General features: G+C 71.4%; 62 protein-coding genes and 1 tRNA gene (2 of these 63 running past the window's edge). 18 read left to right on the top strand and 45 right to left on the bottom strand.

Features of this window, described 5'->3' with window-relative positions:
- Together HMPREF0063_RS01785 and HMPREF0063_RS01780 are read right to left on the bottom strand one after the other, a co-directional pair.
- On the bottom strand, positions 1–954 hold the 5' portion of the coding sequence (locus HMPREF0063_RS01785) for an acyl-CoA dehydrogenase family protein (protein ID WP_007076929.1). Its footprint begins 237 nt before the window's first position; 954 of the gene's 1,191 nt are visible here — the first part of the coding sequence; its start codon is at positions 952–954; the stop codon falls past the left edge of the window.
- Positions 955–1,055: 101 nt separating this feature from the next.
- On the bottom strand, positions 1,056–1,928 hold the full coding sequence (locus HMPREF0063_RS01780; protein ID WP_007076928.1) for a DMT family transporter: 873 nt from the start codon (positions 1,926–1,928) through the stop codon (positions 1,056–1,058).
- A 41-nt stretch (positions 1,929–1,969) separates the two neighbouring features.
- Between HMPREF0063_RS01780 and HMPREF0063_RS01775 the strand changes: the two genes are divergently transcribed.
- Positions 1,970–2,161: a hypothetical protein gene (locus HMPREF0063_RS01775; RefSeq protein WP_007076927.1), complete on the top strand. Its 192-nt coding sequence runs from the start codon at positions 1,970–1,972 to the stop codon at positions 2,159–2,161.
- On the opposite strand, the gene HMPREF0063_RS01770 is transcribed toward HMPREF0063_RS01775, so the two are convergent.
- Positions 2,162–3,529 carry a WS/DGAT/MGAT family O-acyltransferase gene (locus HMPREF0063_RS01770; RefSeq protein ID WP_007076926.1) on the bottom strand — a complete coding sequence of 456 codons (1,368 nt, stop codon included), beginning with the start codon at positions 3,527–3,529 and terminating at the stop codon, positions 2,162–2,164.
- 123 nt (positions 3,530–3,652) lie between these two features.
- Between HMPREF0063_RS01770 and HMPREF0063_RS01765 the strand changes: the two genes are divergently transcribed.
- Genes HMPREF0063_RS01765 through HMPREF0063_RS01745 form a run of 5 tightly spaced genes read left to right on the top strand, consistent with a single transcriptional unit; the run spans position 3,653 to position 8,013 of the window.
- On the top strand, positions 3,653–4,705 hold the full coding sequence (locus tag HMPREF0063_RS01765) for an alpha/beta hydrolase (protein WP_007076925.1): 1,053 nt from the start codon (positions 3,653–3,655) through the stop codon (positions 4,703–4,705).
- A 39-nt stretch (positions 4,706–4,744) separates the two neighbouring features.
- Positions 4,745–6,007, top strand: coding sequence for a magnesium transporter MgtE N-terminal domain-containing protein (locus tag HMPREF0063_RS01760; RefSeq protein ID WP_040320026.1), 1,263 nt, complete (start codon positions 4,745–4,747; stop codon positions 6,005–6,007).
- The gene (locus HMPREF0063_RS01755) at positions 6,000–6,509 is read left to right on the top strand and encodes a DUF1003 domain-containing protein (RefSeq protein WP_007076923.1); all 510 of its coding nucleotides are present in this window, start codon (positions 6,000–6,002) and stop codon (positions 6,507–6,509) included. The genes HMPREF0063_RS01760 and HMPREF0063_RS01755 overlap by 8 nt, the downstream gene beginning before the upstream one ends.
- A gap of 49 nt (positions 6,510–6,558) precedes the next feature.
- Complete coding sequence (locus HMPREF0063_RS01750) at positions 6,559–7,698, top strand: Mrp/NBP35 family ATP-binding protein (protein WP_007076922.1); 1,140 nt, start codon at positions 6,559–6,561, stop codon at positions 7,696–7,698.
- Positions 7,699–7,704: 6 nt separating this feature from the next.
- Complete coding sequence (locus HMPREF0063_RS01745) at positions 7,705–8,013, top strand: sec-independent translocase (protein WP_007076921.1); 309 nt, start codon at positions 7,705–7,707, stop codon at positions 8,011–8,013.
- 74 nt (positions 8,014–8,087) lie between these two features.
- On the opposite strand, the gene HMPREF0063_RS01740 is transcribed toward HMPREF0063_RS01745, so the two are convergent.
- From HMPREF0063_RS01740 to sigE, 3 genes are all read right to left on the bottom strand, one after another.
- On the bottom strand, positions 8,088–11,876 hold the full coding sequence (locus HMPREF0063_RS01740) for an Ig-like domain-containing protein (protein WP_040320025.1): 3,789 nt from the start codon (positions 11,874–11,876) through the stop codon (positions 8,088–8,090).
- Positions 11,877–12,037: 161 nt separating this feature from the next.
- Positions 12,038–12,904: an anti-sigma factor family protein gene (locus HMPREF0063_RS15535; protein ID WP_050760880.1), complete on the bottom strand. Its 867-nt coding sequence runs from the start codon at positions 12,902–12,904 to the stop codon at positions 12,038–12,040.
- The gene (gene sigE / locus HMPREF0063_RS01730) at positions 12,904–13,500 is read right to left on the bottom strand and encodes an RNA polymerase sigma factor SigE (RefSeq protein ID WP_007076919.1); all 597 of its coding nucleotides are present in this window, start codon (positions 13,498–13,500) and stop codon (positions 12,904–12,906) included. The genes HMPREF0063_RS15535 and sigE overlap by 1 nt, the downstream gene beginning before the upstream one ends.
- A 153-nt stretch (positions 13,501–13,653) precedes the next feature.
- On the opposite strand from sigE, the gene HMPREF0063_RS01725 reads away from it, so the two are divergent.
- Positions 13,654–14,283: an O-methyltransferase gene (locus tag HMPREF0063_RS01725; RefSeq protein WP_007076918.1), complete on the top strand. Its 630-nt coding sequence runs from the start codon at positions 13,654–13,656 to the stop codon at positions 14,281–14,283.
- A gap of 4 nt (positions 14,284–14,287) precedes the next feature.
- On the opposite strand, the gene HMPREF0063_RS01720 is transcribed toward HMPREF0063_RS01725, so the two are convergent.
- The 8 genes from HMPREF0063_RS01720 to HMPREF0063_RS01690 all read right to left on the bottom strand — a co-directional run bounded on the left by HMPREF0063_RS01720 (position 14,288) and on the right by HMPREF0063_RS01690 (position 20,062).
- On the bottom strand, positions 14,288–14,632 hold the full coding sequence (locus HMPREF0063_RS01720; protein WP_007076917.1) for a hypothetical protein: 345 nt from the start codon (positions 14,630–14,632) through the stop codon (positions 14,288–14,290).
- A 16-nt stretch (positions 14,633–14,648) separates the two neighbouring features.
- Positions 14,649–14,810, bottom strand: a complete 162-nt coding sequence (locus HMPREF0063_RS16115; protein WP_007076916.1) for a DUF3117 domain-containing protein — start codon at positions 14,808–14,810, stop codon at positions 14,649–14,651.
- A gap of 116 nt (positions 14,811–14,926) precedes the next feature.
- A complete protein-coding gene (locus HMPREF0063_RS01715) occupies positions 14,927–15,802 on the bottom strand; it encodes an SAM-dependent methyltransferase (protein WP_007076915.1) in 876 nt (291 codons plus the stop codon).
- A 33-nt stretch (positions 15,803–15,835) separates the two neighbouring features.
- A complete protein-coding gene (locus HMPREF0063_RS01710; RefSeq protein ID WP_007076914.1) occupies positions 15,836–16,402 on the bottom strand; it encodes a DNA-3-methyladenine glycosylase I in 567 nt (188 codons plus the stop codon).
- A gap of 4 nt (positions 16,403–16,406) precedes the next feature.
- A complete protein-coding gene (locus HMPREF0063_RS01705; RefSeq protein WP_007076913.1) occupies positions 16,407–17,138 on the bottom strand; it encodes an LOG family protein in 732 nt (243 codons plus the stop codon).
- Entirely contained in the window at positions 17,123–18,184 is a 1,062-nt protein-coding gene (gene dapE, locus HMPREF0063_RS01700) for a succinyl-diaminopimelate desuccinylase (RefSeq protein WP_007076912.1), read from the bottom strand. Before dapE ends, HMPREF0063_RS01705 begins: the two co-directional genes overlap by 16 nt.
- A 4-nt stretch (positions 18,185–18,188) precedes the next feature.
- Positions 18,189–18,884 carry a VOC family protein gene (locus tag HMPREF0063_RS01695; RefSeq protein ID WP_007076911.1) on the bottom strand — a complete coding sequence of 232 codons (696 nt, stop codon included), beginning with the start codon at positions 18,882–18,884 and terminating at the stop codon, positions 18,189–18,191.
- 14 nt (positions 18,885–18,898) lie between these two features.
- On the bottom strand, positions 18,899–20,062 hold the full coding sequence (locus tag HMPREF0063_RS01690; RefSeq protein WP_007076910.1) for an acyl-CoA dehydrogenase family protein: 1,164 nt from the start codon (positions 20,060–20,062) through the stop codon (positions 18,899–18,901).
- A gap of 113 nt (positions 20,063–20,175) precedes the next feature.
- Between HMPREF0063_RS01690 and HMPREF0063_RS01685 the strand changes: the two genes are divergently transcribed.
- The 3 genes from HMPREF0063_RS01685 to mqo all read left to right on the top strand — a co-directional run bounded on the left by HMPREF0063_RS01685 (position 20,176) and on the right by mqo (position 23,081).
- The gene (locus HMPREF0063_RS01685; protein ID WP_007076909.1) at positions 20,176–20,766 is read left to right on the top strand and encodes a hypothetical protein; all 591 of its coding nucleotides are present in this window, start codon (positions 20,176–20,178) and stop codon (positions 20,764–20,766) included.
- A gap of 29 nt (positions 20,767–20,795) precedes the next feature.
- On the top strand, positions 20,796–21,413 hold the full coding sequence (locus tag HMPREF0063_RS01680) for a pyridoxamine 5'-phosphate oxidase family protein (RefSeq protein WP_007076908.1): 618 nt from the start codon (positions 20,796–20,798) through the stop codon (positions 21,411–21,413).
- 153 nt (positions 21,414–21,566) lie between these two features.
- Positions 21,567–23,081 (top strand): malate dehydrogenase (quinone), encoded by a 1,515-nt coding sequence (gene mqo / locus HMPREF0063_RS01675; protein ID WP_245527726.1) that lies wholly within the window; start codon positions 21,567–21,569, stop codon positions 23,079–23,081.
- 3 nt (positions 23,082–23,084) lie between these two features.
- Here the strand turns inward: mqo and purE are convergent, their stop codons facing one another.
- The 4 genes from purE to HMPREF0063_RS15530 form a co-directional block, all read right to left on the bottom strand.
- On the bottom strand, positions 23,085–23,579 hold the full coding sequence (purE, locus tag HMPREF0063_RS01670) for a 5-(carboxyamino)imidazole ribonucleotide mutase (RefSeq protein WP_007076906.1): 495 nt from the start codon (positions 23,577–23,579) through the stop codon (positions 23,085–23,087).
- Between the two features lie 141 nt (positions 23,580–23,720).
- Positions 23,721–24,851 (bottom strand): 5-(carboxyamino)imidazole ribonucleotide synthase, encoded by a 1,131-nt coding sequence (locus HMPREF0063_RS01665; RefSeq protein WP_007076905.1) that lies wholly within the window; start codon positions 24,849–24,851, stop codon positions 23,721–23,723.
- A 44-nt stretch (positions 24,852–24,895) separates the two neighbouring features.
- Positions 24,896–25,723, bottom strand: coding sequence for a 16S rRNA (cytidine(1402)-2'-O)-methyltransferase (gene rsmI / locus HMPREF0063_RS01660; RefSeq protein WP_007076904.1), 828 nt, complete (start codon positions 25,721–25,723; stop codon positions 24,896–24,898).
- Positions 25,724–25,805: 82 nt separating this feature from the next.
- Positions 25,806–26,753: a hypothetical protein gene (locus HMPREF0063_RS15530; RefSeq protein WP_007076903.1), complete on the bottom strand. Its 948-nt coding sequence runs from the start codon at positions 26,751–26,753 to the stop codon at positions 25,806–25,808.
- 201 nt (positions 26,754–26,954) lie between these two features.
- Here HMPREF0063_RS15530 and HMPREF0063_RS01650 point away from each other — a divergent pair, with 201 nt between their 5' ends.
- Complete coding sequence (locus tag HMPREF0063_RS01650; RefSeq protein ID WP_007076902.1) at positions 26,955–28,436, top strand: dolichyl-phosphate-mannose--protein mannosyltransferase; 1,482 nt, start codon at positions 26,955–26,957, stop codon at positions 28,434–28,436.
- A gap of 2 nt (positions 28,437–28,438) precedes the next feature.
- Here the strand turns inward: HMPREF0063_RS01650 and HMPREF0063_RS01645 are convergent, their stop codons facing one another.
- The 15 genes from HMPREF0063_RS01645 to HMPREF0063_RS01575 all read right to left on the bottom strand — a co-directional run bounded on the left by HMPREF0063_RS01645 (position 28,439) and on the right by HMPREF0063_RS01575 (position 41,814).
- Positions 28,439–30,280, bottom strand: a complete 1,842-nt coding sequence (locus HMPREF0063_RS01645) for a right-handed parallel beta-helix repeat-containing protein (protein WP_156794008.1) — start codon at positions 30,278–30,280, stop codon at positions 28,439–28,441.
- A gap of 63 nt (positions 30,281–30,343) precedes the next feature.
- A complete protein-coding gene (locus HMPREF0063_RS01640) occupies positions 30,344–30,952 on the bottom strand; it encodes a TetR/AcrR family transcriptional regulator (RefSeq protein WP_007076900.1) in 609 nt (202 codons plus the stop codon).
- Positions 30,949–32,166, bottom strand: coding sequence for an NAD(P)/FAD-dependent oxidoreductase (locus HMPREF0063_RS01635; protein ID WP_007076899.1), 1,218 nt, complete (start codon positions 32,164–32,166; stop codon positions 30,949–30,951). The genes HMPREF0063_RS01640 and HMPREF0063_RS01635 overlap by 4 nt, the downstream gene beginning before the upstream one ends.
- 4 nt (positions 32,167–32,170) lie before the next feature.
- Positions 32,171–32,338, bottom strand: a complete 168-nt coding sequence (locus HMPREF0063_RS01630; RefSeq protein WP_007076898.1) for a rubredoxin — start codon at positions 32,336–32,338, stop codon at positions 32,171–32,173.
- Positions 32,335–32,631 (bottom strand): rubredoxin, encoded by a 297-nt coding sequence (locus HMPREF0063_RS01625; protein WP_007076897.1) that lies wholly within the window; start codon positions 32,629–32,631, stop codon positions 32,335–32,337. Before HMPREF0063_RS01625 ends, HMPREF0063_RS01630 begins: the two co-directional genes overlap by 4 nt.
- Positions 32,632–32,710: 79 nt before the next feature.
- On the bottom strand, positions 32,711–33,952 hold the full coding sequence (locus tag HMPREF0063_RS01620; RefSeq protein WP_156794007.1) for an alkane 1-monooxygenase: 1,242 nt from the start codon (positions 33,950–33,952) through the stop codon (positions 32,711–32,713).
- A gap of 249 nt (positions 33,953–34,201) precedes the next feature.
- On the bottom strand, positions 34,202–35,098 hold the full coding sequence (locus HMPREF0063_RS01615; RefSeq protein ID WP_007076895.1) for a type II secretion system F family protein: 897 nt from the start codon (positions 35,096–35,098) through the stop codon (positions 34,202–34,204).
- A gap of 10 nt (positions 35,099–35,108) precedes the next feature.
- A complete protein-coding gene (locus HMPREF0063_RS01610; RefSeq protein ID WP_007076894.1) occupies positions 35,109–36,053 on the bottom strand; it encodes a type II secretion system F family protein in 945 nt (314 codons plus the stop codon).
- Positions 36,050–37,453: a TadA family conjugal transfer-associated ATPase gene (locus HMPREF0063_RS01605; protein WP_007076893.1), complete on the bottom strand. Its 1,404-nt coding sequence runs from the start codon at positions 37,451–37,453 to the stop codon at positions 36,050–36,052. The genes HMPREF0063_RS01610 and HMPREF0063_RS01605 overlap by 4 nt, the downstream gene beginning before the upstream one ends.
- The gene (locus HMPREF0063_RS01600) at positions 37,450–38,655 is read right to left on the bottom strand and encodes a CpaE/TadZ family protein (protein ID WP_007076892.1); all 1,206 of its coding nucleotides are present in this window, start codon (positions 38,653–38,655) and stop codon (positions 37,450–37,452) included. Before HMPREF0063_RS01600 ends, HMPREF0063_RS01605 begins: the two co-directional genes overlap by 4 nt.
- Positions 38,652–39,338: a Flp pilus assembly protein CpaB gene (cpaB, locus tag HMPREF0063_RS01595; RefSeq protein WP_040320023.1), complete on the bottom strand. Its 687-nt coding sequence runs from the start codon at positions 39,336–39,338 to the stop codon at positions 38,652–38,654. Before cpaB ends, HMPREF0063_RS01600 begins: the two co-directional genes overlap by 4 nt.
- Positions 39,339–39,370: 32 nt before the next feature.
- Positions 39,371–40,702: a pilus assembly protein TadG-related protein gene (locus tag HMPREF0063_RS01590; RefSeq protein ID WP_040320022.1), complete on the bottom strand. Its 1,332-nt coding sequence runs from the start codon at positions 40,700–40,702 to the stop codon at positions 39,371–39,373.
- Entirely contained in the window at positions 40,699–41,109 is a 411-nt protein-coding gene (locus tag HMPREF0063_RS01585) for a TadE/TadG family type IV pilus assembly protein (RefSeq protein ID WP_007076890.1), read from the bottom strand. Before HMPREF0063_RS01585 ends, HMPREF0063_RS01590 begins: the two co-directional genes overlap by 4 nt.
- A gap of 184 nt (positions 41,110–41,293) precedes the next feature.
- Positions 41,294–41,491 carry a Flp family type IVb pilin gene (locus HMPREF0063_RS01580; protein ID WP_040320021.1) on the bottom strand — a complete coding sequence of 66 codons (198 nt, stop codon included), beginning with the start codon at positions 41,489–41,491 and terminating at the stop codon, positions 41,294–41,296.
- A gap of 161 nt (positions 41,492–41,652) precedes the next feature.
- Entirely contained in the window at positions 41,653–41,814 is a 162-nt protein-coding gene (locus tag HMPREF0063_RS01575; protein ID WP_156794006.1) for a Flp family type IVb pilin, read from the bottom strand.
- 160 nt (positions 41,815–41,974) lie between these two features.
- On the opposite strand from HMPREF0063_RS01575, the gene HMPREF0063_RS01570 reads away from it, so the two are divergent.
- Together HMPREF0063_RS01570 and HMPREF0063_RS15525 are read left to right on the top strand one after the other, a co-directional pair.
- On the top strand, positions 41,975–42,544 hold the full coding sequence (locus HMPREF0063_RS01570; protein WP_007076887.1) for an RNA polymerase sigma factor: 570 nt from the start codon (positions 41,975–41,977) through the stop codon (positions 42,542–42,544).
- Complete coding sequence (locus HMPREF0063_RS15525; RefSeq protein WP_050760878.1) at positions 42,541–43,518, top strand: DUF4349 domain-containing protein; 978 nt, start codon at positions 42,541–42,543, stop codon at positions 43,516–43,518. Before HMPREF0063_RS01570 ends, HMPREF0063_RS15525 begins: the two co-directional genes overlap by 4 nt.
- Positions 43,519–43,606: 88 nt before the next feature.
- Here the strand turns inward: HMPREF0063_RS15525 and rpsN are convergent, their stop codons facing one another.
- The 3 genes from rpsN to rpmB are packed head-to-tail and all read right to left on the bottom strand — an operon-like array spanning position 43,607 to position 44,318.
- The gene (rpsN, locus tag HMPREF0063_RS01560; RefSeq protein ID WP_007076886.1) at positions 43,607–43,912 is read right to left on the bottom strand and encodes a 30S ribosomal protein S14; all 306 of its coding nucleotides are present in this window, start codon (positions 43,910–43,912) and stop codon (positions 43,607–43,609) included.
- The gene (gene rpmG / locus HMPREF0063_RS01555) at positions 43,912–44,082 is read right to left on the bottom strand and encodes a 50S ribosomal protein L33 (RefSeq protein ID WP_007076885.1); all 171 of its coding nucleotides are present in this window, start codon (positions 44,080–44,082) and stop codon (positions 43,912–43,914) included. The genes rpsN and rpmG overlap by 1 nt, the downstream gene beginning before the upstream one ends.
- Positions 44,082–44,318, bottom strand: coding sequence for a 50S ribosomal protein L28 (gene rpmB, locus HMPREF0063_RS01550; protein ID WP_040320020.1), 237 nt, complete (start codon positions 44,316–44,318; stop codon positions 44,082–44,084). Before rpmB ends, rpmG begins: the two co-directional genes overlap by 1 nt.
- A 56-nt stretch (positions 44,319–44,374) precedes the next feature.
- On the opposite strand from rpmB, the gene HMPREF0063_RS01545 reads away from it, so the two are divergent.
- From HMPREF0063_RS01545 to HMPREF0063_RS01525, 5 genes are all read left to right on the top strand, one after another.
- The gene (locus tag HMPREF0063_RS01545) at positions 44,375–44,620 is read left to right on the top strand and encodes a type B 50S ribosomal protein L31 (protein WP_007076883.1); all 246 of its coding nucleotides are present in this window, start codon (positions 44,375–44,377) and stop codon (positions 44,618–44,620) included.
- Positions 44,617–45,711: a GTP-binding protein gene (locus tag HMPREF0063_RS01540; RefSeq protein ID WP_007076882.1), complete on the top strand. Its 1,095-nt coding sequence runs from the start codon at positions 44,617–44,619 to the stop codon at positions 45,709–45,711. The genes HMPREF0063_RS01545 and HMPREF0063_RS01540 overlap by 4 nt, the downstream gene beginning before the upstream one ends.
- Positions 45,712–45,750: 39 nt before the next feature.
- A complete protein-coding gene (gene rpmF / locus HMPREF0063_RS01535) occupies positions 45,751–45,924 on the top strand; it encodes a 50S ribosomal protein L32 (protein ID WP_007076881.1) in 174 nt (57 codons plus the stop codon).
- Between the two features lie 23 nt (positions 45,925–45,947).
- Positions 45,948–46,070: a type B 50S ribosomal protein L36 gene (ykgO, locus tag HMPREF0063_RS01530; protein ID WP_007076880.1), complete on the top strand. Its 123-nt coding sequence runs from the start codon at positions 45,948–45,950 to the stop codon at positions 46,068–46,070.
- A gap of 145 nt (positions 46,071–46,215) precedes the next feature.
- The gene (locus HMPREF0063_RS01525) at positions 46,216–47,145 is read left to right on the top strand and encodes an alpha/beta hydrolase (protein WP_156794005.1); all 930 of its coding nucleotides are present in this window, start codon (positions 46,216–46,218) and stop codon (positions 47,143–47,145) included.
- 4 nt (positions 47,146–47,149) lie between these two features.
- Here HMPREF0063_RS01525 and HMPREF0063_RS01520 read toward each other — a convergent pair whose 3' ends face one another.
- The 9 genes from HMPREF0063_RS01520 to HMPREF0063_RS01480 form a co-directional block, all read right to left on the bottom strand.
- A complete protein-coding gene (locus HMPREF0063_RS01520) occupies positions 47,150–47,530 on the bottom strand; it encodes an SRPBCC family protein (RefSeq protein ID WP_007076878.1) in 381 nt (126 codons plus the stop codon).
- A 10-nt stretch (positions 47,531–47,540) separates the two neighbouring features.
- The gene (locus HMPREF0063_RS01515; RefSeq protein ID WP_007076877.1) at positions 47,541–48,866 is read right to left on the bottom strand and encodes a flavin monoamine oxidase family protein; all 1,326 of its coding nucleotides are present in this window, start codon (positions 48,864–48,866) and stop codon (positions 47,541–47,543) included.
- A 72-nt stretch (positions 48,867–48,938) separates the two neighbouring features.
- A tRNA-Ala gene (locus HMPREF0063_RS01510) sits at positions 48,939–49,011 on the bottom strand.
- Positions 49,012–49,052: 41 nt separating this feature from the next.
- Positions 49,053–49,871, bottom strand: a complete 819-nt coding sequence (sepX, locus tag HMPREF0063_RS01505) for a divisome protein SepX/GlpR (protein ID WP_007076876.1) — start codon at positions 49,869–49,871, stop codon at positions 49,053–49,055.
- A 92-nt stretch (positions 49,872–49,963) separates the two neighbouring features.
- Positions 49,964–50,551, bottom strand: a complete 588-nt coding sequence (locus HMPREF0063_RS01500; protein WP_007076875.1) for a GNAT family N-acetyltransferase — start codon at positions 50,549–50,551, stop codon at positions 49,964–49,966.
- On the bottom strand, positions 50,548–51,042 hold the full coding sequence (locus tag HMPREF0063_RS01495; RefSeq protein ID WP_007076874.1) for a MogA/MoaB family molybdenum cofactor biosynthesis protein: 495 nt from the start codon (positions 51,040–51,042) through the stop codon (positions 50,548–50,550). The genes HMPREF0063_RS01500 and HMPREF0063_RS01495 overlap by 4 nt, the downstream gene beginning before the upstream one ends.
- A complete protein-coding gene (gene moaC / locus HMPREF0063_RS01490) occupies positions 51,039–51,527 on the bottom strand; it encodes a cyclic pyranopterin monophosphate synthase MoaC (RefSeq protein ID WP_007076873.1) in 489 nt (162 codons plus the stop codon). Before moaC ends, HMPREF0063_RS01495 begins: the two co-directional genes overlap by 4 nt.
- Position 51,528: 1 nt before the next feature.
- Positions 51,529–52,851, bottom strand: coding sequence for a molybdotransferase-like divisome protein Glp (gene glp / locus HMPREF0063_RS01485; RefSeq protein ID WP_007076872.1), 1,323 nt, complete (start codon positions 52,849–52,851; stop codon positions 51,529–51,531).
- Between the two features lie 5 nt (positions 52,852–52,856).
- A protein-coding gene (locus HMPREF0063_RS01480) for a UTP--glucose-1-phosphate uridylyltransferase (protein ID WP_007076871.1) crosses the window boundary here: on the bottom strand, positions 52,857–53,977 show its 3' portion. The gene runs 259 nt beyond the window's last position; the window shows 1,121 of its 1,380 coding nt (coding positions 260–1,380); the start codon falls outside the window, past its right edge; its stop codon occupies positions 52,857–52,859.

Genomic DNA, 53,977 nt, shown 5'->3' with positions numbered 1-53,977 from the left:
GAGCCGCGCGGCCTTGACGACCATGGCGTGGGCGGTCTCGACCTTCGTGGCCATCTCGGCCAGACGGAACAGGATCGCCTGGTGCTGCGCGATCGGCTTGCCGAAGGTCTCGCGCTGCTGGGCGTAGGCGATGCCCAGCTCGAAGGCGCGGTTGGCGATGCCGACGGCGCGGGCGCCGACGTTGACGCGGCCCACCTCGACGCCGTCCATCATCTGGTAGAAGCCCTGGCCGGGCTTGCCGCCGAGGATCTGGTCGGCCGAGATCTGGTGCTTCTCGAAGATCATCTCGGTGGTGTCGATGCCCTTGTAGCCCATCTTGTCGATCTTGCCGGGCACCGTGACGCCCTGCGCCGTCTCGCCGAAGCCGGGGTCCTTCTCGACCAGGAAGGTGGTCATGTTGCGGTAGACGCTGTCGTCGCCCTCGTCGGTCTTGACCAGCACCGCGACCAGGGTGGAGCTGCCGCCGTTGGTCAGCCACATCTTCTGGCCGGTGATCTCGTAGCCGTCGTCGTTCTTGACCGCCTTGGTGCTGATGGCGGCGACGTCGGACCCCAGCGACGGCTCGCTCATGCTGAACGCGCCCCGGACCTCACCGGTGGCCATCTTCGGCAGGTACTTCTGCTTCTGCTCGTCGGTGCCGTGGTGCATCAGCAGGTACGCGACGATGAAGTGGGTGTTGATGACGCCCGAGACGCTCATCCAGCCGCGGGCGATCTCCTCGACGACCAGCGCGTACGTCAGCAGCGACTCACCGAGTCCCCCGAACTCCTCGGGGATCATCAGACCGAAGATCCCGAGCTCCTTGAGGCCCTCGATGATGTCGGTCGGGTACTCGTCGGCGTGCTCCAGCTCCGTCGCGACCGGGATGATCTCCTTCTCGACGAACTGACGGACGACCTTGAGGATCTCGGTCTGCTCCTCGGTCAGTCCTTCGGTGCTGACGAGACGGCCCATGGTGACTCCTGACGTGTGCGCCGCGAGGCGCAGGTGGGGGCGGGTGGACGACGGCTCGACTTTACCCGCAGGCCCGGCGGGCTGCGCGTCGTGCCCGACCGTCAGTCGACCAGCGGTGGCTCCGGCACCGGGCGCCTGGTGGTGACGACCGCCAGACCCGCGAGGATCAGCCCGAGGCCCAGGTACACCCCCCACGGAGGCGACTGGGAGAGGAACACGGCGGCCAGCAGGGCCGCCAACGGCACCTCGAACAGCAGCAGCAACGAGATGACCATGGGGGTCATCACGGCCAGCAGGTGGTTGAGCAGCGAATGGCCGAGGAACTGGGCGCTGATCGTCACGGCCACGATGAGCAGCCAGTCGCGGGTGTCGAAACCGGCGAGCTCCACCCCCGACACCAGGGCTGCCGCCGCGAGCACCGCCGAGCAGACCGTGTAGCAGGCCGCGGTGTAGGCGGTGGTCGAGAGCTCGCGACGCACCTCGTTGCCGGCGACCAGGTACAGCGCGGCGAACAGACCCCCGGCCACGGCCATCGCGTCGCCCAGCAGGGCTCGCCCCGACACCTGGAAGTCGAACCCCGACACCACGAGGACCCCGGCCACCGCGAGGGCCGAACCCACCAGGGCAGCCGTCGGCACCGCCAGCCCACGGATCCGGTCGATCGCGATGACCCACACCAGCTGGGTCGTCACGAGCGCCGTCGCCGCAGCCACCGAGGTGAGCTTGAGCGACCCGACCCAGAACGCGAAGTGCAGGGCCAGCATCGTCCCGGCCACGACCACGAGCCGCCGGCCGCGCGGGGACAGCGCCCGCAGCTCGTCCCTGCGCCGCACCGCGGCCACCGGCACCAGCACCACGCTGGCCGCGGCGTTGCGCCAGAAGGCGATCGCCAGGGCCGGCGCCTGGGTGGCGGCCATCAGCGGGCCGGACGCCGAGACCCCGAGCACCGCGACGAGGGCCAGCAGCGCATTCACCCCGACAGTGTGCCCTGAGCCGGTTCTGTGAGGATGCAGCCATGGAATGGCTGCCCGTCGTGGCGATCCTCGTGCCGACCGGCGGGCTGGCCGCCGCCTTCGCCCTCACCGCGCGTCGCCGCGAGGGCATCGACCGACGCAAGAACGTCGTCGGCGCGGTCCTGCTGCTGGTGTTCGGCGGTCTGGCGGCCCTGGTGGCAGGGCTCGCCTCGACCGTCACCCCTCCCGGCTGATCAGCCCCAGGACTGCTCGAGCTCGGCGAGCGCCGTCTCCAGGTGGAGGAGCAGCCGCTGGAGGCTGGGCACGCTGCGCCGGCACCCGATGATGCCGAAGTCGAGGAAGCCCTTGCGGCTGGTCAGCGTGATGTTGATGGCCTGGCCGTCCAGCGCGATCGACACCGGGTACATGCCGTCGAGCCGGGCCCCGTTGAAGTACATCTCCTCCTTCGGACCCGGCACGTTGGACACGATCACGTTGAACGGCGGGTGCGCGTACTTGACGTAGCCCGGCACCGGACCGAACGCCAACGGCAGCACCTGCGCGGCCGACAGGGCCAGGATCTGGGTCGGCGACAGGTCCCCGAGGATCCGCTTGGCCTGCTTGGACGAGTAGGCGATCTCCTCCAGGCGGGTCGAGCCGTTCTCGCGGTCGGTGGCCAGGTTGACGATGATCGCGCCGACCGAGTTGCCCCCCGAGTCGCTGTCGCCGGCCCGCAGCGCCAGCGAGACCGGCACCATCGCCGTCATCGGGTCGTCGGGCAGCGCGTTCTGCTCCAGCAGGTAGTCGCGCAGCGCCCCCGACACCATCGCCAGGACCACGTCGTTGAGCGTCGTGGCCGACGACTTGGCGACCCGCTGGATCCGGTCGATCTCCCACGACTGGGCGGCGAACCGCCGCGCCCCGCCGACCGGCACGTTGAGCATCGTCCGCGGTGCCCGCGGCAGGGTGATGTCGCCGTCGCGGATCACCTCGTTGGCGATCTTCAGGCTCGTCGGGACCAGCCCGGCCACGTCGCCCGCCACCCCGGCCGCGCCGCGCACGAGTCCGAACGGGTCCAGCCGGCGACCGCCGCCCCCGCTCCGCGACGACTTCAGCAGCCACGGCGGGACGCAGTCCGTGGCGTCCGGATCGAAGCTCAAGGACTTCTGCATCAGCCGGATCGCCGACACGCCGTCGACCATGGAGTGGTGGACCTTGCTGTACACCGCGATCCGGCCGTCGGCCAGGCCCTCGACGACGTGCGCCTCCCACAACGGGCGGTGCCGGTCCAGCAGGCTGCTGTGCCACCGGGAGGTCAGCTGCAGCAACTCACGGATCCGGCCCGGCTGCGGCACCGCCGAGTGCCGCACGTGGTAGTCGAAGTCGATGACGTCGTCCTGGGTCCACCACGTGGTGCCCAGCAGCCCGACCGGGTCGGCCGGCCGCTTGCGGAACAGCGGACTCACCTCGTCGTTGTGGCGGAACCCCTCGACCAGCTCGCGGGCGAACTCCGGGCCCGCGCCGTCCGGCGGGACGAAGAGCTGGAGCCCGCCGACGTGCATGGGGTGTTCCCGCGTCTCCGCGAGCAGGAACATCGAATCGGTGGGCGGCATGAACGGCATGGGGGATCCTGACGCAGGGTGGACCGGTCTCGCGTACGCTAACGAACGAGTGTGAAGCACGTCACTGCAGATGCCGGACCAACCAGTCTCCCGTCACCGGGACCTAGTGCACGGGAGAAGCCGATGGCCCACCTGTCCGTCGCGGCCGAGGCCGAGTTCGTCCCCGGTGTCAGTCTCCAGGCCCGCGCCCTGGGCATCGGCCTGCGGCACACGGTCCGCCCGGTGCTCGACCTGTGGTCCCGTCTGCCGTTCGACTACTTCCCCCCGAACCTGGTCGAGCACGCCGCGCGCGTGCTGCCGGTGCACGAGGGGACCTCCTGGCGGTCGGTCGACCTGCCCCAGTGCCGCAGCGAGTGGCTGCGCGCCAAGGGGGTCGGCGACCTGCACCACGGCAACACCGGCGCGATCCTCTACCTGCACGGCGGCGCGTTCCTGACCTGCGGCCTCAACACCCACCGCCGCCTGGTCTCGCGCATCTCGTTCGCGGCCGACCAGCCGGTCCTGAACGTCGGCTACCGGCAGATGCCGCACGAGCCGATCGCAGAGTCGGCGGCCGACGGCCTCGACGGCTTCCGCTGGCTGCTCGGTCAGGGCTACCGGGCCGAGGACATCACGATCGCGGGCGACTCCGCGGGTGGCTACCTGGCCTTCGCCGTCGCTCGCGCCGCGATGGACGCCGGCCTCGGCCGTCCTGCCGGCATCGTGGCCATCTCACCGCTGCTGGACTTCGATCCCGCCGGCAAGACCGCCCACCGCAACGCCCACACCTGCCAGACCTTCTCGCTGCGGGCGGTGGCGCGTCTGACCGCCGTCACGCACGCGATGGAGACCCGCCGCGGCATCGCCGGCCGGCGCATCTGCCCGGTCAACATGCCGCTGGCCGACATGCCGCCGGCACTGATCCACATCGGGTCCCGCGAGGTCCTCATGGCCGATGCCGAGCTGATGGCCAACCGGCTGGTGTCAGCCGGCGTGGCCTGCACCCTGAAGGTGTGGGACCGGCAGGTCCACGTGTTCCAGGCCGCCGCGTCGTGGGTGCCCGAGGCGCGCACCGCGATCGACGAGATCGGTGCCTTCGTCCGCGCCCGTGCCGCGGCCGAGGCGTCGCCCGTGCCGCACCGCACGTCCCGCACGGCACGAACCGCAGCCGCCGTGGACCGCGTCGTCGGCGGCTGACGTCGCCGGTCCGGGCAGCCGCGCCGGTAGGCTGCGAACGTGAATCCCACGACTGGGCGGGTGTACCTGTCCCGCATCATCGGACAGCCGGTCTTCGACCCGGCCGGCGACCCCGTGGGCAAGCTGCGTGACATCGTCGTCACCGTCCGGTCGGCCAACCGGCGTCCCCGCGTGCTCGGCATCGTCGTGGAGGTGCTGGGCCGGCGACGGGTGTTCCTGCCCATCACCCGTGTCACGTCGCTGGACGGCGGACAGATCATCACCACCGGCGTGCTCAACGTCCGCAAGTTCGAGCAGCGCCGGCACGAGACCCTGGCGGTCCACGAGCTGTTCGACCGGCAGGTCACCATCGTCGGCAGCGTGTCGGGCACGGTGTACGACCTCGCGATGGAGCAGGACCCCCGTCGCGACTGGTACCTGACCCGGGTGGCGGTGCAGGAGGTCGGCAAGCGCTTCGGCCGGCGGGGCGCGACCCACACCCCCGAGTGGTCCGAGGTCATGGGCCTGGCGGAGCAGGACTCGGCCCAGGGAGCCCAGCACCTGCTGTCCACGATGGACGAGATGCGGGCGACCGACCTGGCCAACGCCCTGCTGGAGCTGGTGCCCAAGCGTCGTCTCGAGATCGCCGCCGAGCTGGGCGACGAGCGGCTCGCCGACGTGCTGGAGGAGCTGCCGGAGTCGGTCCAGGTCGAGATCCTGGGGGTGCTCGACCCGGCCCGCGCCGCCGACGTCGTCACCGAGATGAGTCCCGACGACGCCGCCGACCTGCTCGGCTCCCTGCCGCCGGCCAGCGCCGAGCAGCTGCTGGGACGGATGGAGCCCGAGGACGCCGACGACGTGCGCCGGCTGCTCACCTACGAGGAGGGCACCGCCGGGTCGATGATGACCACCGAACCGGTCGTCCTCGCCCCCGACACCACGATCGCCGAGGCGCTGGCCCGCGTGCGCGAACCCGAGCTGATCCCCGCCCTGGCCTCGATGGTGTACGTGTGCCGGCCGCCGGTCGAGACCCCGTCCGGCCGCTTCCTCGGGGTGGTGCACTTCCAGGCCCTGCTGCGCGAGCCCCCGTCGACCCTGGTCGGCGCGATCATCGACGACGGCATCGAGTGGCCGCGGCCGGAGTCCTCGCTGGCCGAGGTCGCCAACCTCCTGGCGGCCTACAACATGGTCGCGCTGCCTGTCGTCGACGACGGCAAACGCCTCGTCGGTGCCGTCACGATCGACGACGTGCTCGACCACCTGCTCCCGGAGGGCTGGCGCGAGACCGGACCCGAACCAGCCCTGGAGGTGACCGATGCCTGACCACGACCGCCTCGACCAGCCCAAGCGGGTCCGTCGATCGCTGCGACCGCGGGCCGACTTCGACACCGACCGGTTCGGCCGGTTCGCCGAGTCCTTCGCGCGCTTCATGGGCACGGCGACCTTCCTCGCATGGATGACCCTGTTCATCGCCCTGTGGTTGACCTGGAACGGAGTCGTCGGGCCGGAGAGCCTGCGGTGGGACCCCTACCCCTTCATCTTCCTGACCCTGATCCTGTCGCTGCAGGCCTCCTACGCCGCTCCGTTGATCCTGCTGGCCCAGAACCGGCAGGAGGCCCGGGACCGGGTCACCCAGCAGCAGGACCGCGACGCGACGGCGCAGTCCCACGCCGACATGGAGTTCCTCGCCCGTGAGGTCGCGAGCCTGCGTCTGGGCATCGGCGAGGTCGCCACCCGCGACTTCATCCGTGGCGAGCTGCGCGGCCTGGCCGAGGCCCTGGATCCGGCGGCCGAGACCGACCCCACGAGGTCCGACCGCCGCTGAGGCCACGCTGACCCGTCGCCGGTCGTCCCGGCCCCGTAGGATCGGCCCCATGGCATCCGTCACCGAAGACCAGGTCCGCGAGGCGCTCGCCCGGGTCAACGACCCCGAGATCAAACGCCCCATCACCGAGCTCGGGATGGTCGACACCGTCACGATCGGCGAGACCGAGATCGTCGTGCGGCTGCTGCTGACCGTCGCCGGGTGTCCGCTGAAGGACACGCTGACCCGCGACGTGACGAACGCCGTCGGCCAGGTCGCCCCCACCCACACGGTCCGGGTCGACATGGGCGTCATGACCGACGAGCAGCGCAAGGACATGCAGACGATGCTGCGCGGCGGCCAGACCGAACGGGAGATCCCGTTCGCGCAGCCCGGCAGCCTCACCAAGGTGTACGCGATCGCGTCCGGCAAGGGCGGGGTCGGCAAGTCCTCGGTCACCGTCAACCTGGCCATCGCCATGGCGAACCGGGGCCTCAAGGTCGGCATCATCGACGCCGACATCTACGGCCACTCCATCCCCGACATGCTCGGCGTCGGTGACCTGCGCCCGACCCAGGTCGAGGACATGATCATGCCGGTGCCCGCCCACGGCATGAAGGTCATCAGCATCGGCATGCTGAAGCCGCGCAAGGACCAGGTCGTCGCGTGGCGCGGCCCGATGCTCGACCGCGCGCTCGTCCAGATGCTCAGCGACGTGTACTGGGGCGACCTCGACGCGCTGCTGCTGGACCTGCCGCCCGGCACGGGCGACATGGCGATCAGCCTCGGTCAGCACCTGCCCAACGCCGAGGTCGTGGTGGTCACCACCCCGCAGCAGGCGGCGGCGCAGATCGCCGAACGGGCCGGCACCATGGCCTCGATGCTGCACCAGCGGGTCGTCGGCGTGCTCGAGAACATGTCCTACCTGACGTTGCCGTCCGGTGAGCGCATGGAGGTGTTCGGCTCGGGCGGCGCCGAGCAGGTGGCCGCCACCCTCAGCGAGCGGCTGGGCTACGACGTGCCGCTGCTCGGCCAGATCCCGCTGGAGGAGCAGCTGCGCATCGGCGGCGACTCCGGCGACCCGGTCATCGTGACGCACCCCGACGCCGAGTCGTCCAGGATCCTCCAGGCGGCTGCCGACCAGCTCAGCGGCCGCACCCGGGGGTTGGCCGGCATGCAGCTGGGTCTGGCCCCCGCGGGCCGGTTGTAGGTCCCGATGCTCGGGATGGGGTGGGCGGAGATCGCCGTCATCACCATTGTCGCGCTGCTGATCTTCGGCCCCGACAAGCTGCCCGACATCGCCCGGCAGGCCGGCCGTACCCTGCGGACGGTCAAGCAGATGGCCGACAACGCCAAGAACGACCTGGGCCGGGAGATCGGCCAGGACCTGCAGGACCTCGACCTGCGTGACCTCAACCCGCGCGAGTTTGTCCGCAAGGCGATGCTCGACGACGCCGCCCCGCCGCGCAAGGAGCGTCTGCTGCGGCCCGGCGAGGTTCCGCCGTTCGACGCCGAGGCCACCTGACGCACGGCCCCGCACCACGACGAAGCCGGCCCCCTCCCGCAGGAGGGGGCCGGCTTCGTCGTACGACCGCTCGGTCAGAACGGGGGCGGCGTGCCCGGCGTCCGGTTCGGCACGTCGCAGATCGCGTCGCGCAGGTTGAGCGTGATGTCCCCCAGGATCGGCACGTTGACCGTCACCCGCAGGGCCGTCGCTCCGACACACCGGACGATCCCGGTGCCGCTGACACCGCTCACACCGATGACCTGGCCGAACAGCGTGTCCGGCTCCAGGTTGGTGATCGCATTGACCGCCGAGAAGCCGTTGCCCGGTGTGAACTCCAGGCTCGCCTCCCCGAGGTCGGCCAGCACACGACCGCCCTGGATCGGGTACTCGCAGCCGACCACCGCACACGCACCGGCGTAGCCGGTCGTGTTGAGGTAGACCGGACCACCGTTCTCGGTGTCCAGCGAGCCGGTCAGGTCCAGCCGGCGCAGGCGCAGGTTCTGGGCCGAGAGGCCGCCGGTGGAGTCCACCAGGTTCAGCGTCGTGTACTCGCTCGCCGCGAACTGGATCGAGCCCAGCGCCGGGTCGTCGATGCCGACGAACGGCAGGCACGCCTCGTCGTCGGCCATGCACACGTCCAGCGCGGTCGGCAGCGGTCCGGCGATGGAGCCGCTGAGACCCGAGAGCGAGAACGACAGGCTGTTGGTCGGTGCGTCGGCCCGGTAGATCAACCGCATCGCACCGGAACCGTCGTCCAGCAGACCGAACCGCAGGTTCGGCTGCAGCCGGTCGATCGTCGCGGTGATCGTGTCCGCCGGGTCGGCGGAGACGATCGACACGTCGAAGATCTTCTGCGCGACGGTGTCCAGCAGCAGCTCCGGCACCTCGCCGAGGCTGGCCTCGATCGTCCGCAGACCGTGGATGCGGGCGGCCAGGCGGGCGCCCTCACCGGACTGGTCGATCGCGAGGCCGTCCTCGGCCCCGGTCAGGACCAGCGGGTCTCCGGAGTCGGCCGACAGCTCGACCAGACCGATGGCCTGGCCGCCGGTGTCGAAGGTGGCACCGTCCTCGGCGACGCTGACGCCCAGGCGGCTGGGCACGTCGGTGAGCTGCACCGACAGGTTCTGCGCACCGAGCAGGATGCCGTCCTCGGCGGTCGAGGAGGCGTCGATCGACACCGAGTCGATCGGCGCCGACCCCTCGACCTCGACCGCACCGTCGGCACCGAGCGCGAGCGACAGCTCCCGCGGGGCGTCCTGGATGAGGGCGTCGATCGTCAGGTCGTCCTGCTCGACCAGCGCACGCAGCGGGGTCGGGGCGATGACCACGCTGAGGGCCACGGACTCGCCGAGATCGACCTGCATGCCCTCGAACCCGGGCAGTCGGACCGCGATGGACTCGTAGTCCGGCTCGCTCAGCAGGCGCAGGTACGCCGGGTCGTCGAGCAGGGCCAGCTCACCACCGGAGCTGAACCCGGCCTCGAACACCCCGATCGGGCCGCTGGCCGTCAGGCTGCCGGCACCGGCGGCGTCGAGCGCGAACGAGATCTGCGTGGGCACGTCGGTCAGGCCGAGCACCACGTCGCTCACGGTCTCACCGGCGTCGAGCGTGCGGGCCCGCACGCTCAGCAGGTCCAGCGGGGTGTCGCTGGAGATGTCGGCCGTCAGGCCGGTCTCGTCGGTGCCGGAGACCGCGACGGACACGGTGCCGTCGACCTGCGAGAGCGTGCCCTCGGCGAGGAACACCTCGTCGGCGCCGCTGTCGTCCACCAGCTGCAGGCCGACCGTCGTCGGGGCGTCGGTCTGCAACGTGGCGGCGATGTTCTGCGCGTCCAGCTGGCCGCTCGCGAGGTCCAGACCGATCCGGGCCTGGACGGGTGCGCGGTCGAACGAGACGCCGAACCGCAGCTCCTCCGGGGCGAGTCCGGCCGGGATCGCCGGCTCGTCCTCGAGACCGGCTGCCTCGTCGGCGGGATCCGCCTCGGGCTGGTCGCCGTCGGCGCCGACCGGCACCAGGGCACCGGTCACGGTCAGGGCGTCCTCACCGCGCGAGGCGACCTGGAGGCCGGCACCCCCGCCGGCGAGCACGATGTCGGCGCGGAAGCCCTCGGGGGCGTCCGCGGCCCGGGTGTCGTAGCCGAAGCGGTACTCCTCGGAGGCGTCCGGCAGGTCGATCAGCGCCTGCAGGCTCAGCGGCAGGTCGGCCGGGGCGCCGGCGAGCCGGGCGATCTCCAGCCGCGGCACCAGGGTGCCGTCGTTGCCACCCAGCACCTCGACGTCGATCGGGTTGACCAGGTTGCTCGTCGACACGTCGACGACACCGTTCACCAGCGTCACTGCGGCGACCACGTCGGGGATGCCGTCGCCGGTCACGTCGAGCAGCTGCGGCAGGCCGATGGTGGCGTCGAACTCGGCCGACACGTCGTCGCCCTCGGCGGGCTCGTAGACGCTGCGCCAGCGGAAGCGGGCCGTGTCGATCAGGCCGCCGAACGGGGTGTTGGCGGCGAGGTCGGTGAGCAACCGGTCGACGGCGTCGTCGGCCTGGTCGCCGACCTGGTTCAGGCTGCCGGTCGTGTTGGCCAGCAGCAGGTCGATCTGCTCACCGAGCACCTCGACGTCGAGCAGGTCCGTGGCCTCGATCGGGGTGCCGTTGAGGAACGTCAGCAGCGGGTTGACCGTGCCGGTCACGAGCTGGTCCAGGAAGGTGCCGGTGCCCGCGAGGAGCTGGTCGCCGACCTGGGTGGCCGGAGGCGTCAGCAGCGAGCCGAGCAGACGGGTCAGTCCGCCCACCAGGCTGTGGGACTCCGCGGCCGGCTCGGCGACGGCGTCACCGACGAAGAACGTCAGACGGTCCGAGCTGGGCCCGTAGACGGGACCTCCGGCGTAGGACGCGGACGCGATGTCGGCCCGGCTCGGGCCGGAGACGACGAGGTTGCGCTGGGCCGAACCGGTCAGCGAGGTCGTCACGTCGGCGGAGTCGTCGCCGAGGCTGAGGGTCAACGGCTCGCCCGAGACGGGCTCGCCCGCGCGGTCGCTGCCGGGGGTCGCGTCGACCAGCTGACCGCGCAGGGTCGTGCTGTCGCCGGGCTGGGCGCGGGTCGCGCCGTCGTAGACCGTCTCGGTGGAGCGGCGCTGCAGCGTCGTGGTGTCACTGCCCCCTGCACCGGAGAGGTAGATCGCGTCGTCGACCGTCGTGGCGGTGACCGTCAGGGCTCCGGCCGCGAGATCGGGCAGGTCGACCGTGCCGGACCCGTCGCCCGACCCGTTGGTCTGCACGGTCTGCTGACCGACGCCGGGGATCGTCACGACCACCGAGCGGTCGGGAGCCGCCGTCGTGGCGGCCACGCCGTTGGCCTGGATCGTGGTGCGGACGGTGAAGGAGAGTTCCTCACCCGTCACGACGCTGGTCGGCACGTCGATGGAGACGGCGGCCCGGTTCTGCAGGTTCACCGAGATGTCGGAGGCCAGGACCTCGCCCTGGCGGCTGCACCCGAGGTTGAGGAAGCCGCTGCGGCGCGCGTCGTTGTACCAGGAACGGACCCGGTAGGCGCCGACCGGCTGGCCGACGCTGTCCCACGTGGTGCTGAGGGCGCCCGACCCGTCACGGTTGGCGGTGTGGACGACCACGTTGTCCGCCAGCCGCCGCACCTCGATGCGCGAGCGGGACTCGTCGCCGATGTTGCAGTTCTCCTGGCCACCGCGGGCCTCGGTGATCGGGACCAGTCCGGACACGGTCTGACCCGCGGACAGGTTGTTGATCGCTGCCTGCGAGGACATCGCCGGCAGGACCGCGACCATCAGGGCGCCGACGATGCCGACCTTCAGGACGGGCCGGCGGCGTGACCGCTCACGACGGTGGGACGGGGCGGGTTCACGACGCATGGGTGGCGATCCTTCGGGCGGGGTCGGGACACGAGTCCGCCCTCCCCCGGGGACGGGTACTCACTTGCGTTAACGCCGTGACCGTCGTCACGTTACGAACGAGTTTCCGACCCTGCGGTAGGAAGCCGCCGTTGCAGGGCCGGCCACCGACAAGACGCCGATCAGCTCGCCGCGATCCATCCCGTCATCCGGTCGATCCCGTCGTCCACCCGGTCGGCGATTCCCCTCGCCGGGTCGCTCGGCAGGTCGTCGACGACCGCCTCGATGCGGACGGGCGAGGCGTCGGTGACCACCGTGTACACGATGCCGTCGCTGTCCCACGTGACGACGGTCGGGATGCCGTCGCGGACCCACACCCGCGACCCGGCCACGACGGCCTCGCGGAAGCCCTCGACCGACGCGCGGTCCAACGAGCCCCGCTGCTCGACGAGGTGCAGCCGCACCCCGTCGCCCCGGTACGCCAGCCGGACGGCGTTCGCGTCCACGACCCGGTGACCCTCGACCCGGTGCAGCGAGCCCGCCAGCTGCGGTCCGCACGGCCACCCGTCGGCATCCAGCTCGTCGAGCCGCTGGGGCGTCAGCCGGACACCGGCCTGCACGACCTGCGAGCCCGCCTCCGGTGACCGGTCGGCAGCCGCCTCGGCGACGAACCTGGCCGCGTACTCGTCGAACCGGGGAACCACCGGGTCGCCCGAGCGCTGCTCGTGCTGACCGACCACGAAGGCGGCCAGGAAGACCGCGACCGAGGCGCCGGCCAGGGCGACCCCGGCACGCACGGCCCGACTCTCCTGCACCCACGACCGCGGCGCGGCCACCTCACGGTCCGGCAGATGGGTCAGCGCCGCCGCCAGACCGGGCGGGAGGGCGGGATCGCCGCTGAACCCCATCCGGTGCTTGAGGTGCTGCTGCTGGGCCACGTCGTCGCGGCAGCGGCTGCACTCCGCCAGGTGCCGGTGCGCAGCCTGCATCGCCGCGGGCGGGAGCTGCCCGTCGACGAACGCTGCGACCTCGACACCCAGGTGCGGCATCAGACCCCGACCGCTCCCAGGAACCGGGTGCGGCCGGCCCGGGGGGCGCGGTGCGCCAACGCCGCCCGCAGCTGGGTCCGGCCACGGTGGATCCGCGACCGCACCGTGCCGATCTTGATGCCCAGCACCGAGGAGATCTCCTCGTAGCTGAGCCCCTCGACGTCGCACAGCACCACGGCCACGCGGAACTCCTCGGGCAGCGACAGCAGCGCGGACTCGATGTCGGGGTCGAACCCCGCATCGTGCACGGCGTGCTCGGGGCGGACCTCGGTGCTCTCGATCCGCTCCTCGGCACCCTCGCTGAACCCGTCCATCCTGATGCGCGTCGACCGCCGTGCGCGGTCGAGGAACAGGTTCGTCGTGATCCGGTGCAGCCACCCCGGGAAGTTGCCGGGCTCGTAGCGGTCGAGCGAGCGGAACACCCGCACGAACACGTCCTGGGTGAGGTCCTCGGCGTCCTGGCGGTTGCCGGTGAGCCGGTAGGCGAGGCGGTAGACCCGCGCCGAGTGCTCGGTGACGATGTCGGCCCACTCCAGCGACGGTGCTGCCGCGATCACGCGTGCCTCATCGGTGCTGAGCTCCCCGGTGTCGGTCATGTCCCCATCGTGGACGTCCTTGCTGAGAGAACGCCCAGAGATCGCTGACGGTTCCCACGGGATCCTCCGACATCCGTGGGGCGGTCCCAGGCGCGGCATCGCGGGCCGGACGTCCCCTCGGCACTAGGCTGGAGCGGTGGAAGGGACGAGCAGATGACCAGCCCCGCGAGTCAGGCCTATGTCGACACCTACCTGGCCGAGGACGACCACCTCGCCGACGCCCGCCGACGGGCGGACGAGCTCGGCGTGGTCCCGATCGGTCCCGCCGCCGGTGCCGCCCTCGGTTTCCTCGTGTCCGTCGTGCAGGCCCGGTCGGTCGCCGAGATCGGATCGGGCAGCGGCGTCTCGGGGCTGTGGATGCTGCGGGCCATGCCGGCCGACGGCGTCCTCACCTCGGTCGACCTGGAGGCCGAGCACCAGCGTCACGCCCGCGAGGTCTTCACGGCCGCCGGCATCGCACCCCAGCGCTTCCGCCTGATCGCCGGCGCGGGCCTGGAGGTCATGCCGCGGCTCACCGATGCCGGCTACGACCTGGTGTTCCTCGACGGCGACAAGGTCGAGTACGGCGAGTACCTCGACGAGGCCCTCCGTCTCGTGCGGCCCGGCGGCGTGGTCGTGTTCGACAACGCGCTGTGGCACGACCGGGTCGCCGACCCCGCGCACCGCGACCCCGAGACGACCGCGATCCGCGACCTGCTCGAGCGGGTCAGCACCGACGAGCGCCTGCGTCCCCTGCTGCTGCCGGTGGGCGACGGACTGCTCGCCGCCCAGCTGGTCGACTGAGGGCTCAGCCCTCGGCGCTGTTCGACGCCATGAAGCCGGCGGGACCCTCGGCGACCGCGACCACGGTGAACGGCTCCACCAGCACGGGCGCGCTGCCGACGATCACCGATCCCGGTGCGGTCGCGGCAGCAGCCTCGAACCCCACCTGGAACCGCTGACGGTCCTCGGCGGAGGAGAACACGTACGTGCCCTCGAACCACTCGCCGTCACGGGCACGCCAGGTCTTGAACCGCAGGCCGTCGAGCGTCGCGAACCGGTCGAAGGACTCGTCGCGCACGTAGGCGCGCAGGCGGTCGAGCGTGCCGGCCGGCGCGGCCTCGAGGGACCAGCGCACGGTCAGTCCGAACATCAGGCGGGTCCGGACATCAGACGGCCTTGAGTGCGTCCCCCAGGGTGGATGCCTCTTCGTTGTTGAGCTCGACGACGAGTCGTCCTCCGCCCTCCAACGGGACGCGCATGACGATGCAGCGCCCTTCCTTGGTGACCTCCATCGGACCGTCGCCGGTCCGAGGCTTCATGGCCGCCATGACATCCCCTCTCGTCCGCACCCGGCCGCCGTGTGGCCGGGCAGACCTCCATTATCGCCCATGCCTCGGCGACACGTGACGGCACACCCCTGCCGCGGTCGTCCGCGGTCGAGAAACTACGACGAGCGTGCAGCGACGAGATGGATGCCGGGATCGCACGGCCGACCGTCGGTGGAGTGGCGGCGCGCGATCTCCTCGGCCCCGACGAGGTCGACCGGGGCGAATCCGTGGGGTGTCAGCAGGCCCGGGATCTCCGCCGCCGGCAGCATCAGGTCGACCGGCTCGCCGATCAGCCGCAGCGAGCTCTCCGCGGCACGACGGACCCGCGGCCAGAGGCCGCCGCCCTCCAGGGAGTGCCAGACGTCGATCGTGACCGTCGATCCCGGGCCGCATACCGCGGCCAGGTCGGCCAGGGTCTCGTCGACCGCCTCCCGGGTCAGGTACGGCACGACGCCCTCCCACACCACGAAGGTGCGGGCCCCGACGACGAAGCCGCACTCGGCCAGCCGATCGCGCAGCGACTGGGTGCGGAAGTCGATCTCGACCCGGCGGACCACGGCGTCACCGAACACGTCGCGACGCGCCTCGACCAGGGCGGCCTTGCGACGCGACAACGGGGCCAGGTCGACCTCGAACACCGGTCGCCCACCGATCTCGCGGGCGAACCGGTACGCCCGGCTGTCGTACCCGGCACCGAGGACCACCACCTGGTCGACCTCCGGCAGCGCCTCCAGGAGGTGGGCGTCGATGAACGCGTGCCGGCACAGCACCGAGGTGGTGAAGGCGATCAGGGGGGTTCGTTCGAGCGCGTGCCGGGGCGGGGCGAGATACACCGCGGGCGCGAGGGCGCGGCGGGCCGCCGACGGCAGGAAGTACGGGGCGACCTCGTCGCTCACGATCCGGCGGCTGGGCGGCCGGTCGAGCTCGAGCACCCGCATCATCAGGGTGGCGCGGGCGGTGATGCTCGCCCGGTCGGACCGGTGCAGCTCCATCGGATGACCTCCTCGTCTCCCTCGCAGTCTCACCTAGGTCCGCGCGGAGCACCCGTCCAGGTGGTCGTCGACCATGCCGACGGCCTGCATGAGGGCGTACGCGGTGGTGGGTCCGACGAACCGCAGGCCGGCCCGCTTGAGGGTCCTGGCCATCGCCACCGACTCCGGCGTCGTGGCCGGCACGTCGGCCAGCCGAGACGGCGCGGGCCGCGGCGGGGGTGCGAACGACCACAGCAGCTCACCGAGCGGGCGGTCGAGGTCGAGCACGGCGCGCGCGTTGCCGATCGTCGCCTCGATCTTGGCGCGGTTGCGCACGATCCCGGCGTCGGCCAGCAGGCGGTCGACGTCCCCGGGGCCGAACGTCGCGACCACCCCGGGATCGAACCCCGCGAAGGCGGCCCGGAAGTTGTCGCGCTTGCGCAGGATGATCGACCACGACAGGCCGGACTGGAACGCCTCGAGACTGATCCGCTCGAACAGCGCGGTGTCGTCGGTGACCGGCCGGCCCCACTCGGTGTCGTGGTAGTCGCGCTCGCCGGCGGCGTCACCCCACGGGCAGCGGGGTTGGCCGTCGTCGCCGATCACCAGGTCCGGACTCATCGCGTCAGTCGCGGGCCACGAACCACGCGACCGCGTCCTCGACGTCGTCGGTCACGTGGATGAGGTCGAGGTCGGCGGGGCTGATCTTGCCGTCGGCCAGCATCGTGTCGCGGATCCAGTCGATCAGGCCGCCCCAGTATTCGGTGCCGAACAGCACGATCGGGAAGGTGGTGACCTTGCCGGTCTGGGCGAGGGTCAGCGCCTCGAAGAGCTCGTCGAGGGTGCCGAAGCCGCCCGGCATGACCACGAAGCCCTGGGAGTACTTGACGAACATGGTCTTGCGCACGAAGAAGTAGCGGAAGTTGATGCCGATGTCGACGAACTCGTTCAGGCCCTGTTCGTGCGGGAGCTCGATGCCCAGGCCCACCGACACCCCGCCGCACTCGTGCGCACCACGGTTGGCCGCCTCCATGGCACCGGGCCCTCCGCCGGTGACGACCGCGTAACCGGCTCGGCAGAGCCTGGCAGCGAGCTCACGTGCCGCCTCGTACAGAGGATCGTCCGGGGAGGTGCGGGCCGAGCCGAAGACCGACACCGCGGGGCCCAGCTCGGCCAGCTGGCCGAAGCCCTCGACGAACTCGGCCTGGATCCGCAGCACCCGCCACGGGTCGGTGTGCACCCAGTCGGCGCTGCCGCCGGTGTCGAGGAGCCGCTGGTCGGTGGTGCTGGCGGGGATGTGGTCGCCGCGCAGGCGGACCGGCCCCTTGTAGAACGAGTTGTTCACGTGGTCAGCCACTCCCGCAGTCGTCGTTCGACCCGGTGCAGGTGCTCGACCGGGACGTGCTCGTTGGCCTTGTGCGCGAAGTTCGGGTCGCCGGGTCCGTAGTTGACCGCAGGGACGCCCAGCACCGAGAACTGCGCCACGTCGGTCCACCCGTACTTGGGGCGAGGGGACTCCCCCACCGCCTCCACGAACGCCGCCGCCGCGGGCGCCGTGAGCCCCGGCAGTGCGCCGGGCGCCGAGTCGGTGACGACGAGGTCGAACCCGTCGAACACCTCCTGCACGTGGGCCAGCGCGGCAGCCTCGTCGCGGTCGGGGGCGAACCGGAAGTTGACCGTCACGGTGCAGGCGTCGGGGATCACGTTGCCGGCGACCCCGCCGCTGATACCCACGGCGTTGAGCCCCTCGCGGTACTCCAGGCCGTCGATCACCACCCGCCGCGGCTCGTAGGCCCGCAGGCGGGCGAGCACCTCGCCCGCGGCGTGGATGGCGTTGCTGCCCCTCCACGACCGCGCGGAGTGGGCCCGCTCACCGCCGGTGGTGACGTCGACCCGCAGCGTCCCCTGGCAGCCGGCCTCGATGCCGGCGTCGGACGGCTCCATGAGGATCGCGAAGTCGGCGGCCAGCAGCTCGGGTCGCTCGCGGGCGATCCGGCCGAGGCCGTTGAACTCGGCGGCGACCTCCTCGGCCTCGTAGAAGACCCAGGTGACGTCCCACGCGGGATCGGGCACGGTCGCGGCCAGGTGCAGCGCGATCGCGACCCCGCCCTTCATGTCGCAGGTGCCCAGCCCGTGCAGCACGTCGCCGTCGAGCCGCGACGGGAAGTTGCCGTTGGCCGGCACGGTGTCGAGGTGACCGGCGATGACCACGCGGGACGACCGGCCCAGCTCGGTGCGGGCGATGATCGTGTGGCCGTCCCGGACGACCTGCAGGTGGTCGAGCTCGAGCAACCGGGCCTCCACCTCGTCGGCGATGACCTGCTCGTGGTGACTCTCCGACGCGATGTCGACCACGGCAGCGGTGAGGGTCACGACGTCCGCGGTCAGGTCGAGGAGGGGCACGCCCTCATTCAACCCCATCGGCCGCGTCGTGCTCGAACACGCAGAACTCGTTGCCCTCGGGATCGGCCATGACCGTCCACCGGTCGTCCTCGGTGGGGGTCGCCAGCACGACCGCACCGACGGCGACCAGGTCGTCGACGGTCACGCCGGGCTCGAGGGTGACGTCCCAGTGCAGCCGGTTCTTGACCCGCTTCGTCTCCGGCACCGCGACGAAGTCGAAGGACTCGACCGGAGCACCCGGGATCTCGTCGACGTGCGAGTACCCCTCGGGATGCGACACCTCGCCACCCCAGACCCCGGCCCACCACACGGCGATCGTGCGCGGATCCACGGCGTCGACGACGACGTCCTTCAGCTGCGGCCCGCCGGTCCGCTCGTCGACGAACACGCAGAACTCGTTGCCCTCCGGGTCGGCGAACACCGTCCAGGGGAACTGTCCGACCTCGGTGAGCCGGCGGCACCCGGCGAACGGGTCGAGCGACGGCGAGCGCAGGTCGAGGTGCACCCGGTTCTTGACCGCGACCGGCTCGGGCACCGGGTTGACCCAGACGGTCTGCTCCGGCCGCTCACCCCGCAGGACCCCGCTGCCGTCGTCCTCGAACACCTCGCCGGCCAGTCCGAGCGACCGCGACCAGAAGTCCGTCATCACCGCCGGGTCGGACGCGTCGATGCACAGGTCCTTGAACGTCACCAGAGCCATGCACCCACCGTAGGTCAGAGGGTGGACTGGACCCCTGCGAGGAGCTGGCGGCCCATGACGACGCGCTGCACCTGGTTGGTGCCCTCGTAGATCTGGGTGATCTTCGCGTCGCGCATCATCCGCTCCACGGGGTAGTCCCGGGTGTAGCCGTAGCCGCCGAGCAGCTGGACCGCGTCGACGGTCACCTGCATCGCGACGTCGGACGCGAACGCCTTCGCCGCGGCGCCGAAGAACGTGAGGTCGGCGTCCCCGCGCTCGGACCGACCGGCTGCCGCGTAGGTGAGCTGGCGGGCCGCCTCGATCTTCATGCCCATGTCGGCGAGCATGAACTCGATGCCCTGGAACTCGGCGATCGCCTTGCCGAACTGCCGGCGCTCCTGCACGTACCCGAGCGCGTGGTCCAGGGCGCCCTGGGCCACGCCGACCGCCTGCGCGGCGATCGTGACGCGGGTGTGGTCCAGCGTCTGCATCGCGAGGGCGAAGCCCTGTCCGACCTCGCCGATGATCCGGTCACCGGGGATGCGGACGTGGTCCAGGTACACCTCCCGGGTGGGAGACCCCTTGATGCCGAGCTTCTTCTCCGGCGCACCGAACGACACGCCCTCGTCGGACTTCTCGACCACGAAGGCCGTGATGCCCTTGGTGCGCTTCTCCGGATCGGTCTGCGCCAGCACCGTGTAGTACTCGGACTCACCGGCGTTGGTGATCCAGCGCTTCACCCCGTTGAGCACCCAGTCGTCGCCGTCGCGGACCGCGCGGGTCTTCTGGTTGGCCGCGTCCGAGCCCGCGTCGGGCTCGGACAGGCAGTAGGAGAAGCCGCCCTCGCCGCGAGCCAGACGGCCGAGGTACGTCGCCTTGATCTGCTCGTCACCGCCGATCTGCACCGGCAGCGATCCCAGCTTGTTGACGGCGGGGATCAGCGAGCTGGACACGCAGACGCGAGCGACCTCCTCGATGACCAGCACCGTGGCCAGGGCGTCCGCACCGGCGCCTCCGTACTCCTCGGGCACGTGCGGGGCGTGGAAGTCCGACGCCAGCAGGGCGTCGGCCGCCTCGCGGGGGAACCGCGCGTCCTCGTCGACCTCGGCCGCCCACGGGGCGATCTTGTTCTCGGCGACGGCGCGGACGGCCTCGCGGATGGCGCGGTGCTCCTCGGACAGGGCGAACAGATCAGACACGTGGACTCCAGATAGTAGGACGACCTGATAATTCTAGCGCGTGCTCGTGCCACCGTGCCCCGCGGGCGGATCGTCGAGGTGTGGGCCTTCGGGCCGTGGGACACACTGGCGGCATGACCAGCTCCTTCACCGGCCACATCGCCGGGATCGGCACCGCCGAGGGGACCCGGATCGTGATCGGCATGTGGGACGAGAGCCCGTTCGGCCGGTTCGCCGACGCGATGGTCGAGGACGCCACCGGCCACCGCACCCTCATCGCCCCTCGGCAGGACGTCGCCGACTTCGTCGCCACGACCTACTCCTTCGACGAGGTGCGCATCGAACCCGTCGACGTGACGCGAGGAGACACCTGGTCGGTCCACTCGAGGTCGCTGCAGGTCTGGTTCACGCCCGGCGGACGGCTCTGGGTCGCCCCCCTGCTGCGACTGGTGCCGGCACCGCTGCGGCGCTCCGAGCTGTGGGCGCGGATCTGCAGCCCGATCGCGCGGCGGCTCATGCCCGGGGTGCAGACGCACGGATCAGCCGGCCACGGCCGCACCGAGTGGTATGCCGCCCGCGACGTGCACCGGGTCACCGCCGCCGGGGCGACCTGGTACGACCGCGAGCTCGGCGCCCTGGCACCGGTCGCTCCGCCCGTGCGGTTCGGGTTCGCCTCGTCGCCCGCGCAGCCCACCCTGACGAGCCTCACCTCGTACGTCCGCTGAACGACGGGCACGGCCGCCTACGCTGAGGCATGGCCACCGAGATCACGACCCCCGAGCACCTCCGTGAGCTGCTCGGGACACCGCTGGACCGCGTCGTCGAGAAGGACCGCGACCGGCTCCACCCCGAGCACCGGGCCTGGTTGGCCGCGTCACCCTTCTGCCTCGTGGCCACGTCGGCCACCGACGGCACCTGCGACGTGTCACCGAAGGGCGACCCCGCCGGCTCGCTGGTGCACGTGGTCGACGACGCGACCCTCGCGATCGCCGAACGTCCCGGCAACCGCCGCGCCGACGGCTTCCTGAACCTGCTCCAGAACCCCCGCATCGGGCTGTTGTTCTGCGTGCCCGGCCGCGGCGACACCCTGCGGGTGAACGGTCGGGCCCGGCTGCTCGCCGACGCGCCCTACGCAGGGGAGATGACCGTGCGCGGCCACCGTCCGGTCGTGGTCTGCGAGGTCACCGTCGAACAGGTCTTCTTCCACTGCGCCAAGGCCTTGCTGCGCTCCGAGCTCTGGGAGCCGCAGACCTGGCGGCCCGACGCGGTGCCGAGTCGCGCCGAGATCGCCCGGAGCCTGGAGCGCCCGGACGACTCCCTGGAGGACCTGCAGGCCTACTACGGGGACGCCTACCGGACCGGCTTGTACTGACCCGACGGGGTCGCTGCGACACAGATCACAGCGTGTCCGGGCAACGTCACACCGTCTGGAGAGGCGGTGGCCCGGGGTGGACCGGCAGAGTTGGTGGGTGGCCGAACACCCCCGGCCCGGATGCATGTTCCTCGATCCCAGGAGATGTCGGCGTTGACGCTGAACGCGAACCTTCCCTCCCGCAAGCCCGCCGCCGATCCGAACCGGATCACCACGGACGTCCTGCTGGTCGGCGCCGGTGTCATGAGCGCCACCCTGGGCGCCCTGATCCGGTCGTTGGAGCCTGACTGGTCGGTCACGGTCCTGGAGCGTCTCGAGGGGCCCGCGCTGGAGAGCTCGGACCCGTGGAACAACGCCGGCACGGGCCACTCGGCCCTCTGCGAGCTGAACTACACGCCCCGGCTGCCCGACGGTTCGGTCGACGTGTCCAAGGCCCTGGTCGTCAACGAGCAGTTCCAGCTGTCGCGGCAGTTCTGGGCGCACGGCGTCGACCACGGGATGCTCCACGACCCGTCGTCGTTCATCAACGCCGTTCCCCACGTGAGCTTCGTCCGCGGCGCCGAGAACGCCGAGTACCTGCGGCTGCGCCACGACGCGCTCGCCGGCAACCCCCTCTTCGAGGGCATCGAGTACGTCGACGACCGCGACGAGTTCGCCCGGCGCCTGCCCCTCATGGCCGAGGGACGCCCCGAGGACGAGACGGTCGCCCTCAACTGGAGCCAGAACGGCACCGACGTCGACTTCGGCGCCCTCACCGGACAGCTGCTGGCCCACCTCGCCGACCGGGGCGCCGACATCCGCTACGGCCACGACGTCAAGAGCCTGCGCAAGAACACCGACGGCACGTGGAAGGTCAAGGTCCGTGACCGCGTGCGCGGCGGCACCCTGAACATCTCGGCACGGTTCGTGTTCGTCGGCGCCGGCGGGGGCGCCCTGCACCTGCTGCAGCGTTCGGGCATCGACGAGGTCAAGGGCTTCGCCGGCTTCCCCGTCAGCGGGCAGTTCCTAAGGTGCGTCGACGAGGACGTCACGGCACGCCACGAGGCGAAGGTCTACGGCATGGCCGCCGTCGGGGCGCCGCCGATGTCCGTCCCGCACCTGGACACCCGGGTGATCGACGGTCAGCGCTCCCTGCTGTTCGGCCCCTACGCCGGCTGGACCCCGAAGTTCCTCAAGAACGGCTCGTTCACCGACCTGCCGCGGTCGATGCGCATCGACAACCTCGGCCCGATGGCCGGCGTCGGGCTGACCTCGGCGCCCCTGGTCAAGTACCTGGTCCTGGAGCTGTTGAAGAACCAGCACCGCAAGATCGACGAGCTGTCGGTGTTCGCCCCGATCGTCGAGGCTTCCGACTGGGAGCTCATCACGGCCGGTCAGCGGGTGCAGGTCGTGCGCAAGAAGGGCTGGGGCGGCGGGCTGGAGTTCGGCACCACGGTCATCAGCGCGGCCGACGGGTCGATCGCCGGGCTCCTGGGCGCCTCCCCCGGTGCGTCCACCGCCGTGGCGGCCATGCTCGACGTGCTCGAGCGGTGCTTCCCCGGTCGGATCGACGGCTGGCGCCCGCAGCTCAAGGAGATCGTGCCGTCGTACGGCGTGGCGCTGCAGGAGAACCCGAGCCTGCTGGCGGACCTGCGGTCCTGGACCGACACCTCGCTCGGCCTGGTCTGACGGCTACCCGCCGCGGACGACCGCTCCCTTGGCGCGGGCGGCCTCGGCCAGCGCGGCCTGGAAGTCCAGCATCCGGGCGGTGAGACCGGGGTCGCCCGCCGCGAGGATCCGCACGGCGAGCAGGCCCGCGTTGCGGGCGTTGCCGATCGACACGGTCGCGACCGGGACCCCTGCCGGCATCTGCACGATCGACAGCAGGGAGTCCATGCCGTCGAGGTGGGCCAGCGGGACGGGCACCCCGATGACCGGCAAGGGGGTGACGGCGGCGAGCATGCCGGGCAGGTGCGCGGCGCCGCCGGCGCCGGCGATGATGACCTCGAGGCCCCGGGCATGGGCCTCGCGGCCGTAGGCGAGCATCTCGTCGGGCATCCGGTGGGCCGACACCACGTCGGCCTCGGTGGCGATGTCGAACTCCGCCAGCGCGGTGGCGGCGGCCTGCATGGTGGGCCAGTCGGAGTCCGAACCCATCACGATCCCGACCCGCGGCTGGCTGTTCATGCCGCACACCCTACCCACCCCGCAGGGGCGGTGGATTCGCGACCGAAAGAGGCCGGCGGTGCCCAGCGGACCGAATGGACGCTCAAACGGTCGCATCCCCACCGACGGAGCCATTCGGTCGCGAATCCACCGCCCTCGGGGTCAGCCGTTCTCGAGCAGGTCGGCGGCCAGGCGGGCACGGGAGCGCACCTGGTCGAGGTCGTCGCCGACCACCGTCACGTGGCCGACCTTGCGACCGGAACGGACCGCCTTGCCGTACAGATGGACCCGCGCCTCGGGCACCTGCGCGAGCACCTCGGCGAGCTGCGCCTCGAGGTCGGTGACGGACCCGCCGAGCACGTTGACCATCACGCTCCATGGCGCGCGTGCTGCGGTCGGGCCGAGCGGCAGGTCCAGCACGGCGCGCAAGTGGTTCTCGAACTGGCTCGTGGCTGAGCCGTCGATGCTCCAGTGGCCGGTGTTGTGCGGCCGCATCGCGAGCTCGTTGACCAGCACCCGTCCGTCGGAGGTCTCGAACAGCTCGACCGCCAGCATCCCCACCACGTCCAGCTCGACCGCCAACGTCCTGGCGATCTGTTCGGCCTGCGCGGCCAGGCCGGCGTCGAGATCCGGAGCGGGGGCGATCACCTCGCGGCAGATGCCGTCGTCCTGCCGTGACTGCACCACCGGGTAGGCGACGACCTCACCGGACGGGCGGCGCGCCACCTGGGCCGAGAGCTCCCGGCGGAAGTCCACCAGCTCCTCGGCGATCAGCGTGCGACCCGACGCGAACGCCTCGGCGGCCTCGTCCGCCGCGTCGACCTTCCACACGCCCTTGCCGTCGTACCCTCCGCGCGTGGTCTTGACGATGACCGGAAAACCCCCGACGCGTCCGGCGAAGTCGGTCAGGTCCTGCGGATCCGCGACCACCGCGTGCGCGGGCCCGGGCACCCCGAGCTCGGCCAGGCGCGCCCGCATCTCGGCCTTGTCCTGGGCGAAGAGCAGCGCATGGGGCCCGGGACGTGGGGCATGTCCGGCCGCCGCCAACGCCCTCAGGTGCTCGGGCGGGACGTGCTCGTGGTCGAACGTCACCACGGCGACGCCCTCGCAGACCCGTTCGAGGTCCGCCAGCACGGTGTGGTCCCCGACGAGACGGTCCGGCACCACCTGCGCGGCGGACACGTCGGGACCCTCCGCGAGCAGGCGGATCCGGATGCCCGAGCCGATCGCGGCCTGCTGCATCATCCGGGCGAGCTGTCCGCCGCCGACGACGGCGAGGTGGGGGGCGTCCATGCGGCGAGACTATCGAGCCGCGCGGCCCGGGATCGTGCCGGGACTCAGGCGTGCGCGGCCTCGTAGACCTCGCGCTTGCGCACGCCCGTGCTGGCGACGACCGCCGCGATCGCGTCTTTGCGGGTCATCCCCGTGGCCTCGGCCTCGGCCACCAGTGCGGCGAGGGCGGCCGTGTCGTAGGTCCGCGCCACCGGACGTGCGCCGTCGACCACCACCGTGATCTCACCACGCACCCCGTTCTCGGTCTCGCGAGCCCAGGTAGCGAGTTCGGCGAGGGATCCCCGCACGACCTCCTCGTAGGTCTTGGTCAGCTCGCGGCACACCGCAGCGCGGCGATCAGGGCCGAACCGGTCGGCCATGGCCGCAAGCGTGGCGGCGGTGCGGTGCGGCGACTCGAAGAACACCATGGTGCGCCGCTCGTCGGCGAGCTCGCCGAACACCCGGGCCCGGTCGCCGGCCTTGCGGGGCGCGAATCCCTCGAAGGTGAAGCGGTCCACCGGCAGGCCGGACACGGCCAGGGCCGCGAGCACCGCGGAGGGCCCCGGGACGGTGGTGACCGTCACGCCGGCGTCGATCGCCGCCGCGACCAGGCGGTAGCCGGGGTCGGACACGCTCGGCATGCCGGCGTCGGTGACCAGGACGACCGTCAGGCCCGCCCTGAGGTGGTCGACCAGCTCGGGGGTGCGGGCCGCCTCGTTGCCCTCGAAGTACGACACGACGCGTGCCGTCACCTCGACGCCGAGGTCCGAGACCAGTCGGCGGAACCGCCGCGTGTCCTCGGCGGCGACGACGTCGGCAGCCGCGAGCGCCGGGCCGAGACGGGAGGAGGCGTCCGCGACCTGTCCGATCGGGGTCGCCGCGAGGATCAGCACCCCGGCATCGTCTCACCTCCCCCCTGGGCGGTGGATTCGCGACCGAATGACCTCGGCGGTGCCCAACGGACCGAATGCGAGCTCATACGGTCCGCTGGGCACCGCCCGGAGGGAGCGGACGCACGTACAGGGACCGGAACGCGGCCCCGAACACCGGCGGTGGCCCGTCGTATCCACGGCTCACCAGGAGCTGGTGGATCCGGGTCACCAACGCCCGCGGCCGGGCGAGCATGGCTGCCGTGATCTGCAGGTACTCCCACCCCGCGCTGCGCAGGTCGGCGTAGCGGACGATGTCGCGCGCGAACTGCTGGGGCGACTCGGCGTGCTGCCTGCCCTCGTACTCCAGGACCAGTCTCCATCGCCGGTAGACCAGGTCGCCGCACGCCAAGAACTGGCCGCCGACGGCGATGTCGGTGTTGATCTCGGGCACCTCCAGCCCGGCGGCCACCACGGCCACTCTCACCTCACTCTCGGGCACCGACCGCGCGTCCGGCCTGAGCTGCGGCAGCACCGCCAGGGCCGCGACCGTGCCCGGTCGCCACGGATCACGCGCCGCGAGCGACCTGACCTGCGCCTCGGTCATCCGGCGGTGCCGCACCAGCCAGTCGCCGGCCGCGATCAGCTCGACCGGCTTCAGCAGCGTCGCGCTCTGGATGAAGGCCGCCGCCGCGCTGACACCCGAACGACCGGTCGGCGGCATCCGGACGGTGCGGTGCAGGGCGATTCCTTCGAGTTCGAGGTGAAGGTCACGACCGATCGTGAAGTGAAGGCCCGGAGGCCCGATCGACAGACCGGCCAGCTCCAGCCTGGTGGTGTGACTGGCTGCGGCGTCGGGCGGCAACGACAACCGAGCGGCCTCGATCGCGCCTCGACGGTCGAGGACGAGGTCGGACCGCCGGTCCACCGCGGGATGGATCTCGGTGAAGCGAGGGTGCCGCAGCATCCGTCGCGAGATGCCGAGCTCTGCGGCCTCGCGGATCGTGAAGGCCCGGTCGGCCAGTGCTGCTGGGAGGGGGACGGGGGTGCGCATCCCTCACCCTGTCCGTCGCGGCCGGCCCTTCACCGACTCCGTCCGCTCCCTGTGGACTCGTCCCGGCGGGTGGACAATCCCGGCGGGCGGTGGATTCGGGACCGAATGCGGCCTCTTTCGGTCCACCTGACACCCGCCACCCCCATTCGGTCGCGAATCCACCGCCCTGGCGGGGAGGGGGTGGGGAACTAGGGTGACGGGGTGCGCATCAGTGGCCGGGTCGCGGGGTGGCTGGGGCCCCTCGGGGTCGCGGCGCTGGCCTTCGTGCTCCGCGTGTGGGAGGTCGGCCGGCCGAACCGGCTGATGTTCGACGAGACGTACTACGCCAAGCACGCGTGGTCGCTGCTGCGGGACGGCTACGTGCGCGACTTCGTCGACGGGGCGGACGAGCTCATCATCGCCGGAAGGACCACCGGTCTGCTCGAGGACACCCCCACCCAGATCGCGCACCCCGAGGCCGGCAAGTGGCTCATCGCCGTCGGCGAGCAGCTGTTCGGGCTCGACGCGTTCGGCTGGCGCATCAGCGCCGTCGTCGTCGGTGCCCTCACGGTCCTCGTGCTGGCCCGGCTGGTCCGCCGGCTCACCGGCTCCACCTGGCTGGGCTGCCTCGCCGGTCTGCTGCTGACCTTCGACGGTCTGCACTTCGTGATGTCGCGCATCGCGCTGCTCGACGGGTTCCTGACCTTCTGGCTGGTCTCCGCCGTGGCGTGCCTGGCCGTGGACCGTGACCACCTGGTCGAACGCCTGGAGCGCAGTGCCGACCGGCTGCCGGTCCGGCCGTGGCAGCTGCTGGCCGGGGTCTGCTTCGGGATGGCGATCGGCACCAAGTGGAGCGGGCTGTTCGTGCTGGCGGCGTTCGGGCTGCTGGTGGTGGGGTGGGAGGTGCTGGCGCGACGCCGCACCTGGTCGACCGGCGGGTTGACCGCTCCCCCGCCGTGGATCCGGACGACCCTGGTGGTCGGAGCGCCGGCGTTCGTCTCGCTGGTGGGGATCGCCTTCCTGGTGTACCTGGCCACGTGGACGGGATGGCTGGTGCACCACGAGGTCTACGCCGAGCGCTTCGACCTCGGCGACGGCGGCCCGCTCTCCCAGCTGTGGCGCTTCCACGGCCTGACCCTGGACTTCCACACCGGGGAGTTCCTCGCCGGCCAGGACCACCCCTACCAGTCAGCCGCGTGGGGCTGGCCGGTCCTCGACCGACCGGTGGCCGTCGACGCGGTCAACGACCTCCCCGCCGCGACGTGCGGCGCGCCCGCGGACTCCAGCTGTCTCCGTGTGGTGACGCTGCTCGGCAATCCGCTGGTGTGGTGGCCCGGGGCGGCGGCGCTGCTCGTCGCCCTCGTGCTGTGGGTCCGCTCCCGCGACTGGCGGCTCGGACTGGCCCTGACCGGCGCCGCCGCCACCTGGGTGCCCTGGCTGCCCCTGGTGCGCCTCGACGACCGGCCGATCTTCTCGTTCTACTCCGTCGCCATGCTGCCGTTCACGATCATCGCCGTCTGCGTGCTGCTGCACCTCGCGTGGGAGCGCTCCGGCCCGCGCGCACGCCGCGCCCTGGCGGGCGCGGTCGTGGCGTGGGTCGTCGCGGTGGTCGTGTCGTTCGCGTGGTTCCACCCCGTGCTGACCGGGGCGCTGCAGTCCTACGACGCCTGGCGGTCGCGGATGTGGTTCAGCCGCTGGATCTGACCTCAGGCCCGGTGACGCGGCTGGACCCGCAGGCCCATCCGCATCGCCACGCCGCCGAGCGCCAGCAGCGCCAGGGCGGCCGCGAGGCCTCCTGCGTCCACCGGGGACCCGGCGTCCGGCAGGACACCGGCGGCGGTGCCGGAACCGGGTGCGCCGGTCCCGCCCGAGCCACCCGTGCCGCTGTCGCCGCCGGAACCGCCCGTACCGGGATCGACGGCCGCGGCCGTGATCGTCAGGGGCAGCGTGATCGCCTCGCCGCGGACGGCGGCGTCGCCGAACGCGAGCAGCTGCAGGTCACCCTCCGGCTCGGCGATCTCGAACTCGGCGAGGTCAATACGGGCCGTCACGGTGTCGGCGCCGGGTCCCGCCGGCGCGGTGTACGTCGACGTGGCCGTGAGCGCCTCGTCGAGCACGGTGTCGGCCGGGTCGACCGCGCCGCGGTCGGCCGAGAACTGCACGTCGAGGCCGCCGACCGGCAGGGCGTCGCCCACCGGCTCGCCGTCGCTCAACCGGTCGAGCGCCGCCGTGAGGGTCGCCGTGCCACCCTCGACCACGGAGTCGGCCGAGGAGACGAGACGGGCCACGACCCACGGGGCGGTGGTGACGCCGCCGGTGCCGGAGACGCCGGAGCACTCCGGAGCCCCCAGGGCCGGGTCCGTCTGGCAGCCCCACCAGTTGCGGCTGGCGTCGACGGTCGTGGTGGTGGTGTTGCCCACGCCGTTGTCGTCGGCGAACAACCGGTTGTCGGTCGCCTCGACGGAGACAGGGTTCTGGTTCTTGACCTGCGTGACGTTGACGCCGGTGCCCACGCCGACGACGGAGTTGCCCTGCACCCCGGCGTCGATGACGTGACCGCCGATGGTCACACCGGCGGTGCCGGGGCTGGTGCCGTCTCCGACGATGTCGTTGTCGAGCACCCGCACGGTGCCCATCTGCGTCGGCTCGGTGGCGGCCGTGGAGTTCGTGCTGACCAGGATGCCGGCATCGACGTTCGCCAGGCCCGTGATCACGTTGCCCGCGATGGTGACGTCGTCGAACCCGCCGCGCGTGTCGAGCGTGGCGTTGAAGTCGATGTTGCGGATGTAGACCAGCCGGCCGTCACTGACGTTGTCGGTGATCACGACGGGGTCGATGATCCGGTCGGGCAGGTACTCGTTGAACACCAGGATCGACGAGCTCCCGCCGATGCCTTCCTGCAGGTCGTTGCCGCTGATCGTGACCGGCGCGCCCCAGCCGTCGACGCCGATCCCGTTGAAGACGTGCTCGGAGAAGCGGCTGTCGGTGATGGTCAACGGCGGGGTCTCCCGCGGGACGCCGCCGGTCAGGCCGGTGTCGGCGTAGACCCCGTACCCCGTCCTGGCCGCGTCCCCGGTGCCCTCGACGTCGAGGTCGGTCAGCGTGATGCCGGTGATGCCGGTGGTGGCCTGCTTGATGCCGATCGAGATGGTGAAGTACTGGCTCGCGGTGGTGTTCTTGCCGGGGTTCACCAGGGACATGTCCCGCACGATGATCTCGCCGCTGCCCTTGGCGTCCAGCCCCGGCAGGATCCGGAAGATCCCCGGCACGCTGCCGACGCTGGCGCCCCCGCCGTCCAGGATCGTCTGTCCGACCCCGGCTCCCTGGATCGTCAGGGGCTTGTCGACCACCACGCCGAAGGTCGGGAAGGTCCCGGCACCGATGGTGATCGTGTCGCCAGCGGCGGCAGCCGCCACAGCGTCGGCCACGGTGGTGTGGTCACACCCGACCGCACACACCGAGAGCTCGGCCGCGCTGGCGGGGGTGGCGACGAGGGCCATCGGCAGGACGACGGCGCCCGCGAGGGCAAGACGATGGAGACGACGCACGAGGGACCCCAGACGGTGGTGAACGGATTTCGCGCACCGTAGCAGACGTCTGTGACGTACGTCTCAGATGTGGGCGGCGCCGACGAGCGCCAGGCGCAGGATCCATCCGATGTCGGCCGCAGCGGCCTCGGCCGGCTTCGACGGCCGGGTGATCGCCGACATGACCAGCCGGACCACCGTCTCGACGGCGATGTCGAGCTCCGGGTCGGTCAGCGGCAGCTGCGCGGGGTGCCGGGTGATGCACTCCTTGACCACGACACCGGCGGTGTCGACGATCTCACCGGACTCCACCGTGAGGATCTTCAACAGGTCGGGGTCCTGCTCACCGGGCACCGATCCGACGATCGTGCGCACCAGCAGGCTGCGCTCACCCATCTCGAGCACACCCTGGCAGGTCCACTGGACCGCCTCGACGAGGTCGTCGCGCTCGGACATGCGCTCGCGGACGACGTCGAGGAACCGTGCCAGCTCCCGCATCGCCAGGTGCTCGGCGAGCTGCCGCTTGGTGCCCAGCTCGTTGTAGACCGTCTGCCGGCTGACGCCGACCGCCTCGGCGATCCTCGCCATCGTGACGGTCGACCAGCCCCGACGTTCGATGAGACCCTGGGCCGCGTCGAGCAGCCGGTCGCGCATCAGCACCGGCAGCGGCGGCGTGACCTCGAGCGCGGTCATTCCGGCACCGCGGACTTCAGCTCGGCCGCGTCGTCGGCGAGGACGGTCGCGTCGGGGCTGAGCCGGTCGCCGATCCAGGTGCGGACGGCGCGGATCTCGGCCGGCCGTCCCAGCGCCACTGCACCCACGACCGTCCCGCCGTCGAGGAAGAAGGCGGTGAAGTCCCGCTCGGTGAGCGAACCTCGGACGACGACCTCGTGGTCGGCCCGCGGCCACCCGGTCACCTGCAGGGTGTGCCCATACTGGTCGGACCAGCACCAGGGCACGTCGTCGTAGCGGGTGTCCGCGCCGGCCACCGTCTGGCCGACGGCGGTGCCGTGGCGTTGGGCGTGCTGCCAGTGCTCGACCCGCTGGAGGTCACCGGTGAGCGGGTGCGGGAACGCCGCGACGTCACCGGCGGCGAACACGTCGGGCGCGGAGGTGCGACCGGCCGCGTCCACCACGATGCCGCCGATGCCGTCGGCCAGCGTGAGCCCGGCGGCCTCGGCCAGACCCACGTTCGGCGTCATGCCGACCGCGACGACCACCACCGGGGCCGACCAGGTGCGGCCGTCGGCCGCGGTGACGGTGGTGACGTCGCCGACGGTCTCGATCGAGGTGACCTCGACGCCGGTGACCAGCTCGGTGCCGGCCTCGGCGTGCAGCTCGGCGTACAGCGCCGCGAGGTCCGGGGTGAGGAGCCGGGGCAGCGGCTGGGCGGCCGTCTCGAGCAGGGTGACCCCGACCCCTTGGGCCCGGGCACTGGCGGCGATCTCCGAGCCGATCAGCCCGGCCCCGACCACCACCAGCCGTCCGCCACCGGTCAGCTCGTCGGTGAGCGCCGGCACGTCGGCCAGCGAGCGCAGCGTGCGGATACCGGCCGCGTCCCACGGTCGGCGGGCGGACCCACCGGTCGCCAGCACCAGCTGTCCGTACTCGATCGAGCCCCCGCCGACCAGGTCGACGCGGCGGGCGTCGACGTCGACCGCGGCAGCCGCGACACCCAGCCGCAGGTCGATCCGCTGCTTGTCGTACCACTCGGCGGGCTTGATGCGGATGCCGTCGGCGTCCTTCTCGCGCCGCACGATCTCCTTGGAGACCGGCGGACGGCGGTACGGCAGCTGGGCCTCGTCGTCCAGCAGCACGATGTCACCCTCGAACCCGCCGGCGCGGGCCGCTCCAGCAGCACTGACGCCGGCGATGCCCGAGCCGATCACCACCAGCGGTGCGGTCACCGGGTCAGGCCGCCTCGGCCATGGCGAAGTCGGCCTTGGCCGCGCCGCAGTCGGGGCAGGTCCAGTCGTCGGGGATGTCCTCCCACTTGGTGCCGGGCGGGAAGCCCTCCTCCTCCCAGCCCTGCGCCTCGTCGTACACGAATCCGCACTGCTGGCACTCCCAGACCTTCACTGCTGCTCCTCCCGCTGTGCCTCCGCACGGGCGGCACGCGTCTTGGCTCCCCACGCGGCTGCGCGGGTCTCGGCACTGATGACGTTACCGTCCTGGTCGTTGCCCTCGAACTGCTCGATCGGCACGAAGTCGACCTGCTCACGCACCGAGCAGTCCGGACAGGTCCAGTCGGGATCGATCTCGTCGAACGGCGTGCCGGCCGGCCAGCCCTCGCGGGGGTCGCCGACGGCCTCGTCGTAGACGTACTCGCAGTTCGGGCAGACGTACTGACCGCTCAGGTCGGTCTCGCTCATGCCGCCACCTCCGTGGAGGAGAAGAGACGATACGGAGGTGCCGGCATGGGGGTGCCGTTGATCGCTCGCTGACGCTCGCTCATGCCGCCACCTCTTCCTTCGGCGGCGAGCCGTACTTGCGCTCGTAGCGGGCGGCCATGCGGGGCTGGATGTTGGCCTTGGAGAGGTCGCCGTCGTAGTGCTCGACGACCCGCTTGTCCATGACCGAGCGCCAGATCCACGGCACCCACGACAGCACGATCATCCCGGCGTACCCGGTCGGCAGCACCGGCGCGTCCTTGAAGTCGCGCAGGGCCTGGTAGCGACGGGTCGGGTTCGCGTGGTGGTCGCTGTGGCGCTGCAGGTGGTACAGCAGCACGTTGGTGCCGATGTTGTTGCTGTTCCAGCTGTGCGAGGGGTTGACCCGCTCGTACCGGCCGGACTCCAGCTTCTGCCGCTTCATGCCGTAGTGCTCGAGGTAGTTGACCGACTCCAGCAGCCAGATGCCGAGGATCGCCTGCACCACCAGGAACGGGAAGATCGCGAGGCCGAAGGCGGCGAGGGCGAAGCCCCACAGGATGACGGTGAACATCCAGGCGTTGATCAGGTCGTTCTTCAGCGTGTACTTGGACTTCTTGAGCCGTGCGAACCGCTTGCTCTCCAGCTCCCACGCGCTCTTGAGGCTGCCGAACACGGTCCGCGGCATGAAGCCCCACACGGTCTCCCCCATGCGGCCGCTGGCCGGGTCCTCCGGCGTGGCGACGCGCACGTGGTGTCCACGGTTGTGCTCGATGTAGAAGTGGCCGTAGGCGGTCTGCGCGAGCGCGATGCGGGCGAACCAGCGCTCGTGCTCCTCCTTCTTGTGACCCAGCTCGTGGGCGGTGTTGATGCCGATGCCGGCGACCAGGCCCATGCCGGTGGCCAGGCCGAGCTTGTCGTACCAGGCCAGGTTGTCGGTGATGCCGGGGAGGACGGACGCGGCGAACGGGTCCCAGCCGAAGAAGGTGCCGTCACCGAGCAGGAAGCAGCCCCAGAGGAACCCGGCGATCTGCAACGGGATGAAGGCGTAGGTGACCCAGCGGTAGTACGGGTCCTCCTCGAGCGTCTCGATCAGCTCGTCCGGCGGGTTCTCGGCGTCGAGGCCGGCGATGAGGTCGGCGATCGGCACAAGCACGAATACGAAGAACGGTCCGAAGTACCACCACACGCTCCACTCGGTGGCCGCGAAGAGGCCCCAGATCATGAGCGGGATCAGCGGGACGATCGCTCCGATGATCCAGAGGTACTTCTTCTTGTCGCGCCACGTGATGGTCTGTCCGTCGACCACGGTCGAAACTGCCATGTCATCCTCCTGATGCCTGCTTGACATCAAGGTATGACATGTCAAGTGACTTGACAAGTGTATGTGACATGTAAATCACCGCCCGTCGTTGACGCGGTCCCGGGCCCACCTCCCTCGGCGGGCCCGGGCGCGCCCCCGAGGGAGCGGGTCTCCCGGGAGAGAGACGCCGGTGCGACCGCGGATAGGGGCCGCGGGCACCGGCGCCCCGAGATCACCCGGTCGCGTCCGCCCGGTCCGGTCGCCGAGACCTCACAGGCCCTTGAACCCCTCGATGGCCGTCATCACGCCGGGCGCCAGCACGATGACGAACAGCACGGGGAACAAGCAGAAGATCAGCGGGAACAGGAGCTTGACCGAGACCTGCTGCGCCTTGCCCTCGGCGCGGAGCTTGCGCTTCATGCGCATGTCCGCGCTCTGGTTGCGCACCACCGTCGACACCGAGACTCCGGTCTCCTCCGCCTGGATCAGACTCCGCACGAACCGCCTGATGTCCTCGGACTCCGTGCGGTTCACCAGCGCCTCGTAGGCGGCCCGCCGAGGCATGCCGACCTGGATGTCCTGCAGCGTCCGGACGAGCTCGTCGGCGAAATCGCCCTTGCCGGTCTCGGCAGCGTTCATGAGGGCCGACTCGAACCCCAGCCCCGACTCCAAGGAGATGACGATCTTGTCGAGCGCATCCGGCAGCTCCAGCTCCATGGCAGCCTGCCGCTCGCGGGCGCGGCTCGACAGCAGCAGATCCGGCAGGAGGTAGGCCACGATCACCGAGCCGACCCCGACCGTCGTGTTGACCATCGAGAACTCGCTGAACGCGAACTCCCTCATCGCCACGGCCAGGATGAGCGGTGCCGCGATCTTCAGGATCAGGATCTTCTGCCAGGTCCAGCCCGCCGGGTACCCGGCCAGCATGAGATTGCGTTCGAGCCGCGTGCGCAGCCGCATCGGGATGACCAGCCGTGCCGCATCCTCCGGTCCCTCGAACTGAAGACGGGCCAGACCGGTGCGGCCGTCATTGGCGACATGGACGCCGCCCGACTCCACTCCCACGAGACGCTCGCGGGTCTTGGCGTCGGTCGTCTGGATCAGACCGAGGGCGACACACAGGGCAGCCAGGGAGAGCCCCAGCAGGGTGACAGCGATGACGATCACGGCATTCTCCTCAGACCTTGATGTCCACGATGATGCGCATCCACAGGAACGCGATGGTGTACATGACGACCGAGCCACCCACGAGGGCCAGCCCCAGACCCGTCGAGAACAGCGGGTCCAGGTAGCCCGGCGTGATGAAGGAGTACGCCACCGCGATCAGCAGCGGCAGACTCATCAGGATGTACGAGCTGAACCGCCCCTCCGAGGCGTAGGCGTGCACCTTCTCGCGGATCTCCGACCGATCACGGATCATCTGTGCGACCCGGTCGATGATCTCGTTGAGGTTGCCTCCGCTCTCGCGCGTCAGCTCGACGGCCTCGGCCAGCCACACGAAGTCCTCGCACTCCATCCGCTCTGCGGTGTCGTTCATCGAGGCGATGATGTCGCGGCCCAGGCGGTTCTCGTTGAGGATGCGCGTGAGCTCGTCCTGCATCGGGCTGTCGGCATCGCGCGCGCACGACCCCATCGCCTGTTGGAAGCTCTGGCCCGCGCGCATCGAGGACGCCAGCATCTGCAGCATCCCGTCGAGCTGGGCGTTGAACTCCCGGCGACGCTTGGCCGTCCGCATCTTCACCCACATCTTGGCCCCGACCGGGGCGATCACGGCGGCAGCGAGACCGAGCCAGACGTTCTGCCGCAGGACCAGTCCGGCCAGGAATCCGGCCGCGGACCCGAGAAACACCCACGCCACGAGCTGCGCAGCAGGGACCTTGATGTCGGCCAGCTCCAGCTCACTGGTCCGGAACGGCTTCCATCCGCTGCTGCGGAGGAATCGATCGATGACGTCGACCAGCTGGCCGTACATCACCTTCGTCAGCGGCTCCTGTGAGGCTTCGGGTCGACCGGTCCGTCGCTCCTTGGAGATCCGCGGCGCCGATCCGTCCACGACGAGGTACGAACCGAGCAGGAGCGCGAGCGCCACCAGCACCAGTCCCGCGACCAGCGCCGCGCTCATCGGACCCTCACCTGCCCCGGATCGTAGGAGTCCATCGGTACGTGGATGCCGAGCTCCTCGAAGCGTTCGGTGAACCGTGGTCTCACACCGGTCGGACGCTGCACGCCGACGAATCGGCCGTGCTCGTCCATGCCGGCCGAGAAGTCGAACAGGAACGCGTCCTGCAGGGTCACGATGTCCTGCTCCATCCCGAGCACCTCGGTCACGTGGGTGATCCGTCGGGTCCCGTCCCGCAGCCGTTGGATCTGCACGATCAGGTCGACCGCCGAGGCGATCTGCTCGCGGATCGCCCGCAGCGGCAGGTCCATCCCGGCCATCAGCACCAGGGTCTCGAGTCGCGCGATGCAGTCCCGCGGCGAGTTGGCGTGCAGCGTGCTGATCGACCCGTCGTGGCCGGTGTTCATCGCCTGGAGCATGTCGAGCGCCTCGCCGGAACGGCACTCGCCGACCACGATGCGATCCGGCCTCATGCGCAAGGAGTTGCGCACCAGGTCGCGGATCGAGACCTCGCCGGAGCCCTCGATGTTGGCCGGCCGAGACTCCAGCTGGACCACGTGGTCCTGCTGCAGCTTCAGCTCGATGGCGTCCTCGATCGTCACGATCCGCTCGCCGTCCGGAATGAACCCCGACAGCACGTTCAGCAACGTCGTCTTGCCGGTGCCCGTGCCGCCGCTGACCAGGATGTTGAGCCGGGCCTCCACCGCGCCTCGCAGCAGCTCGGCCATCTGCGCGGTCATCGAACCGAACTCGATCAGGTCCTTGGCGGTGAACGGTGTCTCCGAGAACTTGCGGATCGTCAGAGACGATCCACGGACCGCGAGCGGAGGCACCACGGCGTTGACCCGCGACCCGTCCTGCAGACGTGCGTCCACCATCGGGGAGGACTCGTCCACCCGCCGCCCGACCCGGCTGACGATCCGCTCGATGGCTCGACGCAGGTGGGCCTCGGAGGTGAACTTCAGCCCGCTGAGCACGATCTTGCCGTTGCGCTCGACGTAGATGCAGTCGTGGCCGTTGACCATCACCTCCGTGACGCTCGGGTCCTCGAGCACCCGCTGCAGCGGACCGAGTCCGAGCGCGTCGTCCTCGATGTCCTGGATCAACCGTCCGCGCTCGTCGGACGTCAGCAGCAGCTGCTCGTCGTCGATGATCTGGTTGAGCTCCTCCCGCACGAACTCCGCCAGCTGCGCCTCGGTCAGCGAGGAGTCGTTGATCCGCGCTCCGAGCCGCTTGAAGAGTTCCTCCACCGCGCGGGCCTTGACCCCCGCCAGCGCGTCGGTCACCTTCAGGGCCACCGGCGCGGCGCCCGGCTCGACACCCGCCGCGGTGGCCGTCGCCGTCACGACGCTGCTGAACTCGGCCCGGTCCCGTGCCGTGGCGAGACGATCGCTGAGACTCATGCGACTTCCACCCTCCGGTGCTTCACGTCGGCACTCTTGCCCTGCCGCGCGAGTCGGTCGATGACCTGGTGGACGGCCTTGACGAACGGTCCGCCCTTCTTGCGGCCCTTCAGCATGATGGGCTCGCCGTGGTTGGAGGCCAGCTGGACCTCCGGCGCCCGCGGGATGACGACGTCGACGGGCAGACCGATCACGGCCTCCACGTCCTTCACCCTCATGCCGGACTGTCGATCGGCCAGGTTCAGCACCACCATCCGGGAGGCGGGCAGCAGCTCGAGCTGCAACAGCAGCTCGATCTCCTTGCGCACACCCCGCACGCACGAGACATCCATGGTCGACACCACGATCACGTCGTCAGCGACCTCCAACGCCGCCAGGGTCGGCTCGTCGAGCCCTGCGGCGGTGTCGACCACGACGTAGGCGAACTGGGTGGCCAGCTGCTCGATCAGTCGCCGGATCTGGCGACCGGTCGCGTGCTCCGTCGCTGCCGGCGAGTCCGCGCCCGGCAGGACGTGGAATCCCGACGGGTGGACGGCGAGCATCGTCTTGAGCACGAAGGTGTCCTCGGCCGCCTCGTCGGTCAGCGCGTGCTCCATCGTGGAGGTCGGGTTGATGTTGAGCGTCGAGGCCACGTCACCGAACTGCAGGTCGAGGTCGACGAGCACCACCTCGGACGGATGCTGCTCGGCCAGACCGATCGCGAGATTCGTCGAGATGCTGGTCTTGCCGACCCCACCCTTGGGCGACACCACGACGATCACCCGCGTGTCCTCCGGGTTGACGGCCGCAGGCACGGCCGCACCCGGCGTGGACGTGAGGGGGGCACCCGCGACCCGGTGCTGCTCGGCACGACGCAGCACCTCGACCAGGCGGGAGTCCGGCGCCTCGGGCGTGACGATGTCGCGGACGCCTGAACGCATGGCCTCCACCACCACCTCGGCCGAGTACTCGCCGACCAGCACCAGGTCGATCGTCGGGTACCGCTCGTCGGTGGCGCGTGCGAGTTCGAGGGACCATTCGATGGGCAGCTCCTCACAGAGCATGATCAGGTCCGGAAGCGCTTGCGGGTCCAGACTCCGCAGCAGGTCGAAGCGCTCGGCCTGGATCGTCTCGCTGCTGAGGGCGACGACCTGTGTGCCCGGAAGCACGTTGATGCGGGCCATCAGAGCGTCGTCCCCGCCGAGGATCAGCGTGCGCGTCATTGGAGATCAGCCCCGATGATGACGCGCTCGCCGCTCTTGTCGGTGTCAGCGTTCTGCAGCGACAGCCACATGCGTCCGAAGTCCATCGTGAACGCGATCTTCTCGGCCAGCTCGGTCCCCACGGCCACGGTGACGGCGATCGCCGTCGAGGCGTCGGCCGTGGTGGCCTGGTCGACCCGGGTCACCAGCACGTCGTGGCTGACCAGGTTCGCCCACGAGTCGCCCTGCTCGGGGTCGTAGGTGCCGAACACGCCGACCTTGTCGCCGGCCTTGACCTGGCCTCCGACCACCCGCTGCCCCTCGAGGCTGAAGGTGATCTCCTGCAGGCCGGCGGGGACATCCACCTTGCCGGCGCCGGAGTCGCCCGGGGCCGCGAACCGCGCCCGCAGCACCACCTCACCGGGCAGCAGCCGCGCCGTGGCGGCGAGCCCTGCCACCTCGTCGACGGACTCGATCGCGCCGTCCGGCACCGAGGTCACCGGGACCTCGTCGGTCTCGACCAGGCCCGCGAGCTCGGCGGCGCTGGTGCCCTGCGGCACCGGCTCCACGACGCGCACCACGGTCACCAGCTCGGCGCCGTCGAAGGCTCGATCGTTCGCGTTCATCGCCCACAGCACCAGCAGCGCCACTCCCGCGACGGCCAGGACTCCCGCCATGACGGCGGCCATCAGTTTCTTCTTCATGATCTCGTCTCCCTATCCGAGGATCTGCATGGTCAGTTCTTGAGCCGCACCAGCCCGGCGCCGAAGTCGGCACCGTCCGCCGCGTACTCGAAGTTGGGGTCCTTCGTGAAGGACTTGGTGAAGTAGCCCTGGATCCCGTTGCAGCCGACCGACGCCTCCACGACGGTGAAGCCGAGTAGACCCAGGACGAAGTTGAGCAGCGGGCCCACGAGGAGGAGCTGCGACAGCAGCTGCTGCAGCGGCAACGAGATCGTGATGTTGTTGCACGTCGGCGCCAACGGGTCCGAGCTGGAGTTGCTGCCGAACCGCCAACCGGTCACCTTGAACGGTGCGTAGCCGACGATCTCGGCCCCCAGGTTCGGCGGCACCTTGACGCAGTTGCCGCTGACACCGCTGCCGCAGGCCTGGATCGAGAGACCCAAGGCCCCCGTGACGTTGGTGAGGACCTCCTTGGGCCGGTAGATCGGCAGCAGGATGGTGTCGCCGGCACGGATCTGGGTCCCGAAGCGCGCGGCACAGCGGCTCGTGAGCACGTCGTGCAGGGTGCTGCTGGCGTACAGCAGCACGCCGATCCTGGTGTCGATGTCGCAGGAGGCTCCGACGAGATCGAGGTCGATCGCCTCGGTCAGCCAGGCTCCGCCCTGCATCGCGAGGACATCGTTGGCCGACCCGTCACCGCACTCCGCATCGGACCCGGTGATGGCCCCGATGAGGTCGTTGACGGGGAACAGGATGCCCCGGAGGAAACCCGCGATACCGGAGAGCAAGCCGGTCGCGTTGTTCACGAGGCTGCGCACGGTCTGCAGGACGTCGGAGCGGATCAGGGTCCGCGCACCGTCGACGTTGCCGGCCGAGGGCCTGAAGTCGTTGTACGTGCACTGCGCGACACCGAACGGCACCACGGGGAATCCCTCGACCGGCCGCAGGTTGGTCCACTCGGCCGTCGCGGACGACCGGACGACGTCGGAGTCCTTGCCCAGCAGCTGGGCGAGGCGGTAGTCGACCGGTTCGGCGACCGTGACCGAGACCTCGCGTCCGGCGCCGCCGATGACGGGGGCGTCGGGCGCCGAGCCCGGGGCGTTCCCCTGGACGATCGTGGAGGCGTCTGCCGTACCCGTGGCGCTCACGCACGCGCCGTCGAGGACGTTCTGGCCGGCCGCTGCAGCCTGCTTGGCGCAGTTCTCGACGATCGAGCGCGTGGTGGCGTCGGCCGCGTTCTGGGTCTGCCGGCGCACGTGCGATGCGGCCCCGTAGTCGATCGTGAGCGCGCCGATGCTCAACAGACTGGTCATGATGACGGCCGTGATGATGGCCGTGGCACCACGGTCCTCGTGGATCGTGCTCGGGCGCAGCAGTCGGCTCACTCGCATCGGACCTGTCCCGTCCCTCGGACCGTGAAGGTCTGGCCGAACAGGCCGGTCAACGTGTCGCGGGTGCCCTGGATGGTCACGCTCACCGAGCTCTGACCGACCCCGCAGCCTCCGGCGGAGACCGTCACGGCGACGCCTGCGGTCGTGAGCGACCGGGCCTCGGTGGTGGCCGTGTCGGAGTTGTTCGTGATCGACATGACCCGCGCACTCTGCATGGCGGCGTTCGTGTACTGGATGTGCTGCTGGTAGCGGAACCCGAAGTCGACGATCCCGGCGGCGAGCGCGATCAGGATCGGAGCGACGAGCGCCAGCTCGACCGCGGCGGCGCCTCGCTCGTCGCGGGCCCTGGCGCCGCGGCCGAGCCGGCGGTGCGGTGCGCGTGTGCGCGTGATGTTGCTCATCTGACTGCTCTCCCTCTGCAGCAGAGGGGCGCCTGCGGTTCACCGCCCGGAGGCGGGTCCCGCGTGCGGTCCAGGGTCTCCCTTCCCTGTTCCGCCGCCCCGGGGGTCCCGGCCCTGGGGGGCCGGGATGCAGAACGGGCCGGCCGACATGGACAACCGGCCGGCCCGTTCTGCGGGGCCTAGATCAGATACCGATCTGCGCGCCGAGACCCGTGAAGAAGGTCGCCAGGGCGGTGCCGAAGGCCTGGACGGCCACCAGCAGGCCGACGGCGATGCCGGCGACGATCAGCGCGTACTCGACGGCGGTGGCGCCCTTGTCCTCACGGCGGTCCGCGACGAGCGTGGACATCGCGTAGGCGAGAACGAAGTTGAGCTTGGTCATGATGTACTCCCTCAGTTTGGTGTTGCTTTCGCCACCGGGTTGGTGGCTCTCCCTGAAGAAAAAGTTAGAGTACAACGACTCAGTTGTCTTGGAAGTTACGGACTATCTTTTCTAGTTCTTCGGAGCCATCTTCGTGACCGAGGTCACACCCTGCGGCCGGGTCAACCGCCCATCAGGGCCGTCAGGTCAGCAAAAAACCCGGCCACGATGCCGCCCAGGAGGGCGTTGATCGCGATCACCGTGAACGTGATCATGCTGACCATCAGTGCGTATTCGGTCGCCGAGGCACCTTCGTCCCCGCGCCGACGCAGTCGTCGCTCCATGGCAGTCTCCCTCTCCCACACCCAGAATATGACCAAGGTCACGTGCTTGTCAGGGTCTTGGTCCCGAAATGGCCCGGAGTGACCACCCCCCGGACCGATCGCGAGACGATCGGCCGCCGACCGGACATCATCAGGTAGACCGTCACGCGGAAGGACCACCGTGGAACCCACCTCGACGCCGGCGCCCGACGACCGGGCCCTGCTGGGCCGTGCCCGCTCCGGCGACCGCACGGCGTTCAGCGAGCTCTACGACCGGCACGTCCGTGCGGTCTACTGGCAGGCGTTCGGGGTCGTGCGCGACGACGACCTGGCCGAGGACGTCACCCAGGAGGTGTTCATCACCGCGTGGCGCAAGCTGCACGGGATCGACGTCGTCGACGAGTCGCTGCTGCCGTGGCTGCTGGTCACCGCGCGGTACACCGCCCTGAACGCCCGCCGCGGTCGCCTGCGGCAGGAGGCGCGCCAGACCGACCTGACCGACGACGCGCCGGCGCCGGGATCGGTCGAGGCCGACGTCGTCGCGGCCCAGGTCCGCGACGAGATCGCCCGTGCCGTCGCACGGCTGTCGGAGACCGACCGCCGGATCTACGACCTGTGCGTCGACGGCAACCACAGCTACGAGCAGGCCGCCGGCGACCTCGGGCTCAGCCACGCGGCGGTCCGCAACCGCCTGTCCCGCCTGCGCAGCCGTCTGCGCGCCGACCTCCACGCCATCCGGGAGCCCGCATGAACACCCTGACCCCCCTCGACGACGACCGCATCGCCACCATGCGCCTGGGGGTGATGTCGGCCGTCGACGCCGACCTGACCCGGCGCGGCCGCCGCTCACGACGCCTCGCCGGCGTCACCCTGGCCGCCGTGGTCGTGCTCGGCGGGGGCCTGGCAGGTCTGCAGCTGGCCGGTGACGACGACGCCATGACGGCCTCCGACGGCTTCGACACCGCCGCCGTGGCCCCTGACCTCGCGGCGCCCGAGGCCCTCGGCGGCGCCGAGATACTGCCGTCGACCCCGATGGACGAGGGCGCGACCCGCGAGCTCGCGGCCCAGGACGCCGTCTCCGACACCGACCGCGAGGTCATCACGACGGCGAACGCCGGTGTCGTGGTCGACGATCCCCGGGAGGCGGCCGGGGACTTCTCGGCCTGGGTCGAGGGCGCCGGTGGACGCATCGACGCACGCACCGACGCCGACGAGTTCGCCTCGGTCACCGCACGGGTCCCCGCGGGTCAGGTGACCGCCACCCTCGCGCAGCTGGAGGAGTACGGGGAGGTCGAGACCGCGTCGGTGCAGCGTTCGGACGTGACCCGCGTCGGCGCCAACCTCGACGCCCGCATCGAGGCGCTGCAGGTGTCGGTCGACCGGCTGACCCAGATCCTCGCGACCGCCGCGACGAGCGAGCAGGTCATCGAGGCCGAGACCGCCCTGACGCAGCGTCAGGCCGAGCTCGACGGCCTGCGCGCCGAGCGGGACGCGCTCACCGACGAGGTCGAGCTGTCGCGGGTCGACGTGACGTTCTCCGCGTCGCCGCGGGTCGAGACGGTCGAGCCCGACGGCTTCCTCGGCGGCCTGGAGTCCGGGTGGAACAGCGTCGTGTCGACGGTCAACGCCGTCGTGCGGGGTGCCGGTGTCGTGCTGCCGTGGGCGAGCATCGGCGCCGCCCTGCTGCTGGCGTTCTGGTGGGTCCGCAGGCTCCGGCACCGCTGATCCCTCACCTCCCCGCTGGCCGTGACGTCTCGGCCCTGATTCGGCCCGTTCAGGGGCAGAATCGTCACTGCCAGCGGGGACGTGGGGGTCACCAGCTGGACTTGGTGATGCCGGGGAGCTCGCCGGCGTGGGCGGCGGCCCGGAACCGGATGCGGGAGAGCCCCACCTTGCCGACGTGACCGCGGGGCCGGCCGTCCACCTGGTCGCGGTTGCGCAGCCGCACCGGCGAGGAGTCGCGCGGCAGCTTCGCCAGCGCCCGCGATGCGGCCATCCGCTGCTCCATCGGCAACGACACGTCCTTGCTCGCGGCGCGCAGCTCCGCTCGTCGCTCAGCGTGGCGGGCCACGATCTCGCGACGCTGGTCGTTCTTGGCGATCTTGCTCCGCTTGGCCATCAGCGCTCCTCCTTGAAGTCGACATGTCGCCTGACCACCGGGTCGAACTTGCGCAGCACGATGCGGTCGGGGTCGTTGCGACGGTTCTTGCGGGTGACGTAGGTGAAGCCGGTGCCGGCCGTCGACCTCAGCTTCACGATCGGCCGGACGTCATGGCCCTTGCGCGCCATCAGAACGTCACCCCGCGGGCGGCCAGGTCGGCCACGACCGCGTCGATGCCGCGCTGGTCGACGGTCTTGATCCCCCGGGCGCTGAGCGTCAGCGTGACGTGCCGGCCCAGGGTCGGCGCCCAGTACCGCTTGCGCTGGATGTTGACGTCGAACCGTCGCTTGGTGCGGCGGTGCGAGTGCGAGACGTGGTGACCGAACCCCGGCTGGGCGCCCGTCACCGGACACACGCGTGACATCTCGTGCTCCTTCTGTAGAATGACAATCGTTCTCATCAACACTATCGGAAAGTCCCATGAAGAAGAACACGCACCCGACCTACCACCCCGTCGTCTTCCGCGACCGCAGCGGCGACCTGACCTTCCTGACCCGGTCGACGATGACCAGCGAGGAGACCGTCGAGCTCGACGGATCGACCTACCCCGTGGTCGACGTCGACGTGTCGGCCGCGAGCCACCCCTTCTGGACCGGCCGCGGTCGGGTCGTCGACACCGAGGGCCGGGTCGAGCGGTTCCGGCGCCGCTACGGGAACGACTCGTGAGGGCGCGCAAGGTCGCCACGACCCCGGTGGTCCTGGTCACCGGCATCGACGACGACGCCATGGCGTCCGCCGTCCTGGGCATGCAGTGGGACCTGCCTCAGGCGGCCGTCATGCGGCACACCCTCGACGTGTCCACCCAGCGGCTCACCCGGTTGGTCAGCGACCTGACCGGCGTCGTCGAGCACGTCTACCACGATCTCGAGCACGCCTGCGTCAGCTGCGCGTTGCGCGAGGACATCGTCCCGACCCTGGAGCGGCTCGCCGCGTCGGGACGATGGGGGTCGATCGTCGCCCACCTGCCGGTGGGGGTCGAGGCCCTGCAGGTGTGCCGCGTCATCGCGATGCACCCGGCCGCGGCGCCGCACGTGCGGATCAGCGCCGTCGTGTCGGCGCTGGACGGTCCGCGGACCCACGAGGACCTGCTGGGCGACGACCTGCTGTACGAACGTGGACTCCACTCCAGCGAGGACGACACCCGCGGGGTGGCCGAGACCAACGCCGCACTGGTCGAGTACGCCGACGCGATCGTCGTCCGGGGCGAGATCGCCGACGCCGACCGCGACCTGGTCCGTGCGCTCGCCCGACCGGGCGTGCTGCTCGTCCCTGACGCCAGCGAGCTGGACCCGACCGCCCTGACCGGCCGGATGCACGACCACGAGGTCACCGAGGACTGGGTCGACGTGGTGCGTCGCGAGCCGATCCCCCACGTCAGCTCACCGCACGTGTGGACGACCGAACTGCGGTCGGACCGACCGTTCCACCCCGAGCGGCTGCTGGCCAACATCGAGGCCCTCGGCGGAGGCCGACGCCGCTCCAGGGGCTGCTTCTGGGTGCCGACCAGGCCGAGCCAGATCTGCGCGTGGGACGGTGCCGGCGGCCAGCTGAGCGTCGGCACGGCCGCCCCGTGGGGCCGGTTCGAGCGACTGACCCGGATCATCGTGACCGGCTTGGACGACGACCACGAGGAGCTGGCCCGCACCTTCGAGTCCTGCCTGCTGACCGACGCAGAGATCGCCGCCCACGGCCTGTCCTGGAGCACCACCGAGGACGGCCTCGAACCCTGGCTCGGCGACATCCGCCGCGCCGCCTGACCACCCGCCACCACATCCGTCACCCCAGGAGGAGCCACCATGGCCGTCCCCAAGCGCAGGACCTCCCGCAGCAACACCCGTCACCGCCGTTCGCAGTGGAAGGCCACACCCCCGGACCTCGTGCCCGTCACGGTCGACGGCCGTGAGGTCCGGGTGCCGAGGCGCCTCGTGCGGGCCGTGCACGCCGGGCTGGTCGACGTCGACCGCCTCTGAACACCCACCGAAGGAGTACCACCATGAAGGTCCGCAACTCCCTGCGTTCGCTCAAGAACCAGCCCGGCTCGCAGATCGTCCGCCGGCGCGGTCGTACCTATGTCATCAACAAGCAGAACCCGCGCCTCAAGGCCCGCCAGGGCTGACCACCGCCCCCCTCCCCGCTGGCAGTGACGTTTCGGCCCTGATTCGGCCCGATCAGGGGCAGAATCGTCACTGCCAGCGGGGAGGTGAGGGGTGCGGGTGCCGCGGTGGGTGGCGGGCCTGCGCCGGGGCTGGCAGATTGCCCCCATGGACCGCGAAGACCTGACCTTCACCTCCGGCGACGACGAGGTCGCCGCGTGGCTCTACCGGCCGGCCCCGGCGGACGGGCCGGTGCCGTGCGTGGTCATGGCGCACGGCTTCTCCCTCACCCGGCACGACGGGTTGGCCCGCTATGCCGAGTCGTTCGCCGAGGCCGGCGCCGCCGCGCTGGTCATGGACTTCCGGCACCTCGGTGACTCCGGGGGGACGCCGCGGGGCCGGTTCCGCATCGGCGAGCAGCGCGACGACCTGACGGCCGCGATGCGGTTCGCCCGGAGCCTGCCGGGCGTCGACCCCGACCGGATCGTGCTGTGGGGCTTCTCCTTCGCCGGTGGCACCGCCGTCACCGTCGCCGCGCGCGACGCCCACGTCGCCGGCCTGATCCTGGTCGCGCCGTTCCTGGACGGGCTGGCCCGCGTCATCGGGACCGTGCGCCGCTCCCCCTTGGTCGCGGTGCGGGTGCTGGCGCGCGCCGTGCTCGACCTCGCCGGTCGGCACCGCACGATCCCCGTCACCGGACGCCCCGGTGACCTCGCCGCGATGACCTTCGAGGGCGAGGCTGAGGGGTTCGCCGCGGCGACCGGCGACGGATCGCCGTGGCGCAACGAGATCTCCCCCGGGGTCTTCGCCGTGGTGGCCCTGCACCGTCCGGTCCGTCTGGCGGCACGGCTGCGCTGCCCGGTGTGGGTGGCCCGCGGGAAGCGGGACGTGACCGTCTCGGCCCGGGCGATCGAACGACTCGCCGACCGCGCTCCCGGCGCCGAGCTGCACGTGCACGACGTCGACCACTTCGAGCCGTTCCACACACCGGCGGGCGACGTCCTGGCCGGCGAACAGGTCGACTGGCTGCGCCGCCACGGCCTGGTGGGGCCGGCACCGTGGCGCAAGCCGTCGGTCGGCGGTCGCCGACAGCCCTGACGTCTCAGCGCGCGGCCACCTCCGCCAGCCGGCGCGTGAACAACGCCACCACCGGGCCGTAGGCCGCCTCGACCGGTGCCGGTGCGTCCAGCGTCATCGAGACGACGCAACCGCCGGGCGCCGGCTCGACCGCGTGCACCAGGTGCACCGGGCCGACGATCCACGCCCACGACCGGCCGGGCTCCACCGCATCGATGCGAGCCGGCACCGGCAGCACACCGAGCAGCCGCACGGCACCGCGACGCCCCGCCTCCACCTCCGGCGAACCCAGCCCCCACGCACCGCGCACGTGCGGTGCCCACGTGGACCAGCGGTCCGGCCGGGCCACGAGGGCCCACAGCGTCTCTGCCGGGGCCACCGAGCTGGCCGTGCAGGTGCGCGTCATGGGCACCACGCTAGGCCGGGTCGGTCGCCCCGGCAGGTCGGGCGAGGACGGCCACGACCTCGGCCGCCGCTCGCTCCCCCGACTCGATGGCCCCGTCGATGTAGCCGGGGTGGTCACGAGCCGTCTCGGTGCCGGCCCAGTGCACCCGCCCGAGAGGTTCTGCAGGCATCGGGAGCACGTCGACGCCGGCGCCCAGCATCGGCAGGGCCACGTAGCCGCCGCCGGCGTCGGGGTCGAGGTGCCACGCCTTCTCGTGCCACTCCACCGGATCGAGCACGCCGGAGCCCAGCCGCTCGGCGAGGCGTCCCAGCAGCAGCCGGCGCCGCTCGGCCGGCGCGAGCTCGTCCAGCCGGCGGGCGTCCGGACCCCCGACGAGGAAGCACAGGTGACCCGGGCCGTCCGGGGCGCTGGTGTCGAACACCCCGCACCCGGGACGGTCGAGGTGGACGGTCTCGGCGGCAGCCGTCGTCCGCCAGAACGGCGTCGGGTAGATCGCGATCGCCTTGTAGACCGCGCCCATCGCGGTGCCCTGCTCGAGCCGCCCGCGGGGCTCCGGCAGGGGCGGCTCGTGCGCGATGCGCGCGGCGGTCGGGGGCGGGACGGCCACGACCACGGCCTGTGCCCGGAACTCACCGGAGGTCGTGCGCACCGTGACGCCGGCGGGGTCCCGCACGATCGCCGTGACGGCCGTCCCCGTGCGGACCGCCGCACCGAGTTCGGCGACGAGATGGTCGACGAGGTGCCCGGTGCCCTCCACGATCAGACCGTCCTGGGCGCCGCCGCGGCTCGTCAGCATGTCGACCACCCCGTGCTGGGTCCGGATCATGTGCACCATGGCCGTCACGGAGACCCGGCGCAGGTCCGTGGTCCAGGCGATGTGGCCGGCCACCTCCAGCAGCCGGCGGGCCCGGCCGGGCACGCGCGAGAGCCAGTCGTCGATGCTGACCGCTGCCCACCGCTGCGGACGACGCGCGCGGCGGACGCCCTCCAGCACCACGAACAGCGCGAGCGCCAGCAGGACGGTGGGCGACCACGGACGGACCCGGTCCGGACCGTTGAGCACGACGGGGATCCGAGGGCTCTGCATGCGGTAGCGGGTCGCACCGAGCTCGTCGCAGAGGGCGGCGAGTCGGTGGTGGTCGTGACCGATCCACTGCCCGCCGAGATCGAGGCGGGAGCCGAGCACCGACGTCCGGGTCAGGGTGCGACCTCCGCACCGATCGGCGGACTCCAGCACCACCACGTCGAACCCCGCCCGCCGCAGGTCGCGTGCAGCCACCAGGCCGGACACGCCCGCTCCGACCACCACGACGTCGACCCCGTGTCCGGGCGTCATGCGGTGCCCCGCGACCGGCGGCAGGAAAGGGTCAGGCCCCCACGATCATGTCGAGGGGGCCTGACCTGCGGGTGGAGCATAGGAGATTCGAACTCCTGACCTCTTCGATGCGAACGAAGCGCGCTACCAACTGCGCCAATGCCCCAGGTGCGTCGCTCAGATTACCACCGGGTCCGGAGGCGCCGGTCAGTGCCCGACGGCGCGCTGCTCGCCGTGACCGTCGTCGTCCCGGCGGCCCGGCAGCTCGGTGTCCTCACCCTCGACGTGACCCGACGTCCACGTGCCGGGCTGACCGAAGTCGATGCTGCGGACGGTGCGACCGGCCCGCGGCTTCGTGACGTAGGTGGGCAGCGTGACCGGGAGGGGGTCCCACAGCGCCTCACCGGTACTGGACACCGACGGGACGGCGATGGTGAGCCGCTCCTCCAGCGCGTCGGCCTCGAGGGCGACGGTCTCCATCTCGTGCCTGCGTCCCGGGTCGACGTCCTCGAACTGACCGGACAGGACGACGGTCTGCTCCTCGTCGGCCGAGGTGGACACCGGGGAGGCCTCGCGGGCGCGACGGCTGCCGATGCCACGCTCACCGCGCACCTGGATGCGGCAGGCCACGAGCCAGGCGACGATCAGCGCGGCCGGAGCGGCCACCCAGCTGCCGGCGACGTAGCCGGCGACCGCGGCGACGGCCGTGACGACGAGGGTCGTGACCAAGGTGATCAGCACGCGCCGACGACGGCGTGCGGCCAGCCGTGCAGCCGGTCGGTCGAGCGTCCGGGCGGCAGGCGCGGCGGAGGGGTCGAGCGAGGTCGGTCGCACGGGTTCGGCGACCACCGCGGGCTCGGCCACGGCCCGACCGGGGTGCGGGATCACCCGGCTCAGCGATCCCAGGGATCCGAGGGTGGAGGTCTTCGACGCCTCGTCGTACCGGCGCAGCACGACGGGCACGACGTACGCCACCCACAAGATGACGACGAACGCGAAGATGAGTCCGCTCGCTCCTCCGACCACGGGTACGACGGTAGGCGGGATCGGGTCCCGATCGTGGGAGGGACCGCGTGTGTCGCCCGAGATCTTCGCCCCGTCGGGCGCGCTGGCGCTCGTTAGTCGGTCAGCCGCGCCAGCACCGTGGTGCCGACGTCCTCCCGCACGAGCTGGAACAGCCGGTGGTCGCACCAGCGGCCGTCGATGTGCAGGTACCGGCGGGCGAGGCCGACGTCGTCGAAACCGAGCTTGCGGACCACCGCGAGGCTCGGGTCGTTCTCGGGTCGGACGGCGATGTCGATGCGGTGGATCCCGGCCGTGAGGAACAGGTGGTCACACACCAGGGCCACCGCGGTGGGGATGATGCCCTGGCCCGCGTGGCCGCGTCCGATCCAGTAGCCGATGCTGGCCGAGCGCGCCGAGCCCCACGTGATGCCGTTGACCGTGACCTGACCGACCATCCGGCCGTCCCAGGTGACGACGAACGGCATGGCGTCGCCCCGTCGCGCCCGCCGCAGCATGATCGAGGCCATCGCGACGTACGAGGTCGCCGGCCGGCCGCCCTCCGGCGGCAGCGTCGCCTCCCACGGGGTCAGCCAGGCGGCGCTGTCGGCCCGCAGCCGCGCCCACGCGGTCGCGTCACGGCGTCTCAGGGGTCGCACGCCGACCCGGCCCGACTCCAGGGTGACCGGCCACGAGCGACTCACCCGTCGTCCTCCGACGTGCGAGCGTGGTCACCGCCGTGGACCTGGTCGACGGCGTGAGGGAGCACCTGCGCCAGGACGGCCAGGCCGTCCTTGACCCCGCCACGCGACCCCGGCAGGTTGACGACGACGGTCGACCCCGCCACTCCCGCGACGCCGCGCGACAACATGGCGGTGGGGACGCCCTGGGCGATCCCGTGCGCCCGGATCGCCTCGGCGATGCCCGGCAGCTCCCGGTCGAGCAGCGGCCGGGTCACGTCGGGGGTGCGGTCGGTCGGGTTGATGCCGGTGCCGCCGGTCGACACGACCGCCGCGACGCCGTCGGCGACCGCGGCGGCGATGGCACGTCCGACCGGGTCGCCGTCGGGCACCACGACCGGGTCACCGACGTCGAGGCCCCACTGCCGCAGGGCCTCGACGATGAGGGGCCCGGTGGTGTCCTCGTAGATGCCGGCGGAGGCACGCCCGGAGGCCACCACGACGACGGCCCTCACGTGCGTCGCCAGTCGCCGGACCGGCCGCCGGACTTGGCGACCACCTCGACGTCGGTGATGCGGGCCAGCTTGTCGACGGCCTTGACCATGTCGACGACCGTCAGGGCGGCCACGGTGACCGAGGTGAGCGCCTCCATCTCGACCCCGGTGCGGTCGGCCGACCGTACGGTCGCCTCGACCAGCACGGCGTCGTCGGTGACCTGCAGGTCGACCTCGACCCCGCTGATCGCGATGGGGTGGCACAGCGGCACGAGGTCCGGCGTGCGCTTGGCGGCCATGATGCCGGCGACCCGGGCGACGCCGAGCGCGTCGCCCTTGGGCATCCCGTCGCCCCGCAGCAGCTCGACCACCCGAGCGCTGACCTCGACGCGTCCCCGGGCGGTGGCCGAGCGGGCCGTGACGTCCTTGCCGCCGACGTCCACCATCCGGGCGGCGCCGGTCTCGTCGACGTGCGTCAGTCGGTCGCCACCTCGGGGATCGGCCACGTCAGAACGGCCGGTCGAGGACGAGGGTGCGCACGGTGTCGCCGAGGTTGAGGGCCGTCTCGTCCTCACCGACGATGATCAGCGCGTTCGCCTGCGCGAGGGCCCCCACCTGGTGCGACCCCGCCCCGCTGATCGGGGTCACCTTGGCTCCGCGGTGCGTGACCTCGAAGTGCGCGCGCACGTACTGGCGCCGGCCCGGCGAGGAGTTGATGTCGGCGGCCAGCACGGCGTGCACCATCGGGCGCCGGTACGGCGTGAGGCCCATCATGCGGCGCAGCGCGGGCAGCACGAACACCTCGAAGCTGACGTAGGCCGACACCCCGTTGCCGGGCAGCGTGATGATGGGTGTCTGCTCGTCGAACACCTTGCCGAAGCCCTGCGGCTTGCCCGGCTGCATCGCGACCTGGTGGAACTCCACCGTGCCGAGCGCCTTCAGGGTCTGCTTGACGACGTCCCGTTCGCCCTGGCTGATGCCACCGCTGGTGACCACCAGGTCGGCCCGCACGAGCTGGTCGGACAGGACCCGGCGGAACACCTTGGGGTCGTCGCTGACCGCACCGACCCGGTAGGCGATGGCGCCGGCGCTGCGCACCGCCGCGGCGAGCATGTAGCTGTTGCCGTCGTAGATCGAGTCGTACTCCAGGTGGGCGCCGGGGTCCCGCAGCTCGTTGCCGGTGGACAGGATGACGACCCGAGGACGCGGCCGGGCACTGACCCGCGCCGCACCCAGCGAGGCGAGCAGGCCGATCTCGCGGGCTCCGAGCACGGTGCCCGCGGTGAGCACGGTGGTGCCGGCGGTGACGTCGTCGCCCGCGCGACGGATGGACTGCCCCTCGGTGGGCGCCCGGTGGATCGCGACCTTGTGACCGCCGCGATCGGTGTGCTCGAAGGGCACGACCGCGTCGGCCCCCCGGGGCAACGGGGCGCCGGTCATGATCTTGGCCGCCGTGCCGGGACTGATGGCGAACGGGCGGGCGTTGCCGGCGTGCACCTCACCAACGACGGGCAGCACCACGGGGGTCTCGCGGGTGGCGTCGCGCACGTCCTCGGCCAGCACCGCGTACCCGTCCATGCCGGAGTTGTCGAAGCGCGGCAGGTCGATGGGACTGACGAAGTCCTCGTGCAGCGGCAGGCCGAGCGACTCGACCAGCGGCTGGTCGTAGGCACGCAGCGGGCCGACGCCGCGCAGGATCTTCTCGAGGTGGTCCTCGACCGTGAGCAGACCGTCGGGGATGCTGGCCGGTCGCACGCGACCGGCGGGCGCCGCGGACGACGGCGCGTCGGGTGCGCCTTCGTCTCCTGAGGCTCCATCTCCTGCGGGCATGGGCGTCAGCCTAGTCGCGTCCCTGCAGGGATGCCGCCGCCCGCCCCGGGCGCGTCGCCGTCCTCACCGACGGTGACGTCGCCCTCGATCATCACGTCGGCTCCGAAGCGCCAGTCGCCGCGGACGGTGAGCGATCGCGCCCCGACCAACGACGGAGGGTGCGGGATGCGGGCGTCGAAGTCCCCGATGGTGGTGTAGAAGCGCCGGTCGAGATCGATCAGCGGGGGCTCCACCTGGGCGGTGACCCGGCCGTCGTCGCCCACGTCGTAGACGTCGGACCGCAGGAGCAGCAGGTCGTTGGTGGTCTTGACCGGCAGGAACCTCGCCCGGTCGACCTCGATCGCCGTGGCACCGTCGAACACCTCGACCGCGGCGCCCATCGCGGACTCGATCTGGATCACCGGGGTCGACGAGGGGTCGGTGGGGTCGACGGTCTTGGTGTTGCGGATCAGCGGCAGCCCCAGGATCCCGTCGCGTGCCTCGAGCGTGGACTTGACCTGCTGCAGGTCGAACCAGAGGTTGTTGGTGTGGAAGTAGCGGTGCCGGGTCAGGTCGGCCGCGGCCTCGGCGTCCTCCGGCGGGGTCTGCGCGGTCTCGCGCAGCACGAGGCGTCCGTCGCTGCGCCGCACCACGAGGTGCCCCCCCTTGACGTCGGCCGGCGTGCGCCGGCACACCTCGGCCGCGTACGGGGCGCCGGTCGACGCGAACCAGCCCATCATCGCCGGGTCGGGTGAGGCGCCGAGGTTGTCCGAGTTCGAGACCGTGACGTAGCGGTACCCGGCGGCGACCAGCGCCTCGAGGATCCCCGACGTCTCCAGCGCCGTGTACAGGTCGCCGTGCCCCGGCGGGCACCACTCGAGGTCGGGGTCGGCCGGCCAGTCGACGGGCGTCAGGTCGTCGGCCCGCAGCTTGGGTTCGGCGTTCTGCACGAAGTCCAGCGGCAACCCCTCGACGGCGAGGTCGGGGTGGCGCGCCAGGGCGGCGAGCGTGTCGTCGCGCGTGCGGAAGCTGTTCATGAAGATCAGGGGCAGCGGGACGTCGAGCTCGCGGCGCACGTGCTGCACCTGGCCGACGATGACGTCGAGGAACGTGCGCCCGGGCCGCACCGGCAGCAAGGACTTGGCGC

The sequence above is a fragment of the Aeromicrobium marinum DSM 15272 genome (genome assembly GCF_000160775.2).
Classification (GTDB): Bacteria; Actinomycetota; Actinomycetes; order Propionibacteriales; family Nocardioidaceae; genus Aeromicrobium; species Aeromicrobium marinum.
The sequence above is the reverse complement of the archived record's forward strand: the minus strand, read 5'-3'. Positions and strand labels throughout refer to the sequence as shown.

Excerpts from the sequence above, each read along its gene's own strand:
- HMPREF0063_RS01765 (WP_007076925.1), top strand. The coding sequence starts at position 3,653 with ATGGCCCACCTGTCCGTCGCGGCCGAGGCCGAGTTCGTCCCCGGTGTC.
- HMPREF0063_RS01610 (WP_007076894.1), bottom strand. The coding sequence starts at position 36,053 with ATGAGCGCGGCGCTGGTCGCGGGACTGGTGCTGGTGGCGCTCGCGCTC.
- HMPREF0063_RS16115 (WP_007076916.1), bottom strand. The coding sequence starts at position 14,810 with ATGGCGGCCATGAAGCCTCGGACCGGCGACGGTCCGATGGAGGTCACC.
- HMPREF0063_RS01625 (WP_007076897.1), bottom strand. The coding sequence starts at position 32,631 with ATGAGCGAGACCGACCTGAGCGGTCAGTACGTCTGCCCGAACTGCGAG.
- HMPREF0063_RS01665 (WP_007076905.1), bottom strand. The coding sequence starts at position 24,851 with ATGGACGCCCCCCACCTCGCCGTCGTCGGCGGCGGACAGCTCGCCCGG.
- HMPREF0063_RS01580 (WP_040320021.1), bottom strand. The coding sequence starts at position 41,491 with ATGACCAAGCTCAACTTCGTTCTCGCCTACGCGATGTCCACGCTCGTC.
- HMPREF0063_RS01715 (WP_007076915.1), bottom strand. The coding sequence starts at position 15,802 with ATGGAGCTGCACCGGTCCGACCGGGCGAGCATCACCGCCCGCGCCACC.
- sigE (WP_007076919.1), bottom strand. The coding sequence starts at position 13,500 with ATGACCGACACCGGGGAGCTCAGCACCGATGAGGCACGCGTGATCGCG.
- HMPREF0063_RS01585 (WP_007076890.1), bottom strand. The coding sequence starts at position 41,109 with ATGAGCAACATCACGCGCACACGCGCACCGCACCGCCGGCTCGGCCGC.
- rpmG (WP_007076885.1), bottom strand. The coding sequence starts at position 44,082 with ATGGCGCGCAAGGGCCATGACGTCCGGCCGATCGTGAAGCTGAGGTCG.
- cpaB (WP_040320023.1), bottom strand. The coding sequence starts at position 39,338 with ATGAAGAAGAAACTGATGGCCGCCGTCATGGCGGGAGTCCTGGCCGTC.
- HMPREF0063_RS01755 (WP_007076923.1), top strand. The coding sequence starts at position 6,000 with ATGCCTGACCACGACCGCCTCGACCAGCCCAAGCGGGTCCGTCGATCG.
- HMPREF0063_RS01680 (WP_007076908.1), top strand. The coding sequence starts at position 20,796 with ATGGCCACCGAGATCACGACCCCCGAGCACCTCCGTGAGCTGCTCGGG.
- rpmF (WP_007076881.1), top strand. The coding sequence starts at position 45,751 with ATGGCCGTCCCCAAGCGCAGGACCTCCCGCAGCAACACCCGTCACCGC.
- HMPREF0063_RS01520 (WP_007076878.1), bottom strand. The coding sequence starts at position 47,530 with ATGACGCGCACCTGCACGGCCAGCTCGGTGGCCCCGGCAGAGACGCTG.
- HMPREF0063_RS01745 (WP_007076921.1), top strand. The coding sequence starts at position 7,705 with ATGCTCGGGATGGGGTGGGCGGAGATCGCCGTCATCACCATTGTCGCG.
- rpsN (WP_007076886.1), bottom strand. The coding sequence starts at position 43,912 with ATGGCCAAGCGGAGCAAGATCGCCAAGAACGACCAGCGTCGCGAGATC.
- HMPREF0063_RS01620 (WP_156794007.1), bottom strand. The coding sequence starts at position 33,952 with ATGGCAGTTTCGACCGTGGTCGACGGACAGACCATCACGTGGCGCGAC.
- ykgO (WP_007076880.1), top strand. The coding sequence starts at position 45,948 with ATGAAGGTCCGCAACTCCCTGCGTTCGCTCAAGAACCAGCCCGGCTCG.
- HMPREF0063_RS01740 (WP_040320025.1), bottom strand. The coding sequence starts at position 11,876 with ATGCGTCGTGAACCCGCCCCGTCCCACCGTCGTGAGCGGTCACGCCGC.
- HMPREF0063_RS01605 (WP_007076893.1), bottom strand. The coding sequence starts at position 37,453 with ATGAGTCTCAGCGATCGTCTCGCCACGGCACGGGACCGGGCCGAGTTC.
- HMPREF0063_RS01710 (WP_007076914.1), bottom strand. The coding sequence starts at position 16,402 with ATGAGTCCGGACCTGGTGATCGGCGACGACGGCCAACCCCGCTGCCCG.
- HMPREF0063_RS01750 (WP_007076922.1), top strand. The coding sequence starts at position 6,559 with ATGGCATCCGTCACCGAAGACCAGGTCCGCGAGGCGCTCGCCCGGGTC.
- HMPREF0063_RS01640 (WP_007076900.1), bottom strand. The coding sequence starts at position 30,952 with ATGACCGCGCTCGAGGTCACGCCGCCGCTGCCGGTGCTGATGCGCGAC.
- HMPREF0063_RS01775 (WP_007076927.1), top strand. The coding sequence starts at position 1,970 with ATGGAATGGCTGCCCGTCGTGGCGATCCTCGTGCCGACCGGCGGGCTG.
- HMPREF0063_RS01720 (WP_007076917.1), bottom strand. The coding sequence starts at position 14,632 with ATGTTCGGACTGACCGTGCGCTGGTCCCTCGAGGCCGCGCCGGCCGGC.
- purE (WP_007076906.1), bottom strand. The coding sequence starts at position 23,579 with ATGAACAGCCAGCCGCGGGTCGGGATCGTGATGGGTTCGGACTCCGAC.
- HMPREF0063_RS01600 (WP_007076892.1), bottom strand. The coding sequence starts at position 38,655 with ATGACGCGCACGCTGATCCTCGGCGGGGACGACGCTCTGATGGCCCGC.
- HMPREF0063_RS01685 (WP_007076909.1), top strand. The coding sequence starts at position 20,176 with ATGACCAGCTCCTTCACCGGCCACATCGCCGGGATCGGCACCGCCGAG.
- HMPREF0063_RS15530 (WP_007076903.1), bottom strand. The coding sequence starts at position 26,753 with ATGCGCACCCCCGTCCCCCTCCCAGCAGCACTGGCCGACCGGGCCTTC.
- HMPREF0063_RS01725 (WP_007076918.1), top strand. The coding sequence starts at position 13,654 with ATGACCAGCCCCGCGAGTCAGGCCTATGTCGACACCTACCTGGCCGAG.
- HMPREF0063_RS01695 (WP_007076911.1), bottom strand. The coding sequence starts at position 18,884 with ATGGCTCTGGTGACGTTCAAGGACCTGTGCATCGACGCGTCCGACCCG.
- HMPREF0063_RS15525 (WP_050760878.1), top strand. The coding sequence starts at position 42,541 with ATGAACACCCTGACCCCCCTCGACGACGACCGCATCGCCACCATGCGC.
- rpmB (WP_040320020.1), bottom strand. The coding sequence starts at position 44,318 with ATGTCACGCGTGTGTCCGGTGACGGGCGCCCAGCCGGGGTTCGGTCAC.
- HMPREF0063_RS01525 (WP_156794005.1), top strand. The coding sequence starts at position 46,216 with ATGGACCGCGAAGACCTGACCTTCACCTCCGGCGACGACGAGGTCGCC.
- HMPREF0063_RS15535 (WP_050760880.1), bottom strand. The coding sequence starts at position 12,904 with ATGCCGCACCTGGGTGTCGAGGTCGCAGCGTTCGTCGACGGGCAGCTC.
- HMPREF0063_RS01575 (WP_156794006.1), bottom strand. The coding sequence starts at position 41,814 with ATGGAGCGACGACTGCGTCGGCGCGGGGACGAAGGTGCCTCGGCGACC.
- HMPREF0063_RS01545 (WP_007076883.1), top strand. The coding sequence starts at position 44,375 with ATGAAGAAGAACACGCACCCGACCTACCACCCCGTCGTCTTCCGCGAC.
- glp (WP_007076872.1), bottom strand. The coding sequence starts at position 52,851 with ATGCCCGCAGGAGATGGAGCCTCAGGAGACGAAGGCGCACCCGACGCG.
- HMPREF0063_RS01515 (WP_007076877.1), bottom strand. The coding sequence starts at position 48,866 with ATGACGCCCGGACACGGGGTCGACGTCGTGGTGGTCGGAGCGGGCGTG.
- HMPREF0063_RS01770 (WP_007076926.1), bottom strand. The coding sequence starts at position 3,529 with ATGCCGTTCATGCCGCCCACCGATTCGATGTTCCTGCTCGCGGAGACG.